This window comes from Bacillus sp. V2I10 (assembly GCF_030817055.1).
Lineage (GTDB): Bacteria > Bacillota > Bacilli > Bacillales > Bacillaceae > Bacillus_P.
In genome coordinates this window covers 688,276-745,946 of record NZ_JAUSYV010000001.1, presented here as the reverse complement: position 1 = coordinate 745,946, position 57,671 = coordinate 688,276, and the positions used below count along the sequence as shown (strand labels likewise).

Annotated in this window: 42 protein-coding genes and 1 pseudogene (2 of these 43 only partly in view); 6 read left to right on the top strand and 37 right to left on the bottom strand. The window is 37.8% G+C overall.

Annotated elements, in window-relative coordinates; all coding sequences use genetic code 11:
• From QFZ72_RS03810 to QFZ72_RS03770, 9 genes are all read right to left on the bottom strand, one after another.
• On the bottom strand, positions 1-467 hold the 5' portion of the coding sequence (locus QFZ72_RS03810) for a glycosyltransferase family 2 protein (protein WP_307429594.1). Its footprint begins 1,744 nt before the window's first position; the window shows 467 of its 2,211 coding nt (coding positions 1-467); it begins with the start codon at positions 465-467; the stop codon falls past the left edge of the window.
• The gene (locus tag QFZ72_RS03805) at positions 467-1,474 is read right to left on the bottom strand and encodes a methyltransferase domain-containing protein (RefSeq protein ID WP_307429591.1); all 1,008 of its coding nucleotides are present in this window, start codon (positions 1,472-1,474) and stop codon (positions 467-469) included. The genes QFZ72_RS03810 and QFZ72_RS03805 overlap by 1 nt, the downstream gene beginning before the upstream one ends.
• Positions 1,475-1,657: 183 nt before the next feature.
• Positions 1,658-3,367, bottom strand: a complete 1,710-nt coding sequence (locus QFZ72_RS03800; protein ID WP_307429588.1) for an N-acetylmuramoyl-L-alanine amidase — start codon at positions 3,365-3,367, stop codon at positions 1,658-1,660.
• 316 nt (positions 3,368-3,683) lie between these two features.
• The gene (locus QFZ72_RS03795) at positions 3,684-4,994 is read right to left on the bottom strand and encodes a UDP-glucose dehydrogenase family protein (protein ID WP_307429585.1); all 1,311 of its coding nucleotides are present in this window, start codon (positions 4,992-4,994) and stop codon (positions 3,684-3,686) included.
• Between the two features lie 22 nt (positions 4,995-5,016).
• On the bottom strand, positions 5,017-5,895 hold the full coding sequence (gene galU, locus QFZ72_RS03790) for a UTP--glucose-1-phosphate uridylyltransferase GalU (RefSeq protein ID WP_307429582.1): 879 nt from the start codon (positions 5,893-5,895) through the stop codon (positions 5,017-5,019).
• A gap of 391 nt (positions 5,896-6,286) precedes the next feature.
• Positions 6,287-8,521: a SpoIID/LytB domain-containing protein gene (locus QFZ72_RS03785; protein ID WP_307429580.1), complete on the bottom strand. Its 2,235-nt coding sequence runs from the start codon at positions 8,519-8,521 to the stop codon at positions 6,287-6,289.
• Between the two features lie 48 nt (positions 8,522-8,569).
• Positions 8,570-9,382, bottom strand: coding sequence for a hypothetical protein (locus QFZ72_RS03780; RefSeq protein WP_307429578.1), 813 nt, complete (start codon positions 9,380-9,382; stop codon positions 8,570-8,572).
• Positions 9,383-9,440: 58 nt separating this feature from the next.
• On the bottom strand, positions 9,441-11,549 hold the full coding sequence (locus QFZ72_RS03775) for a cell wall-binding repeat-containing protein (RefSeq protein ID WP_307429576.1): 2,109 nt from the start codon (positions 11,547-11,549) through the stop codon (positions 9,441-9,443).
• A 195-nt stretch (positions 11,550-11,744) separates the two neighbouring features.
• Complete coding sequence (locus QFZ72_RS03770; RefSeq protein ID WP_307429574.1) at positions 11,745-13,199, bottom strand: cell wall-binding repeat-containing protein; 1,455 nt, start codon at positions 13,197-13,199, stop codon at positions 11,745-11,747.
• On the opposite strand from QFZ72_RS03770, the gene QFZ72_RS03765 reads away from it, so the two are divergent.
• The gene (locus QFZ72_RS03765) at positions 13,171-13,443 is read left to right on the top strand and encodes a hypothetical protein (RefSeq protein ID WP_307429572.1); all 273 of its coding nucleotides are present in this window, start codon (positions 13,171-13,173) and stop codon (positions 13,441-13,443) included. The two genes, QFZ72_RS03770 and QFZ72_RS03765, sit on opposite strands and share 29 nt — an antisense overlap.
• On the opposite strand, the gene QFZ72_RS03760 is transcribed toward QFZ72_RS03765, so the two are convergent.
• The 6 genes from QFZ72_RS03760 to QFZ72_RS03735 form a co-directional block, all read right to left on the bottom strand.
• Complete coding sequence (locus QFZ72_RS03760) at positions 13,426-14,736, bottom strand: Fn3-like domain-containing protein (protein ID WP_307439576.1); 1,311 nt, start codon at positions 14,734-14,736, stop codon at positions 13,426-13,428. The genes QFZ72_RS03765 and QFZ72_RS03760 overlap by 18 nt on opposite strands.
• 91 nt (positions 14,737-14,827) lie before the next feature.
• A complete protein-coding gene (locus QFZ72_RS03755) occupies positions 14,828-16,381 on the bottom strand; it encodes a S8 family serine peptidase (protein ID WP_307429570.1) in 1,554 nt (517 codons plus the stop codon).
• A gap of 464 nt (positions 16,382-16,845) precedes the next feature.
• A complete protein-coding gene (locus tag QFZ72_RS03750) occupies positions 16,846-18,732 on the bottom strand; it encodes a cell wall-binding repeat-containing protein (protein WP_307429567.1) in 1,887 nt (628 codons plus the stop codon).
• Positions 18,723-19,628 (bottom strand): SGNH/GDSL hydrolase family protein, encoded by a 906-nt coding sequence (locus QFZ72_RS03745; RefSeq protein WP_307429564.1) that lies wholly within the window; start codon positions 19,626-19,628, stop codon positions 18,723-18,725. The genes QFZ72_RS03750 and QFZ72_RS03745 overlap by 10 nt, the downstream gene beginning before the upstream one ends.
• A gap of 149 nt (positions 19,629-19,777) precedes the next feature.
• Positions 19,778-21,094 carry a cell wall-binding repeat-containing protein gene (locus QFZ72_RS03740; RefSeq protein WP_307429561.1) on the bottom strand — a complete coding sequence of 439 codons (1,317 nt, stop codon included), beginning with the start codon at positions 21,092-21,094 and terminating at the stop codon, positions 19,778-19,780.
• Between the two features lie 142 nt (positions 21,095-21,236).
• Complete coding sequence (locus tag QFZ72_RS03735) at positions 21,237-25,574, bottom strand: fibronectin type III domain-containing protein (protein ID WP_307429556.1); 4,338 nt, start codon at positions 25,572-25,574, stop codon at positions 21,237-21,239.
• A gap of 234 nt (positions 25,575-25,808) precedes the next feature.
• Between QFZ72_RS03735 and tagU the strand changes: the two genes are divergently transcribed.
• Positions 25,809-26,747: a polyisoprenyl-teichoic acid--peptidoglycan teichoic acid transferase TagU gene (gene tagU, locus QFZ72_RS03730; protein WP_307429553.1), complete on the top strand. Its 939-nt coding sequence runs from the start codon at positions 25,809-25,811 to the stop codon at positions 26,745-26,747.
• A gap of 91 nt (positions 26,748-26,838) precedes the next feature.
• On the opposite strand, the gene QFZ72_RS29385 is transcribed toward tagU, so the two are convergent.
• Positions 26,839-26,967, bottom strand: coding sequence for a hypothetical protein (locus tag QFZ72_RS29385; protein WP_373464657.1), 129 nt, complete (start codon positions 26,965-26,967; stop codon positions 26,839-26,841).
• Positions 26,968-27,255: 288 nt separating this feature from the next.
• Entirely contained in the window at positions 27,256-28,452 is a 1,197-nt protein-coding gene (locus QFZ72_RS03725) for a tetratricopeptide repeat protein (RefSeq protein WP_307429551.1), read from the bottom strand.
• A 289-nt stretch (positions 28,453-28,741) separates the two neighbouring features.
• Here QFZ72_RS03725 and QFZ72_RS03720 point away from each other — a divergent pair, with 289 nt between their 5' ends.
• On the top strand, positions 28,742-29,488 hold the full coding sequence (locus tag QFZ72_RS03720; RefSeq protein WP_307429549.1) for an SGNH/GDSL hydrolase family protein: 747 nt from the start codon (positions 28,742-28,744) through the stop codon (positions 29,486-29,488).
• A 98-nt stretch (positions 29,489-29,586) separates the two neighbouring features.
• A pseudogene (locus tag QFZ72_RS03715) lies at positions 29,587-30,289 on the top strand (transposase).
• Positions 30,290-30,420: 131 nt separating this feature from the next.
• On the opposite strand, the gene QFZ72_RS03710 reads toward QFZ72_RS03715, so the two are convergent.
• The 11 genes from QFZ72_RS03710 to QFZ72_RS03660 all read right to left on the bottom strand — a co-directional run bounded on the left by QFZ72_RS03710 (position 30,421) and on the right by QFZ72_RS03660 (position 46,893).
• Positions 30,421-31,617, bottom strand: a complete 1,197-nt coding sequence (locus tag QFZ72_RS03710; RefSeq protein WP_307429547.1) for a tetratricopeptide repeat protein — start codon at positions 31,615-31,617, stop codon at positions 30,421-30,423.
• 74 nt (positions 31,618-31,691) lie between these two features.
• Complete coding sequence (locus tag QFZ72_RS03705; protein WP_307429544.1) at positions 31,692-33,104, bottom strand: glycosyl hydrolase family 28-related protein; 1,413 nt, start codon at positions 33,102-33,104, stop codon at positions 31,692-31,694.
• Between the two features lie 151 nt (positions 33,105-33,255).
• Positions 33,256-37,116 (bottom strand): hypothetical protein, encoded by a 3,861-nt coding sequence (locus QFZ72_RS03700; RefSeq protein ID WP_307429541.1) that lies wholly within the window; start codon positions 37,114-37,116, stop codon positions 33,256-33,258.
• A 286-nt stretch (positions 37,117-37,402) separates the two neighbouring features.
• On the bottom strand, positions 37,403-40,549 hold the full coding sequence (locus QFZ72_RS03695; protein WP_307429539.1) for a capsular polysaccharide export protein, LipB/KpsS family: 3,147 nt from the start codon (positions 40,547-40,549) through the stop codon (positions 37,403-37,405).
• Positions 40,550-40,634: 85 nt separating this feature from the next.
• Entirely contained in the window at positions 40,635-41,738 is a 1,104-nt protein-coding gene (locus tag QFZ72_RS03690) for a capsular polysaccharide export protein, LipB/KpsS family (RefSeq protein WP_307429537.1), read from the bottom strand.
• A 279-nt stretch (positions 41,739-42,017) separates the two neighbouring features.
• On the bottom strand, positions 42,018-42,446 hold the full coding sequence (locus QFZ72_RS03685; protein WP_307429534.1) for an HIT family protein: 429 nt from the start codon (positions 42,444-42,446) through the stop codon (positions 42,018-42,020).
• 13 nt (positions 42,447-42,459) lie between these two features.
• A complete protein-coding gene (locus QFZ72_RS03680) occupies positions 42,460-42,981 on the bottom strand; it encodes a KdsC family phosphatase (protein ID WP_307429531.1) in 522 nt (173 codons plus the stop codon).
• A 10-nt stretch (positions 42,982-42,991) separates the two neighbouring features.
• The gene (locus QFZ72_RS03675; RefSeq protein ID WP_307429528.1) at positions 42,992-43,975 is read right to left on the bottom strand and encodes a KpsF/GutQ family sugar-phosphate isomerase; all 984 of its coding nucleotides are present in this window, start codon (positions 43,973-43,975) and stop codon (positions 42,992-42,994) included.
• A gap of 24 nt (positions 43,976-43,999) precedes the next feature.
• Positions 44,000-44,824, bottom strand: a complete 825-nt coding sequence (gene kdsA / locus QFZ72_RS03670) for a 3-deoxy-8-phosphooctulonate synthase (protein WP_307429526.1) — start codon at positions 44,822-44,824, stop codon at positions 44,000-44,002.
• 1 nt (position 44,825) lies between these two features.
• A complete protein-coding gene (gene kdsB / locus QFZ72_RS03665) occupies positions 44,826-45,548 on the bottom strand; it encodes a 3-deoxy-manno-octulosonate cytidylyltransferase (RefSeq protein WP_307429523.1) in 723 nt (240 codons plus the stop codon).
• Between the two features lie 4 nt (positions 45,549-45,552).
• Positions 45,553-46,893 (bottom strand): capsular polysaccharide export protein, LipB/KpsS family, encoded by a 1,341-nt coding sequence (locus QFZ72_RS03660; RefSeq protein WP_307429521.1) that lies wholly within the window; start codon positions 46,891-46,893, stop codon positions 45,553-45,555.
• Positions 46,894-47,366: 473 nt separating this feature from the next.
• Between QFZ72_RS03660 and QFZ72_RS03655 the strand changes: the two genes are divergently transcribed.
• A complete protein-coding gene (locus QFZ72_RS03655) occupies positions 47,367-48,170 on the top strand; it encodes an ABC transporter permease (RefSeq protein WP_307429518.1) in 804 nt (267 codons plus the stop codon).
• A 19-nt stretch (positions 48,171-48,189) separates the two neighbouring features.
• Positions 48,190-49,809 carry a teichoic acids export ABC transporter ATP-binding subunit TagH gene (gene tagH, locus QFZ72_RS03650; RefSeq protein ID WP_307429515.1) on the top strand — a complete coding sequence of 540 codons (1,620 nt, stop codon included), beginning with the start codon at positions 48,190-48,192 and terminating at the stop codon, positions 49,807-49,809.
• A 35-nt stretch (positions 49,810-49,844) separates the two neighbouring features.
• On the opposite strand, the gene QFZ72_RS03645 is transcribed toward tagH, so the two are convergent.
• The 9 genes from QFZ72_RS03645 to QFZ72_RS03605 all read right to left on the bottom strand — a co-directional run.
• Positions 49,845-51,629, bottom strand: coding sequence for a cyclin family protein (locus QFZ72_RS03645; protein ID WP_307429512.1), 1,785 nt, complete (start codon positions 51,627-51,629; stop codon positions 49,845-49,847).
• Positions 51,630-51,994: 365 nt separating this feature from the next.
• Positions 51,995-52,798, bottom strand: a complete 804-nt coding sequence (locus tag QFZ72_RS03640; RefSeq protein WP_307429509.1) for a metallophosphoesterase — start codon at positions 52,796-52,798, stop codon at positions 51,995-51,997.
• A gap of 99 nt (positions 52,799-52,897) precedes the next feature.
• Complete coding sequence (locus QFZ72_RS03635) at positions 52,898-53,419, bottom strand: competence protein ComK (RefSeq protein WP_307429506.1); 522 nt, start codon at positions 53,417-53,419, stop codon at positions 52,898-52,900.
• A gap of 163 nt (positions 53,420-53,582) precedes the next feature.
• A complete protein-coding gene (locus QFZ72_RS03630) occupies positions 53,583-54,035 on the bottom strand; it encodes a hypothetical protein (protein WP_307429503.1) in 453 nt (150 codons plus the stop codon).
• 413 nt (positions 54,036-54,448) lie between these two features.
• On the bottom strand, positions 54,449-55,282 hold the full coding sequence (locus tag QFZ72_RS03625) for an amidohydrolase family protein (protein WP_307429499.1): 834 nt from the start codon (positions 55,280-55,282) through the stop codon (positions 54,449-54,451).
• Between the two features lie 51 nt (positions 55,283-55,333).
• Entirely contained in the window at positions 55,334-55,765 is a 432-nt protein-coding gene (locus tag QFZ72_RS03620; protein ID WP_307429496.1) for an RbsD/FucU family protein, read from the bottom strand.
• 79 nt (positions 55,766-55,844) lie between these two features.
• On the bottom strand, positions 55,845-56,174 hold the full coding sequence (locus tag QFZ72_RS03615) for an SDR family NAD(P)-dependent oxidoreductase (RefSeq protein ID WP_307429493.1): 330 nt from the start codon (positions 56,172-56,174) through the stop codon (positions 55,845-55,847).
• 22 nt (positions 56,175-56,196) lie between these two features.
• Positions 56,197-56,991, bottom strand: coding sequence for an SDR family NAD(P)-dependent oxidoreductase (locus QFZ72_RS03610; protein WP_307429491.1), 795 nt, complete (start codon positions 56,989-56,991; stop codon positions 56,197-56,199).
• A gap of 23 nt (positions 56,992-57,014) precedes the next feature.
• Positions 57,015-57,671, bottom strand: the 3' portion of a protein-coding gene (locus tag QFZ72_RS03605) for a UxaA family hydrolase (RefSeq protein WP_307429489.1). 504 nt of this gene lie beyond the right edge of the window; the window shows 657 of its 1,161 coding nt (coding positions 505-1,161); the start codon falls outside the window, past its right edge — the gene reads right to left on this strand; it ends in the stop codon at positions 57,015-57,017.

Sequence of the window (57,671 nt, the reverse complement as noted above, 5' to 3'; positions counted from 1 at the left end):
GAAATCACCACGGAATTCGGCTTTGCCTGCTTGTACATTTCTTCTAGAAAATTCTCTGACAGATAATCGTCATCATCAAGAAATGTGCAGTATTCACGTGAAGCAAGTGAAATTCCTTTGTTTCGTGCGATTGATGCTCCTGCTTCATCCATTGTAATGACACGGATGTTTGTCAGGTTTCTTTCAGAAATCAGCTGATTGATCAGGTCTTCCGAGCGGTCTTTTTCTCCGTTGATAACAACAATGACTTCAAATAATGAAGCATCAAGGGTCTGATCAGCCAGGGATTTTAAGCATTTAACAATGACATTTTCACCTTTGTAGGTAGGCAAAATAATGCTGATTCCTTTGTCATAAAGAGGCTTGTCATTCTTTCGGACATGTTCCTTTTCAATGTCATACCCCATTTTCATAGCTCGTGTTAGTCGGACTTTCTCTAAACGTTTGAGTATTTCCACTTTAAGCATTATTTCTTACCTCTTCCGGCTATTTTTTTCTTTAATTCCCAATACTTTAATTGAACTCTGCCAAATCGGGATTTTCTCAGAACATTATAGCGATGCTCCAGATTCGTTACTTTTCTGTTCAGATCTTCAATTTTGTTTGAATAGGCGAGTGCAGCTTTCAATGCTTCTTCTTCACGGTTAAGCACCTCGACCGTTTCAATTTGCAGCTGACGGATGTATTCATCCTTTTCATCGATTTGCCTATTTAGCTCTTCGTATAACACTTCTATTTTTTCAGATGATTTTTTCACGTTTTGTAATTCTTTTAGTTCTTTTTCATTTATCGCAGCTTGACCAGCAAGCGTTCCGACGCGCTGCATATAATCTCTTTCCAGCCAATAAAATCCCTGCTCTAATTGCTTCGTGTATTCTGCTGTATAAAAAGATTGATTATTTTCTTGAACAGCTGTGCAAATTACACCTGTCCACCTGCCCAAATACTCAAAGGATTCAATTTTAAAATGAGCACCTAATTGTTCAGCTAATAATGAGTAATAATAAGTACGTTTATGATCTATGAAATCATTAATGCCAAAAGGAACGGTTACGATTAATCTTCCGCCCGGCTTTAAATGCGACACCGTTTTCCTCAAAAAAGAATCAGGGTCACTGATATGTTCAAGAACTTCAGTAAGTAAAATCGTATCGTAATTCGTGTCTATGTCCTGATCTGTCATAAAATTAGAAACTTTAAATGAAACGGATGCCTGTACTGACGGATGTTCTTTACCAAGCTCTGTTTTTGCATATTCTACTGACTCATGTGAGATATCGATTCCATCTACTTTTTTGCCTTCCCGACCTAATAGGATGGCATTTATACCCTGTGAGCAACCAATATCAAGCACTTTGCTGCCGAAGACATGTGTAACAATCCAATTTATGCGCTCTCTTGTTTTCTTGCTGAAATCTGTTCCTAAAGCTCCATAATATGCTTCATTAACACGATCTATAATAAGTTTACTCAAAGAAACTCCTCCAATTAGCTATGTGAAATGGCAATGACGTAATTTCTATTCTCTTTGATTGTAGTTTTTGCAGAATTATTCTATGTATTCTGTAAGGCCCTACTTATTATATCGAAAATTGTCTTTCGTTAACAACCATAAAAAAAGCCCGCAATCAAAAACGAAGATTGCAGGCTTATGGTATTAGTTATTTTTCTTCCATTGATAGAAGTCGTTAATTCCCTGTGCAATCGCTTCTGCTGCTCCATGCTTCCCATCGTTTGTTTTAAAGATAGATGCATCATTTTTATTCGAAATGAAGCCCATTTCAATCAGGACAGATCTCGTATAATTTTTATCAATGACATAAAAAGCTTCTTCTTTTATACCACGATTGGTCGTATCTAACGCATTAACTAATCTTGACTGAATAAAGGCTGCAAGCTTTGCACTGTCTGCTTTTTCTTTATCCGTCATGGATGCCGCGCTAAAGCTTGCGCTGCCGTCTGTTGCAAAGGTTTCCGTTCCATTGGCCGTGGGAGCTGTGCTTGAATTCATATGAATGCTGACAAAAACGCCGGCATTCTTGCTGTATGAGAAATCGGTGCGCTCATTTAAAGAAAGATAAGTGTCATCTGTTCGGGTCATATGAACGTCGTAGCCCAGTTTTTTAAGCTTATCCGTTGTCAACTTTCCGACTGCTAGGGTAACATCTTTTTCCTGCAGGCCATTTCCGATAGCTCCCGGATCTTTTCCTCCGTGACCGGGATCGATGACAATCACTTTGTTTAGCTCTGTTTCTTTAGCTATTGGCTCGAGCGTTAAATAACGGGTTGAAACATATCCCGTTTTTCCGCTGTATTTAACAGAAACCCAATCATCCTTAAGTTCCGCAGGTTTTAGCACTTCTACTTCTTTTCCTTTTGGAATTGTAAGAATGATCGATGAACTTGTGCTTTTTTGGGAGCGAAGACTTAAGTTCTCGCGCACGTAATACGTTAGGTTACTTGGTGCGATTTCAACAACAACCGGTTTATTCACGATATCAGAAGATAAAATATATCCGGTTTTATTGTTGGAAGTTACTTCTGCCCATCCATTTGAAATTCCGCCCTGCCTTACTTTTATTTGATCATTTGTCGCTAGAGAAGCAAGTATGGAGGCATTTGTGCTTTTTGAACTATAAATTTTAGTGTTTTTATTTGCGTAATATGTAAAATCGACGAGTTTTTTTGAAATGCTGCTGTATGGCGCATACCCTTTTATTCCTTTGTATTCGATTCTGCTCCAGCCGTTTTTCACGCTTCCTTTTTTGACAAGTGCAACAGCACCAGCAGGAACGTTTAATTTCGGCGTTGCCTTACTTCTTTCATTGAATAAAGTGAAATCTTTATTTGCATAATATGTGAAATAAACAGGTGAAACGGCTGTTAGTTTAGAGTAATCAGCATAATACTTTGTTCCTTTATGATTGATTTCTGCCCATCCGTTTAAAACCGTTCCTTTTGCAACCTCAATGGCTGCATCCTCTGCTATAGAACCGTATCTTTTCGTCTGGGTCCCTCTCCCCGCGTAAAAACTCACAGGTTCTTTCGTGTAATAATGAAAGTATACCGGCTTTGAAGGCTTTTTGTTCGTAATGTCTGCAGCCTTAGCATACATGTTTTTTCCGCCGAGCTGAACTTCCGCCCAACCGCCTTTGATTCCGCCTTTTTTCACTTTAAAGGCTGTTTGAAATTCGACTCTTCCTGCTTTTGGGAAGCGGTCTCCAGGGCCGGACCGAGCTTCAAACTCATTTTTCGCATAGTATGTAAAGTGAACAGTTGAGGCTTCTGCTTTTTGAGGCGTCCAAAATTCAATCATTCCTGCGGCAAGTAAAAAAACGGCAATCACACTGGTTAAAAGCTTTTTCATTCAATCATTTCCTCCCGGATGTTTGTAAACTGGCAAACTGCCCGGGACTTTCCGCACAGCCTGCTCAGCTTATATATCGAGTGAATCCGGGAAATCTTTAGGGTTATTTAGAAAAAAATGTATGGATGTTAATTTGAAGATAGTTGGAAAAAAGAAAGTAAAGTGATGCAATCGGCCAGTATTTCATTTCGTACAGCAAGTAAAAAAGCCATTCCGGCAAGTATTTTTCCGATTTTGGACAATATCCGGAAGTTTGGGACAAAAAACAGAAAAAAAACCGTCCTCAAGTGTATGCACCACTTAAGAACAGCCCTCATTAGTTCGTTTTGATCATCTCTTTGCGTCCGACGGATACATAGGTCATCCATTCAGGAATATCTCTCAGCGGATAGATGTTTCTTCCATCAATCAAGATTGGGGTGTTCATTTTTTCCTGATAGATGTTCATAGGAAACGTGCGAACTTCATCCCACTCGGTCACAATAAAAGCAGCGTCCGCATCCGTGATTGCTTCAGCAATATTGTCACTGTATGTGATCGATTCCTTTAAAACCTTCCGAGCTTCATTCAGAGCAATCGGATCATACCCTGTAACTACCGCACCTTCCTTAACCAACTCCTTCGCAATCACAAGCGAAGCAGCTTCTCTGACATCATCTGTATTAGGTTTGAAGGCTAAACCGAGAAGAGCGATTTTTTTACCTTCAAGAGAACCCAAATACTTTTTGGCAGACTCGATTAATTTTAACGGCTGGCGATTATTTACGGTAATGACTGAATTCAGCAGATCAAACTTATGCTGCACGTTGCCCGCTAACTGGACGAGCGCTTTCGTATCTTTTGGAAAACAGGAACCGCCATATCCGATTCCGGCTTTTAAAAATTGCTGTCCAATTCTTGAGTCTTTGCCAATGCCTTCCGCCACATCTTCAATGTCCGCACCTAATTTTTCGCAGATGTTGGCAATTTCATTGATAAAGCTGATTTTTGTTGCCAAAAACGCATTCGCAGCATATTTAATCATTTCAGCGCTTCTTATATCCGTCCGTACTACAGGAATACCAAGCGGTTTATAGATTTCTTCAAGCGTATCCCCGGCAAAAAACGAGCGTGATCCAATGACGATGCGATCTCCGTGAAAAGTATCATGGATCGCGGAGCCTTCTCTGAGAAATTCAGGATTAGAAGCGACTTCTGTATGGATGGATGGCGGCTTATGCTGATTAACGATCTCAAGAATATGTTCATTCGTGCCGACGGGAACGGTGCTCTTAACGACGATAATCACATCGTTTTGAATCTGTTCAGCGATTTGAACAGCAGCCGCTTCAACATAAGTCAAATTAGCAGAACCATCCTCATTCTCAGGCGTGCCGACAGCGATGAAGATGATTTCGCTCTCCCCATACGCTGTCCTGGTATCTGCTGTAAAAGCCAACCTTCCAGATTGAACGTTTTTCTTCATTAATTCCTCTAGACCCGGTTCATAAATAGGAGACACTCCATCATTCAGCAGTGCAACTTTCTTTCTATCGATATCCACACATGTTACTTTGTGGCCGATCTCAGCTAAGCATACCCCCGTGACCAGCCCGACGTATCCAGTTCCAGCAACTGATATTCTCACTGCATAATCCCCTGACCTCTCTCTATCTTTTTACAACTTTGTTTTTTATGTACTGCAGAATATCTTCTCTCAGCTCATCGTTATCCATGGCAAAATCGATTGTTGCCTGAATAAAGCCCAGCTTGTCTCCGACATCATATCTTTTGCCGATGAAATGATAAGCCGTCACTTCTTCTTTATGGGCAAGCTCTTTTAAAGCATCTGTTAATTGAATTTCTCCGCCTGAACCAGGTTTAAGCTTTGAGAGAATATCAAAAATTTCCGGACGCAAGATATATCGTCCTAAAATAGCTGTATTAGACGGGGCATCTTCCCGCTTTGGTTTTTCTACTAAATCTTTCACTTTATAAACATTGTCAGCCTTTTTTTCTTGTTGATCGTAGCTTACAATTCCATACTTCGATACATCTTCGGGCTTCACATCCTGCACTCCGATTACCGTGCTTTGAAATCGATCATAAACATCAATTAATTGCTTTAAGCAAGGAACATCGGATTGAACAATGTCGTCTCCGAGCATAACAGCGAAAGGTTCATTTCCGATGAATCTTCTGGCGCAATAAATGGCATGCCCAAGACCAAGAGGCTCTTTTTGACGGATGTAATGAATATTGGCAAGCTCTGAAATGCCCTGGACCTTGCTGAGCAAATCCCATTTCTCTTTTTTAATAAGCGTCTCTTCAAGCTCATAGGATTTATCAAAATGATCTTCAATCGCCCGTTTTCCTCGTCCGGAAACGATTAAGATATCCTCAATTCCAGAAGCAACCGCTTCTTCTATGATGTATTGAATGGTAGGTTTATCAACTATAGGCAGCATTTCTTTAGGCTGGGCCTTCGTAGCAGGCAAAAACCTTGTTCCTAAACCCGCAGCCGGTATGATCGCTTTTTTTACATGCATGTGTCTACCCCCTGATTATGTCAAAAGTCTCTCTCCTTATATTACAACATCTATACAGTCTATTCCTTTAACGTTTTATAAATGTTTGGTAAACACGAAAAGCGGAACCGCCTTGTTCAGCTCCGACAGGCAGAAAAGGAGCCGGCAGAAAAGTCCGGGTTTGTTTCGGATAGTGAGATTGGCCTTTCCGATAGTAAGACCCCACTTCCAGACAGTTAGATGACCTTTTAAGATAGTAAGCTGGATTTGAGGTGGGCCTCAAGCCATGGATCTACGCATCTTTCCTAGTGGTCCGCACTCATTGTTAAAAATGGCATCATTCTGAAAGAATAAAAAAACTGACTCTAATACGTTTTTCAACGATTTTAGGGTCAGTTTCTATTAATAACTTCTATTGAAGAAACCAGTTTTTCAGACTGCTGCGCGTTTGCTCAGAGATGGCTCCTTTTCCGCCAAGGTAATGAATATGCGGAATGAATGTCATGTGATCGTAAATGTAACTTGCGACAGGCACCGGAACTGTATCTTTTTCTACTAAAATAATTGGTGCGCGATTGTTCGCTGCGAGTACGGACCCAGGAAGAGCGTCAATAAATTCCGTACCTCTTGCAAAGAAGACTTTGCGAGTGTCCAGATTGTATTTTTTCACGATATTTACGCTGGTTTCGTAGCGGTTTTTCCCGTAAACGCGATCAACATTTCCTGCACCCACTAAAGCCTCAAGCTGTGCTTGAACCCTTGCTGAGACAGCTGTCTCACCGCCGACAATCGTTACTTTGCGTACACCGCTGCCTTTTATATAATCAGTTACTGCTTTTGGAACAGCCGAAGTTTTTGTGTAAAGAATCGGCATCTGTTCAGCAGCTGCATACGATGCAATCGATAATGCATCCGGTGAGTCACTGCTGTCAGATGTGATAAAGATCGAGCCTGAGTGCCCTACTTGTTTTGCCACAGCAGCTGCCGTATCATACCGTTCTGAACCGCTGATGCGGTGTACATTTGCAGCGATAGCCTTAAGTTCGGCTTCAACTGCATCCGAAATAGCTGATTTGCCGCCAAGAATATAGATGGTTGCCGGATTCAGATTCGCTAATGTTTGTTTAACTGAATCAGATAATTGATTAGGATTTGATAATAACAGTGGTGCGTTGTATTTCTTTGCAAGGACGCTGCCCGTTAATGCATCTACCGGGTTGTCTCCTCTTCCGATAAAGACCGTGTTTGCAGATAACCAGCCGAACTCAGCAATAGCTGCACTTGTTTCATAGCGATCTTCGCCTTCAATTTCTTCTACGACTTGATCGATATAATTATCATAGTTTGTGCCAGGGTAATAGAAATTGGTGATTTCCATGTAATTTTGTTTTTGATCGGACATTGCCTTTGCGCCGTACTGGCTCATTCCGACTCCATGGCCAAAACCTCGGCCATTAAACGTGTAAACACCCTTTTCAAACGTCAGGGAATCGATTAAATGACTTTTGAATTCTACCGCTCCAAACATAGACCGAAGCGTAGCAATGTTCACATTTGTGCCTTCTTTTACAACTGTTTCAATCTTGCCGTCTTTCATCTGATAAGTGCCATTTGCATTTTTAACATAAAACTCAATGCGGTAGTTCCCTGTTTTACGGCGATCTCCGCTTGTTTTTTCGTTAGAAACCGCAAGCTTCGTCACTTTAACAATTTTGAGGTCTTTCCCTGTAAAGTTATTGTCTGTTTTAAGCCATGTCTTGATGTTGTTTGAATACTTCTCATCTTTTTCTTTAAGAGTACCCCACCAAGCTGCCGGCTTCGTTAAATCAAGAAGGGCCGGATCGATTTGTGATTCATTCATACTGATTGTCCAGGTGAATCTAGGATCATAAGGATCATTTTTTGCAGGGAAATAAGACAATGGCGTTCCGCCCGTCCATACATTTGCATTATTTTCCGTTTTTCCGCCGTTGCTTGAACTGTAAAGGGCGTCAATCAGGATGCCATTTATTTCGAGAACTTGGCCCTTTGTGCGATTTACCGCTTCATTTGTATTCTTATAAAGGGATGATGACCAGATATACCCATCATATTTCTGAAAGCTCACCGTATCATCAATTGTCTGGTTTATTCTCTTTAAAGCGTACGTTCTAGCTGTTACAGTTTGAGCTTTTAATGCCTCAACAGACCAGCTTGCAGGCATTTCGCCCGGTACAACCCCTTTTAAATAATCTTCAAGCGGCAGCTCATTTTCCGGACGGACATATTGACTGTTTTCAACCTTGAATTTCATCGTGCCTAAATAAGAACGGCCATTGATCTTCATATAATTTTCTGTACCGTATTTTGCAGGCATAAATACTGCAGAACTGTTTAGAGTCTTTTTCTTAACGCTGCCATTATACAAGGCCAATGCGCCATTTTCATTTTTCACTTTATAGGTATTGCCTTCTTTTAGCTTAAAATCATTTTCCCCAGACAAATAGTATTCACCTTCAACCAATACCGTCACTTCCTTGGCATTGCCGACATAGTGTTTGAGATTAACAGACACTTCTGAAGGATTACTATTAGCAGCAAAAGCATTTTCTTCCGCAAACAAAAAGAATAGAGTTAATGCAACAATTGACATAAAAGCTTTATTCAAAAGTATTTCCTCCGCTATGATAGATTGAGAGCTTCTAGCATTAGCAGTTTATTCCACAGAAGACAAACTTGACTCACCCTTATACCCATTTTCTCCGGTAAGTTCGAAATCTTCTTTTACGAGTCCGAGTTTAGGAGCATAATATCTTGTAAAAATGGTTTCCTCGTCTACTACTTCATTTGATATTTTCTGAATGACGAAAACATTTTTCTGTTTTCCGTAAGGTGTTTCAACCGCAGCCGATTTTTCAAGCAGTTTCCAATCCGCACCATCGCCCAGCAGCTTTTCATTCATATTTGGCTTAAATGAATCCAGAAGACTGACAGAATGATCCTGAAGATCTCGCTCTTCATATACGAGGGTAATTTCGGAACCTGTCCATTTAAAAATTTGAGTGGTTGTAGAGTCACCCAATGTCAGGGCAATTTGAACAAACTCTTCATTAGCTGCCACTACATTTTCTGTGAGTAAAACGACACCGCCTTCTTTAAATTGTTTTTTTGCTCCCGTCTCAGGACGATATTCCAAAAATGGACCTGCCGTACTTTGTTCACTCTCCATTTTTTTATCGGTATTTTCTGGAGATTCTTTAGGCTTTTCCGTATTTTCTTCTGAACTCACTTCCGTTTCACCTTCTGAATTCTGATCGTTTTCTTCTGCCTGTTCTTGATCAGGTTCTTCTTTTGACGGTGTTTGAGTTTGATCTGTCTCTTCATTAACCGGTTCTTCTTTTTCAATAGACTCAGTTACTGAAGCTTTTTTCTCTTTCTGCTCCTCTTGTTGTCCTGCCTCTTCTTCACTTGCTGCGCATCCTGTTAAAAATAAGAGAATAAGAGAGAAAATAGACAGCATTTTTTTCATTTTAATCATCCTTAACTTAAGAAAGATTCGGGCTCATGCGGGCCCGAATCAATCTGAATTATCTTACTCTGTTGAAAATCTCGCTTGTTATCACATCAGGTACGGCTCCGCCGATAAGCGTAACTTCCTTCATATGATGCTTGCCGCCATATTCCATGATGTATGTTTCCAGGGATTTGTTAAACGCTGAACCTGTCAGGATCAGCGGTGCCTTTGTCACTAACGATAAAGGCGCTGCCGTTAATGCATCCGGGAAGTTTGCTCCGGTTGATACTAAAATAGAATCTGAGTTTAGATATGGATCAAAACGCCACAGTACTTTTGCAAGTGTTTCATAGCGGTCTTTACCGGCTAAACGTGCATAGCTTGCTGGAGCTGCATTTTTCACCTGAGTATCAATAGTTGAAGTGAGAACACCATTTCCTCCAAGAATAAGAGCCTGCTTGCCTTTAAGTTTCAGTCTTGCCTCACTTGAAAGACTGTTTGTATCGGACAGCATAATGGCCCAGTTTTTCTGAGATGCTATAGGCGCTGCGCCAAGAGCATCCGGATAGTTGCGTCCTGATGTGACAAAGTAGCCATCTACATTTCCGATTTGATTTAGAATAAGCTGATTTGTCTCGAATCGATTCGCTCCGCTTATTCTTTCAACCGTCAGTTTCATTGATTGAAGCTGTGTGGCAATACCTTTAGAGACGGCACCTTCACCGCCAATGATGATCGCTTTTTTTGCTTTTAGACGGGTGATTTCATTTGTTATGTAAGAATCCATTTCAGTTCCTTTTACTAAAAGGATTGGCGCTGCTCCGTGCTTCCTTGATAGCGGACCTGCTGATAATGCATCAGCATATCCTGTGCCTGTTGCAATAATGATGGTTTTATCCGGTTTGCTGTCTGCAAAACCTGCAGGATACATTTTCTTTGAAACATTGATTGCTGTTTGATAACGATCTGCACCAACTAATTTCGTTAATGGCAGCTTTCTTGTAACTTTGTCGTTTGCGATATTTGTGAATACTACTTCACCTGAAATATTATTTACAACTCTCGCATTTGGCGCATTTTTTCCTGCAATGTAACGAGCGTGCTCAAAATCGACGTAGCCTGCTTTCTTTGCATCATTTACATAGAGATCATATTTTTTAGGCAGGAAGTTCGACCAAAGGGTAAAGCCGTTGCTTTTATAGACAAGTCTCGTATTCCTGTAGCGTTGTGCAAAAGCCATAGCTTCACTTGATGTATAGAACTCTCCTAATTTTCCATTCGTTCTGTGGTGCACTTCATATAGTGTGCTTGTTTTATAGATATCTTTTTGAGCATTCTTATCAAACACTCTGACTGGTTTCGTCTGTTTTTTGGCAAATTGCAGAGCCTGATCCTTCGATTTCGTCGTTAATAATTTATGATTGCCGGAATCGTATACTTCATAGACTTTAAAGTAATTCACGACGGATGAACCGATGGCTTGAGCTGCCTTATTCTGAAAATCCAACGTTTTAATTCGTGCTTCTTCTTCACGATTGGTCATGTAGCCCATTTCCACTAGGACAGCAGGCATTTGTGCATTGCGGATGACATAGAAACTTTGATCATCGGCAATACCTCTGTCGATTGAACCTAATTTAGCTAAAACAGTCGGATGGATTTCACCTGCTAAGCGCTGATTATCTGCTAAGTATTTGATTTGCAGGGGATCGTGAGGATATTCTTCTTTTGCGTGGTCTACGCCATTATAAAAGTAGGTTTCGTATCCTTTTACGTAGGGGTTGCTTGGATGAGCATTATGGTGAATGGAAATAAATACGCTGTTATCATTATTTCCTTTTGCAAACTGGTTGGCCTTTTGCATTCTGAGATCAAAGTCACCGCCATCTGTGCTGCCGTCCGCTTTCTTCAAATATGGTGCAAATTCCATATCCGTATCTCTTGTTAAATAAACTTTAATGCCGCTTGTTTTAAGGTAATCTCTCACTTTTTGCGACACAATCAGATTGGCTTTTTTTTCGCAAAAACCAGTCGTGTTCCCAGTTAAACCGCATGTACCGGTGAATTTCCCTCCATGACCAGGATCAATAACAAGGACTTTTTCAGCAAAACCTGTATTCGGGGCGAATAAGAGCATTAAAAATAGAAAGATGCCCATTGCCCATGACTTGCTGCTTTTCATCATTCACTCTCCTTTTTCTGCATAATTCGCTATTACTCTCTTATTATATCACCCGCAATCTCTCATTCTTATAAGATTATGTCAATTAAGGCTAATTAGGGATTAAGGCATTAGAGGACATAGCCCTTTTGTCAGATAAGCAAAAAGAAGCTGCCGAGCCAATAGGCCCAACAGCTGGAAGGTAATTGAATTTTTTTATTGGATCAATTTATGAATCTCAGAAAGGACCTCATCAGATACAGCCCCTTTTCCTCCAAACACTTTCACTTGTCCAATTTCATTGCCTCCGAAGAAGTTTTTAACTTCTGAAGATAATGTTTTGCCGACAAGGATTACTCCGCTTTCATGCTTAGCGGCTAATGCTGCTCCCGCTAATGCATCTGCAAAGTTTTGTCCAGTTGCGGCATATACCACATCTAATGATGGCTCAAAGTACTCTGCAAGCGCTACGCTTGTTGCATAGCGGTCTTTTCCATACACTCTTTCAGCATCTGGAAGCTTTTTGTAAACACTGTCAGACAGAGCCACTTGGCCACCGACTACCAATGTATGTTCAACACCCAGTTTTTCAAGAACCTTACTTGATGCTGCAGGAAGCTTATCTTTTTGAGATAATACGATTGGCATACCGTACTGACCTGCATAAGAAGCAACTGCCAGAGCATCTGCAAAGCTTGTTCCATTTACAACAACTGCATCTTCTGAACCATCCGGAGCTACCTCTTTTGCAATAGCTGCCGCAGTTGCCCATCGGTCCTTACCGAAGATACGGTCTACTTCAATGCCCATATCATATAATTGTTCTTCAACGTTTTCAGAAACGGCGCCGGTTCCGCCAAGGATCACAACTGATTCTGTTCCCAATCTTTCAAGCTCAGCTTTTGTAGCTGCTGATAACCCTTTTGAATCTGTTAATAAAACTGGCGCATCATATTGAGCTGCAAGCGGAACACCTGCTAATGCATCAGCAAATTCCTGTCCTTTTGCAAGGAAGACAAGCTCAGAGCTCTCCCAGCCTTCAGAGCTGATGGCTGCTGCTGTAGCATAGCGGTCTTTTCCGCTGATGCGGCTCACTTTATCATCTCCGCGGTATACTTTTACTTCTTTAACCGTCTTGTGGCCGGCTAAGTCAGTCGCTTCTACCATGAATGTGTTTTCACCTGGCTGAAGCGCAACTTCTGTCTTGATTTCTTTTTCAATGCCTCTCATTTCATAAGGCTCTCTCAGCATGTTATAGAAGACCTCGTCCCCGTCAACCACTACACGAAGCTCTTCAAAATTATCAGAAACATTTGTTGTTAAGGTTGCTTTTTCAGTTGCAGCATTTACGCTTGCAGGTGCTTTTACTGAAAGCTCAGGTGCAGTTGTGTCAACGAAGAATTGCTTTAAGAAAGAAATTTCGTTGCCTGCTTCATCTTTACCTGCGATGCGGATTTTATGGAATCCATCTTCAAGTGTAAGAGTTGTTTCAAAATCGTAGCGTTTTAATTCAGCATTCCATTTCAATTCAACAGATTTGCCGTCAACAGTGAAGTTTGTCACTTTAGACTCATCTGTCACATAGCCTTTTACAGGAACTTCATTCGTATCATATGTTCCAAGGGCTTCAGGAAGCTCGGCAATGATTGATGGAATTGTCCCATCATTCACACCTTTGAACTCTTTTGCAGATGTGTTGCCTGCATTATCTACTGCAAGAACCGTTACCGTTGAACCTGTCGCAAGATTCTCAAGCTTGAATTCCGTTGTTGCTGGCGCAAGCGTTAATGGATTTCCCTCTTTATCTTTGCCAACGACAGATTGGCCGTTAACAAGAACATCAAAGTATGCAACTCCTGAACGCTCATCCGATGCATCGAATGTTACTTTGTTATCTTTAAATTCTGCATTTTAAAGTTGGCTGAACTGTATCCACGATAACAGGAACGTGAACCTTTTGAGGAGCTTTCCCTGCATAGTCTACAGCTGCAGCAATTTCAAAGTAATATTTACCGTCTTTTACAAGAGCGTTTTTCACTTTTCCATCCCATTGGTTTGCAGGATTTAACGTATACGTCGAACCTGAACCTGCATCATAGTAGTGCTTGCGGACCTCAAGCTCCGTACGGACAGTACGCAATTGTTTTTTGTTCTCATCAAGAACATTGTATTTTACCTCTTTAGCGTTTCGCAGGAATGAAAGAACCGGTATTAACTGGTCATTGCTGCCGTCGCCATTCGGAGAAATCGCAATTTTGCTTCCATCGAATGGAACTTTTTCGTTAAACGCATCATATCCAAGGAAATTGAAGTCTTCGCCATCCTTTGATACAACTCCAGAAATCCCATAGAAAGTTTCATTCTCAGTATCAAAGTTCATCGCATCAAGGATTGGAGCCTTACCCCAGTCTCCATTGAAACCTACATAAGGTACTGTCAGCTGTGATAATCCTTCAGCAGAGAATGTCACGAATCCTTCTACAAAGTATCCGTTTTTGAAGACATCCTTCACTGGAACAGGAGTTTCAAAGTCATCCCCTAAGACTTTTGCATTTGCAGTATCAAGTGTTACTTTTACTGTTTTTGTTTCCCCGGCAGCAACTTCTACTTTCGCAGTGTCCTTGCCGTCTACTTTAATAACAGCATCTAGTAATTTTTGTGTCTCAAGCTCATCATAGTTATATCCGAGAGATCCTTTATTAGCGAAATCCGTTTGAACATTTGCTTTTACGTCATAAGAAACGGCTTTGTCACTGAAGTTTTCAAGATCAAGAGAAAATTCTACTTTATCTCCTACTTCTTTCAGTGCCACTTTTCCTTCACCTGTTTTTGATTCTGTTACAACTGCAGGTGTATTAAGTGCCGAATAGAGTTTCATTAATCCCGCACCTTGACGGCGAGGAGAATAAGGAAGCTCCCATCCAAAAGCGTCATTAACCAATCCTTTATCGATTACAGGCTGAGACGTATTCATTAAGATGTTTTTCGCCATAAGGACACGATCAGCACCTTCTAAATTGAATAACTCGTCTACGCGCTCAAGCACAATCGCAGATCCTCCAGCCACATGAGGTGCAGCCATCGACGTTCCGCTCATAATTCCGTATTGATTATCATTGAATGTAGATAAGATTTTTCCGCCCGGAGCTGTGATTTCAGGTTTGAAATCAAGATTAGGAGTCACACCCCACGAAGTGAAGGCAGACATTTTTCCTGCATCAGCATTTGGAGCAGCTACTTTGTCATCTCCAAATGTTACTTCTAGTTTCTTGCCTTCCTTCGCTTGGGCTTCAAGGGCATTACCATCTGCAATGCTTAAAGAAACCAATGGAATTGAAGGTTTGTCTAAAGCCATGCTCACATAATCGCCATGTGCAGGCAATCCGCGGATGATCACACCGGCAGCGCCTTGTTGCTTCAGCTGTTTTTTGGATATTTGCATAGAAATATCCCCCTGTACGAACGGCAAAGACAACTTTACCTTTTACATCTTTTCCTTCATATTGTGCAGACTGTCCATCTCCTACATACACAATATCAAGCTTTTGACCTTTGAACTTATCAAGGAATTTCGGTCCGTCCTGTTTTTGGTACCCAATTGTTCCAAAATCAGCGCCGTCTACTTGAACTTTCATCGCATCAAGATCAATTGTTGAGTTTTCAATGGAAGCAACCTGCAGGGAATCATAAGAAAGACCTGGAGATCCAACTACTCCTACATCAGGATTGCTTGCATAAGGATTAGCCCAGCCGTTTCCTAAATGAGCTGAGTTACCTGCAGAAACAGACATGACCACTCCGTTTTCAACTGCTCTTGCAATAGCTTGCTGCTCAGGATCTTCAGGCAGCACGAATGATGCTGTTGAGCCTAAGCTCATATTCAATACATCTGCACCTAATTGAATGGAATCATCAATTGCTTTCACATAGATATCGCTCCATGTAGAAGGCATTTCAGGATCGTTTCCGAAAACTTTCAGAGCTAAAAGCTGCGCCTCAGGAGCCACGCCTTTTAAGCCGCCGTTCTCTTCATCTCCATTTGCGCCAACCGTTCCCCCTACGTGCATTCCGTGCATCGATGCGCCTGGTCCTAAATCAAGAATTTCTTCATTTTCGTCCATATAGTTATAACCATAAGGCACTTTTTCTGTGTAATACTTTCCTGGCAAGTTAAGATCTGAAACAGCATCACCTACAGAACCTTCTGTTAAAGCAGGAACTGTATCATCACTTAGAATCATGTCTCTGTGACTTGGATCGATCCCTGTATCGATGATACCTACGATCATTCCTTCACCGTCATAGCCTAAATCCCAAGACTCGCGTGCTTCCACTAAGTCTTTACTGTATTTCATTTCAGGCATTGCAGCCGGACGCTCGTATTCATGAGCGATCGTTACTTTGTTAACGCCTGTTAATTTTTCAAGCAAAGCGATCTTTCCATATTCAACTTCTCCGGAGAAGCCGTTTACAACAGTGGTAAATTCCTGTTCGAATTTCATTCCGATGCTTTTAGCAGATATTTGGTTTTTAACCGCTTTTTGCTCCTTCAAAGCGTTCGCTTTCAGCTCTTCCTGCTTTGATTTTGCAAGAGCATCGAATTTCTTCCCTTGCTTTGTTGCATATGTAATTGCTGGCTCGCCCTCGACTTCGACAATTACACGAACTTTGTCCGTACTCTTATATTGTTTTTCAGCGTCTGATTTTTTAATAGATTGCTTGCCGGCATTTTTCTTAACCTCAGTATTGGCATTTCCCTTTTGCGGTGTCGGAACCGCTGCTAATGCTGCATTTGAGAAAACCAGCAAGAAAGCGAACAGTAAAAATAACGATCTTTTCAGTTTAACCTTCAACTACTTGACCCCCCTAGTAATTTAGCAGTGTGTTTCACTAAAAAAATACTAATTTATCCCTCCTTTAACATATATAGAGATTATTTACTCTCTTATTCTATTTGTAAAATATTGAATAGTCAAACATTTATGAAAACTTTTATTCACTAGTATACCAAAGACAAATTCCGACAAAAACCAGTACCTTATGATGCTGGTTATACATTGATGCATCAATGTTTTAAAGCGAAAAATAGATAAGAAATGCTGACATCTCTGCGTCTAAACAAAGATTATAAATATCCACTGATTTGTATATTGAGATAGAATTTTGACGGAGGGACAAAAGTCCTGATGCCGTTCGACTTTTCTCAGGCATTTTTCAACACTTTTCCCGGGGAATTATTTTTATTTTACGAAATTCTTTATAAAATGCAGAAAGACTGTCAGATGAGAACCTGACAGTCTAAGTCTAACAGCAGAGTTTAATTTTTTAATAGATTGATCATTTCTTTCTCGATGTCAGCATTTACTGCTCCTTGTCCGCCAAGAATAGTAGCCGCTTGATACTTGTCGATTAAAGTTTTTGATGATGTATCATTTACAAGTAGAACGGATGCATTATTCTTTGATGCGAGGACCGCTCCCGAGAGAGCATCAGGGAATTGATCCCCTCTTGCTGTGAAGATTTCGTTTTGCCCCAGTTTTAATTGCTGGGCAACTTGTATGCTTGTTTCGTATCGGTTTTTCCCGCTGATTCTTATGGCATTTTTGCTTTTCAGCTCATTAAATACTTTAGCTGATATGGCATTTTCCCCTCCGATTACGACTGTCTTAGATATTGTTGTTAATGACTTCTTAATCTTTTCAGGGATAGTGTCCACTTCGCTAAGCAGAATTGGGTAGCCTTTTTTAGATGCATAAGCCGCAACAGAAATAGCATCAGGGAAATTTCTTCCTGTGGCAACAATTGCTGTAGTGGAAGGCAGGCTTTCTGCAATTTTAGCTGAAGTTTCAAATCGATTAGATCCCGAAATACGGGTAACTGATAAACCTAATCCCCGAAGTTCGCCTTCTACTTCTAATGGTATTGCTCCATTTCCGCCAAGAATAATGACCTTTTCGGCTCCTAATCTTGTAATTTCTTGTTTAGCCGGAAGATTGTTCTTTGATTGAATGGTTTTAGATTTGCCGTCTACTAACAGAAGAGGTGCATGATATTTTGCAGCTAAAGGCGTTCCTGATAAAGCATCGGGAAAATCTCTTCCAGTCGCAAGAACCACTGTATCAGACTGCTTCCAGCCCTCTTTTGAGATTTCTGCAGCTGTATGATAGCGGCTCGCGCCTTCCAATCTTGTTAAAATACGCTTTAAATAACTGGATGCCACATATCCTTTAGTCTGTGAATCTTTCACCTGAACTGGATACCAGACGAAGTGGTTGGATGAACCGGCACTGCTGTCATAAACAAATTCCCCAGTGGGTTTTACAGCAATCCCTTTTCCTGCTTTAACTACAGGAGAAGACCCAGTTGCTCCCTGACGAATTTTTGGCTCTGCGGCATCTTCATTAAACGTGATAAGAGTATCGTTTTTATTAAAAAGATGCTTTGTTTCTGTCATTTGAGCATTTAGTTTAAAATCTGTTTTATTGAAAGTAATATTTTCACTAGTTTTACAAGTATAAGTGAAATCTGCAGGCTTCATATCAATTAAAGCAATCTTAGTATTGATATCCTGTATCCCTTTGCCTGTATCAGTCTTAATCAGTTCATACAGTTCTTCTTGATAAGCTCCAGAATTTCTTTCTCCATTCCCTTCACAAATTGCGAGGGGACTGTTCTCGGGTTTGATTCCGTTGTACCGCAAGGCAGAGAAATACCATCTTTCAAGATATGCAGCCGGATCGTCCTTTTGCACGAGAGGTGCAGATTGATTGGAGCCGACAGGAAAAGTCAGGTAGTCTTTTAATCTCTTAACCCCTGAGTAGATATTAAAAATCGCATTCCCTTTCAAATTTTCTTTATCTGCTGCCGGGTATACCGTAATCTGCATGATGCCTATACCGCCATCGCCAGATAGAATAGGTTCTCCGTTTTTAAATTGCTGCCAGTCGATGCTTTCTTTAGTCGCAACAGCTTTTACAATTTCCGCAGGAACTTCAAGCTCCAGGGCAACATTCGTCAAAAGACAATTTCCTGTTTGATAAGGAATGAACTTCCCGTATTCTGTTTGCGGGTTATACCTGCACTTCTGACTGACTTTTTGCTGCACGCTATTAAAATCAAGGGTGCTTGCCTGTGACAGTGACGGCTGCAGAAAAACGAAAACAACTGACATAAACATGAAAAGGGAGATTTTTTTTAGATACACGTACTTTGCCTCCAAAATTTAGATTCTAGTAAAATCTTAACATATAATCCGACAGGTTTTGTAATAGTTTCCAAAATAAGATAAAAAAATAGATCCCTTTTAATAGGATCTATTCCGTGGTTTTCACAAAGTAATTTGTTAAGTATTCTGCCCAGACCTTGTTTCCCTCTGCATTCGGTGCTGCCTGATTTTCTGTAAGCATGTTCTTTAATTTTTTCATTCTTCTGATCCGGCCAGTTTGTCCAATGATCGAGATAGTTGAGTTTGTTTTCTTTTGCAAAGTCTTTTAATGCTTCTACGTCCTGCGGATAGTAGGTGGCGTCGAAGATTGGATGAGGAGGCTGAAGATAGATAATCGCTTCTGGATTTTCTGTTTTAAAGCTTCCGATAATTTGTTTCATGTTTTTTAATGAATTTGGCAAACCTACTTTTCCATTATCGTTTAAAGTGAAAGGTTCGAAGATGATCATATCCGGTTTAAGTTTGTTGACTTGTTCCACGTAATTTTTACTGATAAACGTAATGGTCGTGCCTTCTTTGTAGGATAGAACTTGAAGAGAAAACATATTTTGTCCGTAAGCTTTGTTTAAGTTAGTCTGAACTAATTTCGGCCATCCGGCATGGTCAGATGGTGTGCTTTCAGATCCGACAGCGACAATTTTTACAGGTTTCGCAGTCTCTTGAAAAAGCTTCATCTTCTCTTTGATTGGATCTGGAAGATTAGCGGATTTTGCCATCCAATCAGGTTCCTCTTCAACGGCGGCAGCAGGCACTTCAGTTTTTTTCTCCGCAGCCTGTTCCTGGGCTGAACTGATTTTCTGTTTCCAGTGGATATTTCCTAATACAATCACGCAAACGCTTATGACGATTACGCATATTGTAACAATTTTATTCATATCAAATTTCCTCCAGCATGTGCACTATTCTACTTTCTATCATAGAGATGATAGATTCTCCCTGCAAGCAAGGATAAGGAAATTTATCATTCATTTATCAAAATTTTACTGTTTATTCATAAAAAAAAGCGGTGAGGCTTGCTCACCGCTTAATTAATTACACTTTTTACACCTAAGTAACGCGGTTCAAAGTATACGTTATCCATTTTGGAAATCGTTACGCCTTTTGAAGAACTTGCATGAATAAACTCATTATTGCCGATGAATATTCCTACATGAGACGGGCCTGCTTTATACGTTTCAAAGAATACAAGATCGCCTTTTTCCGGAACGGCTACTACTGTTGCCTCATTCCATTGATCAACCGTAGTTCTTGGAAGATCCACTCCATGCTTGTCAAAAACATATTGTGTATACCCGCTGCAGTCAAACCCTGATGTTGTTGTGCCGCCGTATTTGTAAGGCACGCCTTGCAGGGATTTTGCCGTTTCAATAAGCTTGTCTACTGGAAAATAAATCGAGGTAAGCACACTGTTGCTGATTGCACTCGATCCGCCGATCACGGTGACGGTCTGTACATTTTTAGTATCGATTAATTTTCCAATTTCAGCTGGAAGGGTTGATTGATTTGTCAGAAGCATTGGAATGTTTTGCTTTGCTGCATAGATAGAACCTGTTAATGCATCAGCATACGTCTTACCAGACACAAGTAAGGCACGAGAAGCAGAGAAGCTTGCAAACTTAGTGGCTACCTTTGCTGATGTGTCATAGCGGTTCGCTCCTGCAATTCGTTCAGGGTACGGAAGCTGGGACGCTGTGCCCGATGCAATAACCCCTGTTCCGCCGATTACATATGATTTAGTAAAACCATTTACATAGTTTTTCACTGATACTGGAACGCCTGTTTTCTTTACCAGCAGGATGGGTGAGCCCTGCCTCGCAGCAACCGCAGATGCTGAAAGACTATCTGGAAAATTGCTTCCGTTTGCAATGAATGCTTTTTTAGTTGCAGATCCTAATTTTTTTGCAATGGCTACAGATGTTTCGTAGCGATCGGAGCCGGATATACGCTGTACAGTCAGGCCCATTGCTTTGAGTTTGCCGGCTACTGCTGCAGAAACAGCACTTTCACCGCCGAGTATGTATGCATTTTTAGCATGTAATCTTGTTATTTCATTAGTAATTGCTGCAGGCATTGCATCTTTCCCCGTTAGAAGGATTGGCGCATTAAGCTTGTAAGCAAGCGGTCCTCCTGCTAAAGCATCAGGGAAGTTGTTACCTACTGCAATAATGACATTGGTTGTACCGTTCGGGAAGGTCTTCTTTGAAACCTCTACTGACGTTTTATAACGATCCTGACCATAGATTCTGCTTGTTGTCCCTGCTTCTGCCTGTTCCGGCTGAGAGATCAAAAGAATCATCAAAAGACTGAGACAGCTCAACATTGTAATAGTTATTCGCTTCATACCATTCTCCTATGATGTTTTTACCCTTTCATATTATATAACAGTTTAATAGTCAGACAGTTTACAAGTATGTTACAAATTGTTGCCTCATTAGATAATAGACAACAAAAAGACAGCGTTTCCGCTGCCTATTGCTTACTATTTACGCCTTTTTTCGACGTGCTGCATACAAGGCAGCACCCGCCATCATGAGGATTGTTCCAAAAAAGACTGACTGATACATCGTTGTTGCTGTTTTCGGAAGTTCATTCTCCCTGATGCCAGAAGCAGGTATTGCTTTCTGAGGCAAAATTGGCTGATTCGCGCTTTCTTTTTCCGGCTGCTCTACTTTATCCGGAGTTTCTTCACCTGTCTCACCTGTCTCAGTTCTTTCAGATCCTAAAACAAACAGCAGCGGATTTTTCATATAGTCTTGGTCTTCTTCAATTTCAAATTCATATTCGTACTCGACGCCTTCACTGTAAACAAAGAGGCTGTAGGCACCGACTTTCAGATTGAATTTCCCTTCAGCTGCCTGAAGGTCATCAATCAGCTGTCCATTTTCATCAGAGTAGCCTTCATATACAACGTCTTCATTGTTTACATCAAGACCGGCTATCATAAACTCGGCTTTTCCAACCGGCTGTTCTTCCTCATTTATCAGATAAAGCTCAGCCTGCTTCATACCTTCTTCGTCTTCTGGCAGAGTCGTTACTTCGATCGACGCGAAGTTTCCAAACTCTTCTGTTTCACCATAGACTTCAATGAGATACGTTGTACCAGGCTCTAAATCGGTCAACTCGTATGATGTTTCAGAAGCAGGCAGAGGCTCTTCTTCTCCTGTATACACTCCATCAACGATTATGGTATAAGAACCTTCTGATCCTTCAAACATTTTATCCCACGAAAAAGAGATGGTATGCTGTGTCACATCATCAATATGGATCTCAGGATAATTCGTAATGTCAATCTGAACTGTGACGCCTCTCTCTCTCAATTCCTGAACGACCAGGTCAGCATCAGATCCTGCGGACAGATCAAGTGTATTGATTCCGTAGAGCGAGACCAGGCTCAAGTCTTCAAGATCCAACAGCTCTTCAATATTTTTTAACTCAGTTCTTTCCAATGTGACAACTTCCAGTGACTCAAATCTTTCTAATCCAGTTAAATCTTTCAATGGATTCTTGGACATTTCCAGAGAGATAAGCCCTTCTAAATCCGCATCTCCCAACTGTTCAATCTGATTATCATGCAGCACTAGCTCTGCTAACTCATCCAGATTAGAAAGAGCGGAAAGGTTCTTGATTTTATTATGAGAAAGATCAAGATAAGCAAGCTGTTCTGATCCCTTTAAAAACGAAAGATCTTTAAGCTGGTTATTTCTAATAGAGAGGGAAACCAGGTTTTCCATTTCTGCAATCTTTTCATAGCTTTTCAGTTTCGAGTTTTCGATCGACAAATCGTAAATGGATAGCCCGCTAAGAGGGAATAAATCCAGTTCAGACTCATTGTTTAGAATATAGACATACATTAGGTTTGAGGCATATTCCAAGCCCGTTAAATCTTTAATATCCATATCTGCAAGGAATAAATCCTGAAGGCGCTCCATATCACTCGAGCGAATATCCCGGCTTAAACCAAGCTGTTCTTTAATCATGTCTCTTAAATTGTCATCTTTAAATTGAACAACTGGACCTTCAGGAGATTTCTCTGTTATTTCAGTTGTTTCAGCACTGAACAGCAGCTGATCCTCTGAATTGTAAGCCTGAACTTCTATATCATAGGAAGTGTCTGAAGCCAGACCTCTGATCCAATAGCTGTACTCATAGCCGTCTACTTTATCTGCTATTACTTCACCATTGACTAAGACTTTGTAATGATCCAGCTCTTCTTCCCCAAAGTATTCCCAAGAGATTTCCAGCGAGTCTTCCGTTGCTCTTGAAGCATAAATCCAAAACTCTTCTTCCTCATAGTCATACTCAACATGGACACCTTTTTCTCTAAGCTGTGTGATGACATCAAAAGCCTCAGATCCCTCCGTCAAATCAAGCGTATCGATCTCAAATAAGAGAACGAGAACTAAAGAATCAAGCTCAAGCAATAGCTGTATATTTTCTATCGATGTTAACGAAAGATCCAGGTATTGCAGATCTTTTAAAGCAGTCAACTCTTCAATTCCTGTAATCGATTCATTTTCGCTCAGACTGAGTTCGGTTAATCCTGTTAATCTTTCAATCCCTTTAAGGGAGGAAAGATCATTGCCTCCTATATAAAGAGAGCCTAATTGCTCAAGCGCAGGCAGTTCAGTAAGATCATCCAATCCATTATAAGCAAGACCAAGTGCGCCCAGCTCTTTCAATGAAGCAAGGACAGAAAGATCTTTAATCCCTGTATCAGAAAGATCTAAATACTGCAGGTTCGGCCATTTCTTTAAGGATGAGAAATCCTGCAGACGGTTTCCGTCCAAAAGAAGGAACGTCATTCCTGTCAGGCTTTCAATTGGTTTAAGGTTTTTAAGATCATTCCCTGATAAGCCAAGCATTTTAAGATTCTTGGCTGTTTCCAGGCCAGATAAATCTCGAATCCCGGCACCCGTCAGATCAAGCTCTGTAAGATGCTCCATATCGCTCTCTACGATGTCCCGTTTGAAGCCAAAGTACTCTTTCATCGCTTTATTAAGCTTAGCATCTGTAAATATCACTTTTTCCCCAGACGGCGTTTTTAAGGTAGAGAACATGCCGTTCGTAAAGCCAAGCAGCTTCCCTTCCTTACTGAAAGCCTGTACAGAAAAAGAATACTGATTATCCGGATTCAAGCCTGATGCAACGTAGCGGTAAGATTTTTTGCTTGTTTCTATTTTTTCTTTTTTCCCATTGATAGTCACTTCATAAGCAGCAAGGCGCCCCTCGCCTTCATACTCCCATTCAATAGCTGCGTTAAGATCTCCAGGCTTAACTTGAGTGATATACATGTTCAGGCTGTCGTCATAGACAAATTCCACCGAGTCATTAAAAAGGCCGGTTTCATCAAGAATATCGATATAGCCAGATCCATAAATAATGACCTTTTGCAGAGATGGAAGGTTAGCCAGCCCTTTAATACTCTTAACCTCTGTATAAGACAGATTGATTTCCTCAAGCTGATGAAATGATTCTAAAACAGACACATCTTTAACGCCTGTCCAGCTTAAATCCAAAAGCTTTAAATTCGTCAGCTTCTGAAAGTGTTTAAGATCCTTGAAGCTTGTGTCTGCAAGCAGCAGACTGTGTAAGTTCGTTAAAGAATTAAGCGGTGAAAAATCAGATGCACCAGACATCGATAAATCCAGATACTCGAGCTTGGTAAATGATTTTAACGCCTCAAAACTATTCAATCTGTTTCCTGCAAGTTCTAAATGCTGCAAATTCACTGCATATTCGAGGCCGGACAAATCCTTAATTTCATATGGAGAAGCATTTAAATAAGTCAGTTTCTCTAAATCACTTTCCGTGACATCTCTTTGAATCCGAAGCTGCTCCTGTACGGCAAGCTTTAGGTTTTTATCCTTAAACTCAATCGTTTTACCTTTAGCCGCTTCCTTCGTTTTCCCTTTAACTGCTGCTTCGCTGATCATCTTTCCATCTATATCAAATGCGGACGCTTTCACCTCATATTCAGTGGCTGCCTTCAAATCAGTGAAGATATTTTCTGTTTCATTTGTTTTCTCCAGGATTAATTTTCCGTCCAGATACACATTATAAGAAACTGCGCCGTCTAAAAACCAGCTTGCTTCAAACGATGAATCATTTACTTGGTAAAAGAACACCGTGTAGTTTGGTTTTTGCGCTTCTTCTGTTTGAGCACTTGTTTCTTTCGTATCGAGAAGCTTGTCTCCCGCTATCACTTTCATTGTGAATGCATAGGTTGTGTCAGGCGCTAGATCCTTAGAGACGTATTCGCCTGCCTCACTGAAGCTCTGAACAAATTTCCCGTCCTGAAACAATTGATATTCCACTGTTTCAGTGACATTGTACTTTGGCCAGGACACGATAATAGATGTACCTTCAGCTCTTGCATTTAAGATAAATTTATCATCGATCACAACAGGTTCACCTGGGTTAACAGGAGTTCCGCTGTCATCATGGCCTTTTTTGTACACAACAGTAATAGCCTCTGTCTGAACGGATTCGTCCCCAGCGAGCTTTACAAGATATGTATACGTTTCGTTTTCCTTTACGTCTTCATCAATGTATTCGTATGTTCTCGCAGTTGAACCATCTCTATTTTTCAGTTCATCTACAAGCTTGGCTTCAATCCCATTCTCCTGATCATTTTTCTTCAGGACAAATGTTTCAGGTTCAACGGACACCGATGTGGCTGTCCACAATAACTGAATCCCTTTCCCTGTGTTTTTATACGAATGAAACCCAATTAGCGTCCCTTCTTCAGCTGCCGCCGTATAAGGCAATGCCATGGTAATAAGCAAAGATAAAATCATAAAAACCGACAGCATTCTTTTCATAGTAATTTTGTAATCCCCCTAGTTTCTTATAAACATATAAACCTATTATAGTTTTGAAAAAATCACTTGTATATTTGATTCTATAGACAAAAATCTACAAATTCATGAAACTTTCCGCTCATGAACAACGTCTCATAGTATAATATCACTTATTTTTACAAAAAAAGTATTGTTTCCATGTTCTTGTAAAAATATAATGTGTATAGGCTATTAAATCTATTAAAGGATGGTAATATGAGAGAGAGAAAACATAAAAAGCGCAAATGGCTTTGGATTGTGCTCAGCATCATTGGATTACTCGTGCTCAGCACTGGAGGCTATGCTCTTTATTTGTATAATACAGCAACAAAAACAGTTGCAAATATTCAGGAAAACATCGGCAGAGAGCACTCTGAAAAACGGCCGCAGCCAGTGGCGTTTAAAGAAAAAGAGCCCATCTCTGTTTTAATTCTGGGTGTTGATGAAAGAGATGAAGACCGCGGACGATCCGATTCCCTCATCCTCTTAACAGTCAACCCAAATAAAAAATCAACGAACATGATCAGCATTCCTCGTGACACAAGGACTGAAATTGTCGGCAAAGGCATAGAAGATAAAATTAACCATGCGTATGCATTCGGCGGAACAGAAATGACGATCAATACAGTTGAGAACTTCCTTGACGTGCCTGTTGACTACTTCGTAAAAGTAAACATGGAAAGCTTTCAGGACGTTGTCAATGCAGTTGGCGGCATCGAAGTAAACAACTCAAAAGCCTTCAGCTACGGCGGCTACACATTTAATGAAGGCAACATTCAATTAGACGGTAAACAGGCACTCGCCTATTCAAGAATGAGAAAACAGGACAGCGACTTCAAACGCCAGGAACGCCAGCGTCAAGTCCTTCAAGCCGTTATCTCTAAAGGAGCCAACATCTCTTCCATCACGAAGTTCGGCGAAATGTTCAAAGTTGTCGAAAACAACGTAAAAACAAACATGGACATGGACGAAATGTGGAGCATTCAGGAGAATTATAAAGATGCACGCAACTCCATGGAGCAATACCAGGTAAAAGGCAAAGGCGACATGATTGGCGGCATCTACTACTATATCGTTTCTGAAGAAGAAAGAACGGGCCTTTCCAATCAATTAAAAGAGCATTTGGAGCTTGAGCCTAGTACGGCTTCAAACTAAAAACAGCCGATTCCTATTGGAATCGGTCTTTTTAAAACGTATTATTAAATTTCTTTTTGATGCCATGCCCATGCACTTGAAATGATTTCTTCTAGAGGAGGATATTCAGATTAGATGTAATTTCTTTAATACCTTCAGCCGTTTTCCTTAGTATGTCTTCACTCTCCATTGCACATGGTCCAGCGAAAAGGACAAAAGGATGATTGTCTCCGGATGTTATGTTTTCGATTAAAACAACTTATTTTGTCATTTGATACACTCCTAATTTTTCTCCTATATTTTCCTTAAGGAATCATTCCATTTATTTATTATCATCCCTATCTTTATTGAATTTATTATTAATGAATTAGGAAATGGGATAATTAGTTTGAAGGTTTTTATATAAGGTAACAGAATTGAAGAATAAGGCTTAATAAGATATTTGTTACCAAAATCACCTGTGTAAAAATAGAAAAAGGACAAATCCTAATAAAGTTACTTTATAAGGATTTGTCCATTAACTCATAATTTATTTAGGTAATAAAGATAACATCAATTCTTCGGATTCTATTAATTTTCTAGTTACATTTACATGTAAAATTTCAATTAATTTCTTTTTGAAATTTACATTATTTTGGCTAATGTTAATGGCTTCACGATATTCATTTTCTGCTTCATCAAATCGTTTTAATTTTTCCAGAGATAATCCTGCGTGATAATGGGCACTAGGCAACTTTGGGTCAATTTCATAAGCGTTTTTGTGTGATTGATACGACTCTTCATACTGTCCTAATTTTCTTTGACAAATACCCAATTGATGATGAGCATTTGCAAAATGCGGACTTATTTGAATTGCCAAAGATTGATTCTTTGCTGCTGCTTCAAATTCTTTAAATTGATAGTTAATAATACCTAACTTATGGTAAACCACATCTGATTCTGGACACATTTTCTGAACCGAATTTAATAAACCGAAAGCTTTAGTCCAGTTTTTATTCGATATTTCATCTAGTGCATCTAAAAGAAGTTCTACAGCATTATCACACTCACAAAGATTACCTCGTTCTTTGAATTCTAGAATAGGGTCTTTGTTAATAAACCTTCTAATCACTTCTGTAATACCAAATTTATTGTTAAGAAAAACTGGTGTTCCATGTGCTACCCCACGAATAGTAACACATTCAACATTATCGTAGCCATAAAGTTGTTTAGCTGCAAGTATATCATTCTTATCTGCTTCTCCTTGATAGAGCAGAATTTGACAGTTACTTTCTTTTACCACCGGGCGCAGGTCCTTGTATTTAAATTGAAACCCTTTATTCATAAGTGTATAACTTTGACTGCCTGGTATACCTAATTCAATACGAGCACCAAATGCCAATACACGACAGTTAAGTAATGCACCAAAGAGGATTGCTCCAAACGCCCCCATACTACTACCAATCGTCATGATTTCAGTTACACCTAATTCTTCCTGTACTGATTTTATCCTTTCTATTGTCTCTTCTATTGTTGAGCCTAATCCAAGTATTCCTGATTGAAACCATTCACTATTAGGGTCAGTTAGATAAATTTTATGGACAGGCAAACTCTCCATCGTCTTAAAAAAAGTGAAATATCCAGGTTTTACTCCAACCGTACTAAATACAATAGCTAATTGGGTTGCTCCTTCGTATCGACTAATTTTATAGTATAACCCTTCATTTTCAATTTGTGATTTTTCCATTATTAATTAACTCCATTTATATTTATAATAATTATTATAGACCAATATACCTATGTGAATTTTAATATTAAATTGTAAATTTGTGAAGTCTAATCGTTAAATTTTTTTATTATTGAACATTTGCAAACAAAGACTATTAGCGATTACAAACACCTATTAATACATCGATATCTATTTTATTTAGTGGGATTCTATAGGAAAAACGTATATATATTCATAGATATTTGCTTTATAAGAACTAAGGATATGATATAATTTATCAAGAATTACAGAAAAAGGAGATTAACACATGCAAAGGAAATTAACCTTGAGTTTAATTGTGGCATTGGTAGCCTTAATTATTTCTCTTCCTACTTCATTATTTTACATATCCAATCAGAAACAACAAATAAACGAGTTAGAAGAGCAAGTTAAGAAAAATAACACTAATATCCTACTTATTGGTAGTAGTGTTACTAAAGGAGTAGGAGCAAGTACACCTGAAAAATCTTGGCCAGGACTTCTCTATACGTTTATTTCAAAAGAAAATCCAGATATTAATTTCATCAATCTAGGAGTAAATGGTTACACAACACAAAACATTATTTCTAATTCATTGAAAATTACAGAAAATTTCAATTCACAAAATTTAACACCTAATGTTATTATTTTTGAAATTAGTTCTATAAACGACTTTAATAATTTGAGCTATAAAGAATCTGAAAAAAACATTGAGACCATTTTAAATAGATTAAATAAACAATTCCCTAAAGCAAAAATATATACGATGCCACCTAATAACGTGACAATATACGAAAACAAACTTAATAAAGATGGTTTATCATATTCACAGTACATTTCTAAATTAGAGAAATTCATAGAATCAAAAAATTATACTTTTTTAAATTACTGGGATACCTATGAAAAAGAAGCTGCCAAACATCAATTAAGTTTAGAAGAAACTTTAAATAAAGATGGAATGCATCCAAATAACAAAGGTTATACAATTTGGTTTAATTCAATTAAAAATGAATTTAGATATTTACAATCGTTTTAATATATTTTTTTGTTAAAATGAGGGTGTTCCAAAAGTCTAACTTTTGGGCACCTTTTTTTTTATGCATAAAAAACAAGAAAATCTCCTAATTAGATATAATGAAGTCACCACAACCCACTACCAAACAAAAAGGAGATTTTCTTATTAATTATACCACTAACCAGCTAGTTCTTCCAATGGACATTGAAGTTTTAATCCCCGAACATCACCTGTGCTGAATTGTAGGCAGTTGAAAAGATGGATCCTACTATTCTCGTCCAGCTCTATCCAGGTGAGGCCGCCCTCCTTATCATCCATGATGTTAAAAGTTATTTTATATGCGTACGCAAATCGAATCTACTCTTCTAGACAGATTGCCAAACAACTAAGTGAAAATATTTACTTTATGTGGCTTTCTGGGAATCAAATCCCTGATTTTCGTACCATTAACCGATTTCGTTCTGAACGAATGAAAGAAGTGATTTACGAAACCTACTTTTCATCGTCGACCTCCTTCGTTCAGAAGGACTGATCAAGCTTGAAGATTACTTTTTAGATGGGACAAAAATTGAAGCCAACGCGAATAAGTATACCTATCAAAAGCATCGTAAAGAAGTTCGCGAACGGTTGTCAACTGAAGAAGGAGACAAGAAATATCGACAACGAAAAATGGATGTGGAACCCGTCTTTGGGCAAATCAAACACAACCGCCACTTCAAACGCTCCTTATTAAGAGGCCTCTCAAAAATACGACAGATTGGGGGCTTATTTGCGTTGCACACAATCAAAAATGGGATTTACATATCCAAAATCAACCAATAAGGGCTGTCTGTATAAGAGGGGGAAATCTCTCTTATACAACCGAAAACTACCCCTAAATAACCAAAAAAAATCGTAAACAAAAAACTGACTCAAAATTGTCGTTGTTTAACGATCTTTTGAGTCAGCCTCATTTATTTGTTAATGAGATTCATTAATAATTCTTCTGATTCTTTTATTCGTCTTACAGCATTTTCCCTTAATATCCCAACTAATTTTTTCGTATAATTCACATTCCTACTATCCAACTTTACAGCCTTTCTGAACTCATGTTCCGCTTCATTGAACTTTTTTAATTTTTCCAATGAAAGCCCTGCGTGATGATATGCTCCTGCCATATCTGGTGAAACTTCATAAGCATTTTTATGCGCTTTATAAGAATCAGTATATTTTCCTAATTTTCTTAAACAAATACCTAACTGGTGATGTGCGTTAGCATAATGAGGGCTTATTTCTACTGCATCTGATTGACATTTGGCTGCCCCTTCAAAGTCCTTTAGTTGATATAATACGATGCCTAACTTATGCAACGCTACATCTGATAAAGGACATAACGATAAAACTTCTCTTAACTGTTTTTTAGCCTCTTGCCACTGTTTATTTGAAACAGTATCCGTTGCTTCTTTTAACAATTCGACAGCATTTCCTGATTCACAAAGATTTCCTCGTTCCATAAAATTAATTATTGGGTCATTCAATATAAATCTATTTATTACTTCTTTTATCCCAAATTTTTTTTCAAGAAATAGAGGTGTTTTATGAGCTATTCCACGGATTGTTATGCAATTTACATTAGGCAAACCATATAGATGTTTTGCTGCAGTTATATCATTTTGATCTGCTTCCCCAGCATAAAGCGTTACTTTTATTTTTGTCTCCTTTATTAAATTTCTAATGTCGTTATAATAAATTGGAGATCCTTTTGGCATATAAATATTCGCACGACTTCCTGGAAGTCCTAAAACAACCTCTGCACCAAAGCACAACGCACGAGCATTAAGTTTTGCCCCATATAAAAGAGCAGCATATGCCCCCATACTGCTACCTAAAGTCAATATTTCACTTACACCTAATTTTTCTTTCAATTTCAAGATCGAATCAACAGTTTTATCTATAGAATCCCCTAGACCTTCAACACCTGATTGAAACCAACCGTTATTAGAATCGTTTAGGTAAAGTTTATGAACTGGCAAATCTATTGTATTTTTATAAAAAACAAATTTCCGAGGTTCAATATTAACACTAGAAAATATTAATAATAGTTGTGATGAACCTTTATGTGGAAAGAATTTATAATAATCGCGCTCTATTTCACGTACTAAAGTTTCCAATGACTATTCCCCCAAATCTTTTTGTTCTTAAAAAGTAATACTCTCTGAACATTATAGCCCCTAATCATTTCATTTTATGGAATAGAAACTTTTTGATAAGCCTCAATCGTTGCTTTATTTATCGAATGATCAGCGAAGTAATCCGGTACATCTGTATGGTTTTCAAATGTTCCTATCTGGATATATCTACTATTATTTATAAATGAAAATGCGGCAATGCCTCTACTTATTTGAAAATTTGTCCCATTAAATGTAGCTCCTGATGTATTATTGTTGAAGATAGGGTAATCCAATCCTCCTCCTGGGATCAAGCCATTCGCTACAATTCCATCACAGTTCTTAAAATAAAATCCATAGTGTTTTCCTGAAAATTTTGTAAAGGAACTATCGGCTTGGGAGCGTATATTTGTTAGCCATGATTTATTGACATCATTCATATATATACCATACCAATCTAAACCATGATCATAACCCTTTTTATGTCTACTTATTGCTACATTACTAATAGAAGTCCAACTCCGTGTTTTTAAATGGATACCGATATACTGAGAATTTACTAACGTATCCGTAATACGGCCTTCTGAATAAATTGCTTCTCCTGTAGTTATGATACCTTTATAGGAATGGGCAATGTCGCATTGATCAATCATAAAAAAGCATTTTTCTCCTATTTCAATTCCAATTTTTACTCCATGAGTCGTTACAGCATTTATTCTAGCCGTTAAAATATTACTTTTAGCATCTAATTTTAAAAAGGTTTGGTTTGGTTGTGAGGAAGGATCTTCACCAATATTATATGTCCCTATTACATCAATTCTATCAATATAAACTCCCCAACTATCTCCTATCTCTAGATAACATTCCCAACCATAGTCATAAACAAAACCAGAAGGAACATCTTGAATTTTACCTCCTCTAAATTCTAGGTCATGAAATGAATACTTCGTTCTATATTTAGTATAATTAGCAGAATCATCAGCAGTTTTTATAGCAAATCGACCATGTTCACCCTTAACAATTATACTTAAGTTGGCGACCTCACCCATTGTTCCAACATGACTTGGAGAAGTAAAAACAATCCCATCTTTCCCTTTCATATTGTCAAAAATTAATCGAGTAAAACCTACTCCTGCTCCAACGATACTAATTGGTTCATTTGTCAATGTGTCAGTAATACGATAATCATTACCCGGAATGTATAATTTTCTTCTCGTAGTTAATGCAAATGACCATGCTGCCCTTATTGCTAACGTATCGTCACTTTTACCATCACCGACAGCACCATGATCTAATACGTTGACCGCAAAAGACTTTAAATGCTCAATTTCTTGATTAACTGATTTCTCTGGTTTCTCTTCATCGTCCATTAATTTTTTTAAACTAATACGTTCCCAAACCAAATTTTCTCCTTCGTTTTTGATTGTATAGCCAAATAGGAATGCAACGATTCCTATTAAAAAGCTTATTAAAAAGTTCCTTCTTTTCAATAAATAAACCTCCTTACTCCATGTTACCCACAACAGTGTTACTAGTTTATATCATATATCCACATTATTGAAATCACTTTTTTCAAAAAAAACTCCAGTGTCTTTTTGAACACTGGAGTTTAGTTTCCATTTATGAACGAGTGAAAGGTTGTTATTTTTTGAAAATTAAACTCTTATACGCTTTTAACTTTCCTTTTCTTGGCAGTTTAGCTTTTGAAATTCCACCATATTCTTTTAGCAGTCTAGCCGCAACATACTTTTTAGAGTGATTGGAGATCATTTCGGCATATTGTTTTTTTGCTCCCTCTGATGGTGAAAGCTTTGCTAATAATGCAACAGCTTCTACAAAAGCCTCCCTGTGTAAAACTCTGAGTTGATCTATATTTTTTGAGTAGCTTTGTCCATCAACAATGATTTTATTGTTTTGGAGTTTGACAGTGCCAAATCTTTGCTTGTTACCAATATTCTTTTTTTCAGTACTTTTATTATTATTGTTATTTGGCTTTTGTACTGTTTTCTTTTCACTCGCATTCTCTTTCACAACTGGTTTTTGAACAGGCGGTTTACTTTGAGTAACTGGTTTACTTTGAGTAACTGGTTTACTTTGGGCAACAACCTGTTCATTCGGCTTTTTGGGCTGAACTTTTTCATTCTTAGCTGGGACATTTTTTTTAGCTTCTTCAGTATTTGTATAAAGTGCCTTATGTCCTTCCTTCCAAATACTTTGAGACTCTTTATAGCCTTTATGTGGAGCTAAAATATATCGATTAGCATGTCCAGCAAACGCATTATCAAAGATCATGCCTCTTAAAATCTCTGCTTCTGTTTTTGTCGGTTTACGTAAAATATTCGTTAATAAGTAATCTGCTGAATTTAACTCTACAGTTGCAATACCTGGGAAATGCTTGAAGTTTTCAAGCCAGCTGTCTGTAAATTTTAGTACTCCTGTATGAATACTATTTACTTTAGCAAGATGTTCAACAGACCCTAGCTCTTCTTTAACAACTTTAATTTGTCCATCTACTTCAATGACCTCATATAAGCTTCCAGTTGGTTCGTTAACAAGAGTTTCTAGTATCAAATTGTGGCTCAGTACAATTCCTGACTTAATAACCGGGTTAAGATTGCTTAAATAGTAGCTAGCCCCATTTTCAATCGGATCACGACCAAAGTCATCAGCATAGGTCATAAAGAATCCAGCATGTAAATCCTGTTCAAATAAACTTCTTAACATACGATGAGTTGAACCCTTATAACCGAAATCAATTGCTAATGTTTTCTTACTAACATCGACGCCTTGTTCAGATAAGTAGGTTTTATACGCATTTCTTTTTTGAGTAAGCTTATCGTATACTTCGTTCCAATTCTCTTTAACATGATCATAAACAATTCCGTAAATAGCTGCAGGAGAAACTTTCCCTACATTTAAACTTAAATCATTTACATTCCAACGAGAAATTGTGCTTTCACTTATTGAATCTGGATCCAAACCAAAACGGTTGGCAAAAAGATCCTCAAGTGGTTTATTTCTATTGAAATCACTGAAATTAACTTTTAAATAATCCTCAGGAGTATAAATATTTAAGCCCATTAATCCTCTACGAGAAGTAGCTAAATAATTGATACTAATATTTTTCTCTTCACGTGCTTTGAGAATTTTTTCAACAATCTTAAATGGTAAATAGCAATCTCTTGCAAAAAATAAGATGGACTCACAATTCTTTTTCTTAGCTTCATTAATGATCCACTCAGAAAATGAGTAAAGCATTGGTCCTAAAACTAAAAAGCCAAATTCACTTCCGTTTTCAACAAAACTACGAGCCTTCTCTTTTGCCGATTCCTTATCATTTTCGAATGTTTTGGTATGATAAAACTCTTCAGAAAACAATAAAAGTGCCGTTCTTAAGACAAAACTTTTATCTATAATAGCTGGTGATAAATTTCGTTCTCTAACAATTTCTAATGCTCTTTCACGGGCAGAAGAAATTCGGATCGAGTTCCAACCACTTTCATGGGCACGAGTTAAATCACCAATCGCATTATCACCAATGTGAATAATTGTAGTTGGATCTAACTGATCTTCTTCAGCAATATGTTTAAAGAGCTCACCTGAATGCTTCTTCTTGCCATATTTCGATGATACATAAAGTGTACTATATTCTGTATATCCTGCATTTTTCAAGGCTTGTGCTACAAAGGCCTCATCATGGATAAAGTCAGATACTATGATCACTTGTTTCCCGAGTTTAATTGCTTGATTAAAGAGAAATTGACCAATTGGTCTTTCTCTTAGGACTTTCCATTCAATTTCTTGTTCAAAAGCAATTAATTTGTCAACAAGACTTAAATTACCATTAAATCTTTCTAACATAAATGAGTAAACTTCTTTAATTGTAAGTTCTTCTACAGCATCCTCTAAACCTAATGCTAATTCTGAATCTCGTTGACGTCGCAGCTGCCTTTCTACGCCTGATCTTAGCTGCGCAAAAGAATGTACAAAATGCTCTGGAAGATCAAAAGGTGGTTGATCAGATGCCAATTCTCTTTGCATCATTAAGAATACATCCTCTGGTTTAAATACCGCTCTACATAACAACGTATCGAAAACATCAAAGGAAACCATTTTTGCATGTTTGATTTTATCTACTAAAACCTTTAAGTGATTATTTTCAGGATTAATTCCAGATAAACCAAGCTTTTGCAATTGACGCACCGCTGCACTAGTTGATGAAGCTGCTTGATAGTGAATTGGATTTTCTTTAACATTTTTGATAAATTGCTTGTTCGGTAATAATTGTAACCCTGTATTGCCTTTATCCTTATTTTCCTTCATTTCTATAAGAAGAGATGTTAGATATTCAGAGTCTTCCAATAATCTTGATTCTAGAAGAGTCTGTCTACTTAACATAACAGCAATGATATGATCATTGTTAGTAAATCTATTTTCTTCACTATCTAAATTATTTTGGTCTGCAAAATAGCCTAAATGGGAGCGAGATGGAGAAATGAGTTTTCGATTAAAAAATTTCGCTTGAAGACCAATCGTACTAGAAATTGAACAAGTATTATCTGCCCAAGGAGCAATAAACTGCGAAATATTATCAATTGATTCAAACTCTTTCGAATAAAGGAAATTTGGAAAGGTTTGACTCAAATAATCAATATTTTTATCATTAATTGCCTTTTCCGTGACAAACCCGCTAATATATTGAGTAACAATTACACCAGTATCTTCCGGTGTTTTTCTTAAAACATCGATTAAGAAATCAAATTGCGATTGATAATGACAATTCTCATAGAAACCAAAATACTGAGATATTTGTAAAGGCACTAATGTAAACTTCTTGTATTTTTCCGACCCATTTAATTTTGATAGGATCAGGTCCTTAACAGAAACACCTTCAAAGAATGCTTCGTATTCATTACGAATTTTATAATAGGCATCAAGTTCCGTATCTTTCGCCTTTATTTCACTCAATGATGGATCATTAAATACACTATCCTTATATAATCCTAAAGGATCAATTGAGATTGTTCTTGGAAAAGGTGGACGCATAAATAGTCCAGGCATTAAATCAATAACTAAAGCCTTAGGGAATAATTTTCTAAATATCGTTGTTGGAAACTCCCAACAAAAGATTAAATCCGGCTCCCAGCCATTAAACAATGATTTTAGAAACCCCAAAATATATCCTGACTCTTCAGAATTAAAAGAATCATTATATGAGTTACGGATAAACCAATCGCCATTTCCGAAAATATCCATATTTTTCTCATAATTAATAATGAAACTATTTTCAGAATTAATACTAGTTGATTTAGAAGTTCTTTTAATTGATTCAAATGTATGGTTAGAAACCAAATACTTGATATCTAAGTTATTCGTCTTTGATAATGATTTAGCTAATGGCTCAAGATATTTAATATATGAACCGGTGCGAAAGTTTGGATCCCCCATATCAAACGTAAAATTAGACATAAAGAGAACATTATTAAATGGAAGTCTTCCCAAAATCCTCATCCTTTCTATATGTATAACAATGGTGTCGATGAATTTTATCAATATTCAACATTTTACATGTATTTTCACTAAAGGTTTTTTAAGTTTTGATTAAATTGTTGTAAACTTCTACAAGTTCAGAAATACCTGCTAAAAAGTAAATGAATATATGTCTAGTTTGTATAAACTAGACATATTAATGCTGTTGATTTATATAAGACTTAAAGTAATAAAAATGTTATTCAAGATATTCTTAAACCATTTGTATTACTTTTTCTTACCTAATATTAAAGCTCAGTTACTTTTTCTGTTCAATTAAGTAACGAATTACATCAAATATCGTACCTGGTAAACCGGTATTTGGATTTATATAACGTGGATATAAAAGATATGCTGCTGCAAATAATTCTTCTACACTGCGTTTTTTCTTTCTACGCTCTATTGTTATTTGGTCTTTAGTAACTCCCCAGCCTGCATAAAAAGGCATTCCAAAACAATGGACTTCTTTTCCTAGCATAAGAGCTTCAAAACCAAGCTGTGAAGTAACAACATAAACCTTATCCACTTTTTCCACTAAAGATAATGGATTACAATCATCATAAATAAACGTTGCATCAACATCTTTAGGTGTTAAGTTACCTTCTTTTTTCCCTGAAATGACATCAGGATGTGTTTTTATATAAAGTTTTGCATTGGGATTTTCCCTTTTTGCCATTTCATACATTTCTTTAAAGCGTGCTTTATCTGCAAGACCAAGTGTAATGGACATATCACCCAGCGTCTGATCAACGATTAATACTCGTTCCTTAGCTGTATCAGAAAAAATAGAGGGATTGACCATCGGAGCATGGTTATATTTACTCAAGTAATTTTCTTTTATTAAACTTATCGCTCTCTTAGCATTATTTAATAAAGATTCCTGCTGCCATCTATCACTATTTAAAATGTTTTCAAGACGAGATGGTTTAGTTGCATCGTAATAAATCCCAATGTTATCAACACAGATCGATAGAGGTGGTGATCCTTCTACTCCTAAACCTACGGAGCGAAGAAAGCCATCTTCTAGACCTAAATACGGTATGCCATTCTTCTTACTAAAATCCAATGCTTTCTTTGCACTAGGTTTCATCCCCCAACCAGCAACATAAGCTAAGTCATCGTTTTCAGTTGGGTTGAAAATAACATCTCCTCTAAGAAAGGATTGTAGATTTGGAATCGTCTGTATCCCCTTTGATAAAACGCCAATTTGACCATTTTTTTCATTAGGAATAAGCGTATTGTCAATCTTCTTCTCAAACGACTCAAATTTATTCAGGTTTTGCTCTCTGTTTTTGAGAACAATTTGAGTTAAAGGATCTCTCCGACTTTCTGTACTTACAACTATTTCAAAGAGTTCAAGCGCTTGTTCAATTGTAATTGGTTCTAACGTAAATGGGTTAAAATATTTAGGATATAAAATATATGCCGCTGCTAGTATTTCTACCGTACTTAATTTTCTATTTCGATTTTTTTGTTTCTTTCTATCATCTGTCAGACCCCAGCCTGCATAAAAAGGTGTACCTAATGTAGTAACCTTTATTCCTTTTAATAATGCCTCAAATCCACCTGTTGAACGAATTGTGTAAACTTGAAAGACATTTTCCAAAAGATCACTTAAATTGATTGGGCCCTTGATTATTTTTGCAACATGATCTAAATTTGCGTAACTATAATTTTCTACATTTCCATCAGCTGGGTGCGGCTTAAAAATAATTTCAGCATCAGGATTTTCTGTTTTAGCAATCCACATTAATTCCTCATTAGAAATCTCAAATTGCTGACTTTCACTACTTCTTTCTCCCAGTACTAATACTTTCTTTATATCCGGGATCGACATGTCATAGTTCATAGATGGTGAATAGGTAATTCCGTTTATCCCTTTTTCTATAAGTGTTGAATGAACACGATTGGCTCTTAGCAATAATTCAGGGTCCTTTTTAAAATCATAAGTATTTAATAGATTTATTAAATCACTTGAAAACTCCTTATTGTCACCCTTCTTATCTATACATAAGGAAAATGGGATAGGTAATACTCCCATACTTATCAAACCAGGATTAACGAAATAACTTTTAATATTATTTTCCTTCACGAACTTAAGGTAGCCTTTATTGTCCTCTGAATTCAGAAGATTGACTGTTATATCACTATAATTATCGATAGCATCACTTAATTGTTCTAGCGAGTGTATGATTTCTATTTTTTGATAATCCTTTAGAAAAATGGCCATATACTTTTCTGTCATTTCATTAAATCCAACAAGTAAAGCGATTTTTCCTGGTTCTAAATCTGCATTTCCCTGAATATCTTTCATCTCTTTTAGTGTAAGTATGGCGTCTTCAATGGAAATTGCATCTTTTGTAAAAGGATGGATGTATTTTGGATAGAGAATATAGGCAGCTGCAAACACTTCTTCAATTGTTAATTCTCTTTTTCTTCTAGGCACTTTTTGGCGATCTTCAGTTAGTCCCCAGCCTGAATAAAAAGGAGCTCCTATTGTTGTTACCGGAATCCCCCTTAATAGTGCCTCAAATCCTGAAAGGGAAGTAATGGTATAAACACGGTCGATCGTTTGAAAAGCATCAGTAATACTTAAAGGTTCTGTAATAACCTTTGATATATGCCTAACGTCATCTGGATTAGATTGCATCGCTCGTTTTCCGAACAAAACATCCGGATGCGGTTTGTAGATAATTTCTGCATGTGGATTTTCAGTTCTTGCTAACCATACAAGATCGTTATTTGTCATTGGTTTATTACAACCTCGTTTTATCGATTCATCATCTTCGACTTGACCAATGACTAATATTCTTTCTTTTGTTTTCTCACCATAAATAACCTCTATATCCTTTGAACCTACATTATTATATTTACTAATATTCAAATCCTTCAAGGTTTGAATGGCGTTTTTTGCTCTCGTTACTAATTCTGAATTTGACTGAAAATCATACGTATTTAGTAAATCTTCTAAATCACTTGGACGATTCGCATCATAGTAAAGTGCCTGTGAATCTATACATAAGGATAAAGGTGTACTTTTAGAAGCTCCTAATTGAATTGAACGAATAAACCCATCTTCGATTCTGAAAAATGGTATTTTCTTTTTTTTAGCAAACGATTCAAGCTTAGGATTATTCTTATAGCCCCATACCATAAAAACTTTATCATTATATTTTTCACTTTCATTTACAACGACATCAACGTTTTCATAATTTTTAATAAACTTTATCTCATAATTCTGTAAATAGGTTTGAATATAGTCATATTTCCATTCGCTAAACCCAATTAATATAGCAACAGGCTTTTTAGTTTTTCGTTTTGGCCTCATTTTATTATATAAAATGGCAAACTTCATAAATGCTTTCTTCCCAATAGCATTTCTTAATGTGCGTTTTAATTCACCCATTTTCTCACCTTTTCTGTTATCCTAACAATTATCGCTTATTGATATAAGACATAAATAATAGTAGATACGACCAAAGAATTTGTATTTAACTTCTATTTATTCGCCCAATCGTCTCTTCTAATGTAATCGTTTCTTTACTCATTGGATCGATGTATTTAGGATAAAGAATATAAGCTCCTGCAAATAGTTCTTCTTTTGTTAATTTTCTTTTCCTTCTATTAACTATCTGTCGGTCATCTGTTAAACCCCAACCAGTGTAAAAAGGAGCACCTACCGTTGTAACAGGAATATCTCGAATAACCGCCTCAAATCCCGATAAAGATGTAATCGTATAAACATGATCAATCGTTTTAAAAGAATCAGCTAAACTTAATGGTTCTTCTATAACTTTTGCAATGTGCCTAATATCATTCGGATTTGATTGTTTTTTTCTTCTGCCAGTTAAAACATCTGGATGAGGCTTATAAATAATTTCATCCTCTGGGTTTTCTTCACTCGCAAGCCGGACTAAATCATTATTCGTCCAGTTTTTGTCACTTCCCATTAAGATGGAAGCATCATCTTCAACTTGACCAATCACGAGGATCCGTTTCTTAGTCTTTGGACCATATATGTCATCTACATCCCTTTTACGTACATGATTGTACTTACTAATACCGAGCTGTTGAAGATGACTTATACATTTTTTTGCACGATTCAGAAGTAAATGATCCCCTTGAAAGTCATACGTATTTAAAATTTCTTCTAAGTCGCTTGGTTTTGTTGAATCAAAATACATCCCTTTTTTATCGAGACATAGTGAAAACGGAGGTGTATGCATAGAACCTAGTCCAACCGAACGGATAAAGCCATCTTCCATTCTATAAACGGGAACATTATGCTCTTCTGCATATTGAGTAATTGCCTCATCATTTTTATAGCCCCAAATAATAAATACCTTTTTTTCTGTTCTTCGAAAAACTAACGGTAGTAACCCTAATGTTCTTGTATTAGGAATATAAATATTTTTATATTCAGATAAGTAAGGCTCTACAAAAGGTCTTTTCCATTTGGCTACATTAAAGACAAAAGCAACTAAAGAATGTTCAGATGATTTTAGCGGCATAAATATATATTTTATTACAGTCCCATAAAATAAAGTTTTTTTTACTATTTTTTTTATAAAGGTCAAAATATGTTTGGCAAACACTTATAAACCTGACTCCTTAACTTTCTAATTTAAACTAGATTTTCATCCGATTTAGTTGGGAGAAAAATAATTAACTAGTTATTATTATTTTCAATACTTTATGTATTATTTATTTTTAAATCTTTATTACAAATAAATAAAACACTAGTGACACATTCAACAACAAGTAACTGTTTCTCCTCAATCCATTTTTAAATGACTAATGAAACATTCTTCGGATTCTCATAGATTTATGATAATAAATAAAACACTAGTAAACTTAACTAGTGTTTTATTTTATTATGAAAGAGTTGACCTGACATTTTTAATAAATAAGTTCAAGTTTTGTTCAGTCATTTTATGAGATTCTTTTGTTTTTTGCTGTGTTGCCTGTTCGATTAGAGGGAGTCCCTTTATCTCTTGATCATGAAGCCTCGGAATCAGGTGGAAATGCAGATGCCTAACAGCTTCACTGATTGTTACCACATACATTCGATCAACTGATAATTCCTTTTTTACAGCAGCCTCTAATTTTTTGATCAGAGGACCTACGGCAGAGAGTTCCTGGTCTGTGAATTCTGACCAGTTTTCCACATGCCTCTTTGGTTCAATGTACAGGTATCCTAAAACTTGAGATGCAACTGGACCGTGTGTAACGATCCAATCTTGATCTTCATATATAGCTTCATTTAAATCCTGATGTTTTTGACAGATTGGACAAGAAGTCAAGACAGTCTCTCCTTTACTGCGTCACTTTCACTTTACCATTTAAGTAGTCTGTTAAAAGAGCACGATAATCATAGGTTTCATGCAGGATAGAGTCAATAATTTCACGAACAGCCCCTTCTCCTCCATTTAACTTAGCTGTATATTGAACGTTTTCTTTGACGATCTCAACTGCATTGTTCGGTGCAGCCGGGAATCCAACATTTTGAAGGATTGGAAGATCGTTAATATCATCGCCCACGTAACATACTTCGCTGAGTTCAATGTTAAGTTCTTTTACGATTTTTTCAAGAACGTCCATTTTTTCATGGATACCCTGATAAACATAGCTGATGCTTAATTCTTTCGCGCGCTTTGTTACAGCTTCTGATTTTCTGCCTGTAATGATGGCCGTTTTGATTCCAGCATAATGAGCAAGGCTGATGCCCATGCCATCCTGTGTGTGGAAAGCTTTATACTCTTCACCATCAGAACCAATGAAAAGTCTGCCATCTGTTAGAACTCCATCTACATCTAAAACAATTAATTTAATCTGCATAACTGCCACCTTAAAGCCCGAGGTTCATTAAATCCAAAATATGAATCATTCCAATTGGGCGATTATATGGATCTACAACTGGAAGAACATTTATTTTGCACTCTTCCATTAACTCCAGTGCCTGAACCGCTAAAGCGCCTGATTCAATCGTAACAGGAGTTATGTTGCATAGATCATTGACTTCACGATACAAGATATCACTTGTTTGAGTGAAAGCTCTGCGAATATCTCCATCTGTAAGAATTCCAATTAATCGATCTGTTTCATCAACAACACTGATCGCACCAAGGCCTTGTGCCGTCATCTGGAACAGGGATTCCTGAATGGTCGTATTTCCGTAAGCCAGCGGATTTTTCTGAGTAGCTGTCACAACATTTTCAACAGTTAAAAGCAGCTTTCTTCCAAGTGAGCCGCTTGGATGAAACAAAGCAAAATCTTCTGGTTTGAAGTTTCTAGCTTTTAACAATGCAATGGCTAATGCGTCTCCTAAAGCAAGCGTCACTGTAGTGCTTGTTGTTGGCGCTAAACCCAATGGGCATGCCTCAGGAGCATTGCCAATACTTAACACAACGTCTGATTTCATTCCAAGTGTCGAGTGAGGATTCTTAACAATGGCGATCATTTTTGCGCCGATTCTTTTAATAGAAGGAATCAGATTTAAAACCTCATCTGTTTCCCCGCTATTAGAAATCGCAATGACAACATCATCCTTTGTAACCATCCCAAGATCACCATGAAGCCCTTCAGAAGGATGAAGGAATAGCGAAGGTGTACCCGTACTTGCCATCGTAGCATTCATCTTGCGGCCAATTATTCCTGATTTACCCATTCCAGTAATGACAACTCTACCCTTACACTCAAGGATCATGTTCAGGGCATCATTGATAGACTCATTCAGTTCGTCCTTTAAAGCTAAAATAGCATTAGCTTCCTTTTCCAAAACTTCAGTAACATCAGTAATAAAATCGATAGCAGGTATTTTTACACTTAACATTTTCATCCTCCTGTATAGTCAATATTATAATTGTTTAATTAATGAATCGATCTCTTTGATTGGTTTCAGTACTTCTTCAAGGTTTTCTAATTTAACCATGTTTGGTCCGTCTGATAGGGCATTGTCAGGATCAGGATGAACTTCCATGAAGATAGAATCAATGCCTACTGAAGCAGCCGCTCTTGATAAGTAAGGAACGAATTCACGTTTTCCGCCAGTAGTTGTGCCGTTGCCTCCAGGAATTTGAACACTGTGAGTAGCATCAAATACAACTGGAACGCCCATTTCACGCATTGTAATTAAAGAACGCATATCTACTACTAAGTTGTTATAACCGAAAGTTGTACCGCGTTCTGTTAATAGGATGTTTTCGTTGCCAGTTTCACGAAGCTTTGTCACGACGTTCTGCATATCCCAAGGAGCAAGGAATTGTCCTTTTTTCACGTTGATGACTTTGCCTGTGTTTCCTGCAGCTACCAATAGGTCTGTTTGACGACATAAGAACGCAGGAATTTGAATGATATCAAGTACTTCAGCTGCAATTTCAGCTTGTCCAGCTTCATGAATATCTGAAACAACAGGTACATCAAAGCGTTCTTTCACTTTAGCTAAAATTTCAAGACCTTTTTCAATGCCAGGTCCGCGATCAGAGAAGATAGACGATCTGTTGGCTTTATCGAATGAAGCTTTAAAAACGAAAGGAATATCAAGCTTTGCCGTAATCTCTTTAATTTTTTCAGCTGTTTCCATTACAAGTGCTTCGCTTTCGATCATGCAAGGACCAGCGATTAGGACGAAAGGATTGTTGCCGCCAAATTTAATATCGTTTAGTTGAACGTGGTTAGTCATGTTAGTTTCCTCCAAGTATGTTTTCTACTTTTTCAATATCTTCAGGAGTATCTACTCCAACTGCATCGTAGGCAGTTTCAACAACTTTAACCGTGTAACCATTTTCCAATAAACGAAGCTGTTCAAGCATTTCTGCAGATTCCAGTGATGATTGAGGAAGCTTGACGAACTCGTTTAGGATTTGCTTTGGATAACCGTAAATGCCCAGATGCTTATAATAAGTAAACGGCTGATTGGATCTGTTGTACGGGATAGGAGAACGAGAAAAGTACAATGCACGCTTTGAATGATCGGTAATCACTTTAACGACATTGGGATTTTCAACATCTTCCATTGAATGAATCTTTGTTTTTGCTGTTACAACAGCATTTGGATCTTCATGTGCTTCCGCAATAAGAGCGTCGATAATTTCATGGTGAATGAGCGGCTCATCTCCTTGAATGTTCACGAAGAAATCACCATCCACTTTAGATGCAACTTCTGCAATACGGTCAGAACCTGTTTCATGATCTTTGCGTGTCATGACAACTTGTCCGCCGAAGCCCTCGACCACTTGCTTAATTTCTTCATGATCAGTAGCAACAATGACCCCATCCAGCTTTTCGCTTTGACTGACTCTTTCATATACATGCTGAATCATTAGTTTGTTCAAAATCATTGCTAACGGTTTGCCGGGGAATCTGGTTGAGCCGTATCTTGCAGGAATAACTCCAATAACTTTCATCTGATTAAAACTCCTTTACTAAATTAGTAGAATCAATGCGGGCTGCTACATTTGCAGATGTTTGCTTATCTGTCCAATTGATAGAGCCCTCCAGCTGATAGTGAAACCTAATATAATAGATAAATTTCTTTATTCTATTAATATTTAAGTTTGTATTGATCGCCTTCAAAATAGATTCATCTAATTGATTCGGCTGATCACAGTGATAGACAACTCCATCTATATTATAAAAAGCATCTCCTAGTGTAATAACCGGTTTATGCTTTGAAATGGATTCGATTCCGACAGTAGAATTGATCGTGACTACTGCCAAAGAGTTCGTAATCAGTTTATTGATGTCATACTTCTTAACAAAAATGATTTCTTTCTTATCACGATACATCTTCTTCAGATCTTTATAATTATTTCGGGATATATCCTCAGGATGCTCCTTCACAATGACCTTCAAATTCCTGCCATTCTTTTGATTAAATGAACGAACAGCTTTGTAGACATAATCCAATAATTCTTCCATGTTTGAGATGTTGGGAGAATTATAAAAGATTTGTGTATCCCGCGAGACCTGAAATGGCAGAAATATATATTCATCCGGAAGTGTTAAGTGATCCGGTTTTCTATATTGAAAGTATTTCTTGTAGATAAAGTATTTCACAGCCTGCCAAAACGTAATATGCGCATAAAGATTAGGATGAATTCCCAGAAGACTTCCAAGCATACTGACTGCTTTCACAGCTGCTACTTTTACAAGACTTTCTTTAACGCTTGCCTGCAATGATAGAGTTTCAGGTTTATCCAAAAACTGCTCAAGCCTTATGGAATCGATTTCTAATGCATCGAAAAAACCAGGATCTCTGGGTACAGATGCATCCGCATTAATTCCATTTGGATCACATGTAATCGTAAAGGGTCTAAATAAGCCATCCTCAAAATAGTACGTGTTCAATCCTCTTTTGTTGGCTATCACTTTAGTAATTTGGTCTATCCAATGATATCCATTAAATAAGCAAATGATATCGATTTGATGATCTGCAATAAATTGATCGATAAAATACATGTATCTTTTATAAAGCTGCAGTTCTTTTGTGGATGTTTTTCTATTTAAAATCCTATTTTTATAGGTAATATTATATATGGGAAGCTCTAGCAGTTCTTTGTCAGTGATTGGGTACTTATTACTAGAAATTTTTGAAGGGACGAATATGGAGGATATCGGACTTTTAAACAAAAGCTCGCCTAATTCAAACTTCAATTGAAAACTTTTGTGCCCTTTAAGACTTAGTTCTTTCGCTACATCTATAAAAAATCTTTTGTTTCTATTACCCCTTAGGAATAAATAGTTTGCCATATTGTCCTCCATTAACCGTACAAAACTGTATTCATTGGTGATAAACTACCTGTCGAATCTTTAGTCCAAAATACCCTTAATGTTTTTGTAGAAATTTGTAACTTTTAAAAATCCAAGGTTAATAATACCTGATATCATCTAATCTGTAAACACAATTACAGATGATACCAAATTATAATATAATTTACAAAATGTTCATGTGATATTAAACTTTACCACTATTGTTCTGTTAGTTCATTTGTTTTGTCAGGTTTTATAACAAAGCCAGGTTTTCTCTATTTTTCATTCATGTAAAGATGCGTGAATTTAAATGAATCAATCAAATAAGTGTGCTAAAATACACATTGTCTTCTGTAAAATTATGTTTGATAGACTTTAAGGAAGAAGATATAATACTTTTTTAAGACTTCACAAAATAACTTGCCCCATGATTTTTTATTTTTATATCGGCATTTAAAGAGGAAGATTGAAGTATGAAGTTTGCCATGCAAATTATCAAAGAACAATTTCTGAATATTAATTTGATGTTCAGACTTGCTATATATGAAGTGAAAAGCAAATATTTAATGCATTATCTAGGTGTATTTTGGGAGTTTCTCAACCCAGCTATCCAGTTATTTGTCTACTGGTTTGTCATTGGTATAGGTATTAGAGGCGGAGGAGAAATTAGCGGTTTTCCTTATGTCATTTGGCTTTTGACTGGGATCATTCCATGGTTTTTCATTTCACGTTCCGTAAGTCAAGGAACCAGCAGTGTATTCCGCAAGGTAAATTTAGTCGCAAAAATGAAATTCCCTGTGAGTGTTTTGCCGACTATCTCAATTATAAGCAGCAGTTTTATTTTTATTATTATGATTATCATTTTATTTATCATTCTTTCTTTCTATGGAATAGGCTTTAATCTAATGCTGATCCAGCTTCCATATTATCTTATCAGCATGTTTATTTTTTTATTTGCAAGTACTTTATTATTTTCAACAATTTCTGTAGTAGTAAGAGATTTTCACTCTTTGCTTCAGCAAGGGATGAGAGTGGTTTTTTATTTAACGCCCATTCTTTGGGACCCAAGCCTTTTTTCGCCGCTTATCCAAAATATTTTAAAACTGAATCCATTCTTCTATCTTGTTAATGGATTTCGGGATTCTATCTTGGGAACAGGCTGGTTTTACCAAGATCTCATTTACACCATTTATTTTTGGTCCTTCACACTGCTTATCTTATTAGTTGGATCAACTGTGCATATTAAACTTAGAAATCGGTTCGTCGATTATATATAAATTGGAGGCTCATCGTAAAATGACGCCAAAAGTAAAATTTAGTCATGTTTCAAAAACATATAAACTATACAAAAAAAATACAGACAAACTTCTTGATCTTTTTTCAATTTCAAAAAAGAGAACGAAAACCTTCTATGCCTTGCAGGATATATCTTTTGAGGTGTTTGACGGTGAAACAATAGGAGTAATTGGTACAAACGGTTCTGGGAAATCAACACTTTCAAATCTCCTTTCAGAATCTGTTCCACATACTTCAGGTTCTGTCACAATAAATGGAGATCCATCGTTAATAGCCATTTCTGCCGGTTTAGATAAAAACCTGACTGGATTAGATAATATTCAGCAGAAATCGTTAATGCATGGTTTGAAGAGCAAAGAAATCAAGCAGATGACTGAAAAAATCATGGAATTTGCAGACCTTGGCGATTTCATTTATCAGCCGGTAAAAAACTATTCCAGCGGCATGAAATCAAGACTGGGATTCGCTATTTCCGTTCACACTAATCCTGACCTGCTTATTATAGATGAAGCATTATCTGTCGGTGATCAGACCTTTTATAAAAAATGTATTGATAAGATTAATGAGTTTAAAAAAGAAGGGAAAACAATCTTCTTTGTAAGTCACTCCATTTCGCAAGTCAGATCTATTTCTGACCGGGTAATGTGGGTCCATTTTGGAAGGATCAAAGAATTTGGCGACGCAAAAACGGTGCTGGAAAACTATGAGACTTTTATTAAATGGTTTAATAAGTTAACCGAAAAAGAAAAGAAACACTATAAAACTGAAATGCTGCAGCAACAAACTGAGCAAAAAAGCGAAGAGATTCATACAAACACTGACTTGAATCCACTTTCTCGGACAAACCGAATAGAAAAGCCTAAAAAGCAACGTAATTTTTCCTTGTTTTTCCAAATTATTTTATTATTAAGTGTGTCTTTACTAAGCGGTGCAGCCCTGTTCTCAAGTAACCCATTATCCGCTGTCAATCAATTCATTGAGAAACAAAAGGGATTGGAAAATCAGACAGCTGAAGATGAGCCAACCGGAATTCCTGCAAGCGTCAATCAGGATGGAATGATTATAGGCGAGAAAACAGCAGCTTATACGGATCCTGATAAAGAAAAATCAATATCTCTTCCTTTTTCGGCAGCTGTCTTTGTCGAAGAAGAAATCAATGACCTGTATAAAATAACTTATATGGATCAGACATTATATGCGGATAAAAACGAGGTTAAACTGACTGCGAAAAGCTCATTCACAAAGAGCAGCAGTACCATTGAGCAGTTCGAACCATTGTTCCCTGATACGTTCTTTGAATCGTATGAATACTTTTTAGCCCAACTAGGATTAGATTATGATGCTGTTTCGACTAAGCTTAAAGGATATTCAGAATCTGCTGATGAACAAGGTCTTAAAATGATCAGCCTTGGCAATTATGCTGTGGCTTTCAGATTCAATCAGGAAGAAATCGCTGATGAAATTATCATAAGCAACATTGAAAGTGATCAGGCTGAAGAATTGATCAGCCAGGCCCAAGTTGTTTCAGCAAACAAACAACAGTATTTTTTACTCACAGAAAGCTATGAATATGTTCTGGATACAGCAACAAATACTGTTACAATGAAAAAAACAAAATAACAAAAAGGCAAAGATCAGAGATCTTTGCCTTTTTTCTACTTTCCGCTCTCCATCACCCATTGAAACAGCACTGGAAACTTCGTCCATACATAATAATGCTCCTGTACATACTGAGCAGCATTCTGTTTTTCCTCAGATTGCGCTTCCTGCAGTTTTTTCTTGCCAGTGAGGTAATCGAAGACATAAGGATTTATGTTTTTCGCTTTTTCAACCAAGTTTTTAAAGTTTGCCGTCATCCCATTCAAAGCATACTCAATTAGCGCTTGATTGTATGCCCCTGCAGCCGTTTGACTTTCATCATACTGATTTAGAAGCTTTTTCGCCTGATTGTACTCGCCTAAATCCATGTACATGACGAAAAGAGTATAACGAACTCCCTGATTGTCCTTTTGATTCAGCTCAAGTAATTCGGCACATTGTTTAGCCGCCATTTCCAGGCTTCCAACAGCTGCCTCGAGCATGGCGTAATTAAATTTCGCTCTCATAAAAGGTCTTGTTTCGCTTAAACCCCAAAACATCCCTTTGTATTCATTGAAATAAGTCTCCCCGAGATCCGTCTCGCCAGCTTCCATTCCTTTTTTAAACAACTGAAGCTGTTTGTTCGGATCGCCCTCTGCTTCGCCAAGGATATTGTATGCATCAGGATGGTAAGGATATACTTCGAGCGCTTCCTTAGCAAGCTCTGCTCTTTCTTTAGGAGCACTTTCCATCGCCTTAACAATCAATTCCTGTGCATACTCTTTATTTGATGAGGCAGGCCTCTCTTCCGAAAATGCCTGAGAAACAGATCCAGTCTCTTGAATAGCTTTCAAATCAGCTTCCATTCCGTCTTTCATTTCTCTGTAAACTTTAGAAAGTGAGCTTACGCTTACTTCATACATTTCAGCCAGTTTCTTTTGAGTTAAACCTTGCTTGTCCATATGCTTTTCAATAAAGTAGTGCATCGCTGCTGCAAAAATTTCTTGTTTTTTCACCACAGGTTCTACTCGATGAAGATACTTATGCAATAAGATTAGACTTTGCTCTTTTATTTGCTCATCTATCCCAGCCTTAAGAAGATTATTTTCTACTTTCAGGGCAATATTGCGGTAATTCAGATCATCCCATACAAGCTCTTCTGCCAGCTCTTCTGCCGCCTCTTCCTCAGTCTCACCAAGAAGCTGAAGAATCATCTCTGGAAAATGATCGACCATAAATTCTTCCGGGCTATTAAATTCACTTTCTTCAAACAGATGCTTTGTTAATCCGGAATTCTGTGCTGTTTCTTTCGCTTCAAATCCAAGGCCCATCAAGTAATACATGTAGTAATCGCCATAAGGCAGCAGATATCCGAGCAGCATGCCGCCTTCTTCAAAGGATAATGCCTCTACTTTGACTTTCTTGATATCTTCAGAAAAGATATCCTTTACGGTAATCCATTCTTCACTGATAACGGATTCAATGACAGAAAACGCAGGAACCGTCTCTTTCCACTTCTCAAGCTGAGACATAGTAGAAGGGCGAATCTTTTCACTGCGCTTCTTCTCTACGAAGGAATCAATAATTTTTCCATTTGCAAATGATACAGAGAAGACAGCCCAAATCAAAAGAGCACCGTATACATTTTTAAACTCCTCACGATCAAGTTTACCCATTTTCTCTTTTATGACGACATCTATTTGTCTGCCAAAATTGACTGAAGCAAACTCCATCAGTTCGCCTTGAATTTTCTCAAGCTCCCCGTGACGGATGGCTTCAATCGAGGTTTCTTTCTTCATACAGCATTTTTTATATTTTTTCCCGCTGCCGCAGTGGCAGGGGTCATTTCGTCCTATATCCATTCATAAACTCCTTTTATTGCATGATCTTCTCTATTGTACAGGAATGAACGACTATTTCAATGCGGCGGAAGATTGCGAAAACTGTTGAAGGCATGAAAGGTGATCCTAATAAGAAGCAAAACAATCCGTCAATTCGTCAAAATACGATAAAAGTAGCATATCATGATTGTCATTTTACCTGATACAATGATTATACAGTGATTTCGCGGGGGGCATCATGAAAAGAGAAGATTCATTTGCTAAAGGCTGCTTGTGGGGATTTGCACTATCAATTCCAATTTGGTTTATTGTTATCTATCTCCTAAGAAAGACTTTTTAACAGTAAACATTTAACTAAAAGACGTAAATGGAAAAGACATATCCCTTCACGTCTTTATTTTCTCATCACCTTTTTTTCCTGCAGTCAAGGTAAGTACTGTCACCTCACTCCTAACCCCTAACCGCAAATTCCAATGCGCCTGGCCCATTCCTTTTGAGATGTACAAATGAGTCCCATCAATCTGATGAAGCCCTTTGTAAATTCCTTTTTGAGCAAGCTTTCCTTTTGAAATAAACTTAAAGAAAAACGGCACATTGAACTGTTTACCATGCAGATGACCTGATAGCATTAAATCAAAGGGTTTCTCAACTCTCAAGAAATCGTTTGGATCATGGCTTAGTACCACTTTAGGTTTCCCGCTTTTTACTTCCCTGAATGCTCTTTCAACATCTCCGTCTTCTTCTTTATAAAAATCCAGCCCGACGAGGGTAAAATCATCAAGCTCAATTGATTCATTAATAAGTACTCTTACTCCGTTTTCCCCAAGCCATGACAGCAATCGGTGAGGCAATTCTTCCGTTCGATAGTCATGATTCCCGAATACAGCGTAAACAACTTTTCCATACTCCTGAAAAAGATTCAGATAAGGTTTAATGCGGGATATGTACTTTTCACCAGCTGTAAAATCACCCGTTATAAAAATGTAATCCGGTTTTTCACTGACCAGCAGATCCCTGATTTGTTCCGGCCGGATTCGATTCCTTTCCACGTGAAGATCGGAAAGCTGCAGGATTTTTTTATTGATTCCAAGCGGAACCTCAACCCGCTCTACTTTCAGCCATTTTGTAGGGATGACAAAGGATACGTAAAACAACACGATCCCAAGTAACACAATGATTAATTCAACCATGACAGACCCCTTCTTTCTATTTGTTCCATTTTACTAAAGAAGCCTGGGATTTAGTATAAAAAAAAGCCAAATCCCACAAAGGAACTTGGCTGCTTCCATTTAGTATGCTTCGTACCCCTCATATGACTCAGCTATACAGGAGGATAGCTCCCACATCTCTTCTTGCCGGTCCAAGTAAGTCAGAACAAGCTGCTGGGCATGTCCGGATTTGGTCAAAAAGCTTTCGACACTTCCATGAATCTCAATTTCCTCTCTATTTCTGCATTCAATAAATGTTATATTGTTTTTCTCAAAAGCCCGCTTCACATGATGATAGGAGACCCACATACACTCTTCACTGTCTGGTGATAAAGTCGGAAGCATACATATCCGGTAGCCCGGTGATATACATACCGGGAGCATTTTTTTGCCCGGCAAAATAAGCTTTGCTGCATCAACCATCCCCTGATAAGAGGCTCCGGCATGCACACAGCTGAGGTTAATAATTTCTCTAGGTGACATCTTCACAATAAGCTTTCTGTACAGCTCATGAACAACAGACCACAACTCCCCATTTTCCGTGTACATCGGTTTCAAAACCATTGTTTCTCTCCAAACTCCATAGCTTTCTTTCATCAGCATTCTCTCCACCTCAATCTTCTGTTTTTATCATGAAAAATTTTCCACAACATTATTTTACAGAAATATTCAGTGAAAGAAACAAAAACTAGGTAAATTTAACCAGAAATAAACATTACATTTACACTAGATTAAAACAACCAAAGAGACCTCCAATCTAGAGGCCTCACTCATATTGCCACACAATCTTCCAATCTCCCTTTTCCTTCACTGCATATACATCCTGAAGTACATCGAACGTTCCGAACTTACTTTTAAAAGTCTGCCTGACTTTGATGAGGCGCGCCTCATTAAATACCGGTGCGCCTTTTGCCATCCTCCACCTGCGAACCTTTTTCTCCTTTAAAATTTCAAAAGAAAACGTTGTAACCCCATAATGGCTCATATAGATATGAGACCGCTCTGTCACATAAGCATTCTTTGTAAAACGATCCTGCATCAATGGGTGAAACAGATCCCAGGCACCACCAAAGTTTCCAGTCTGTTCAGCAGTATAGAAAAGGTTCACAGCTTTTTTCGGCGAGGATGGCGTGAATACATGAAACAGCCCGATCAGCAGGAGAATCACAGCTCCGATCATTACGATTTGAATAAGAGGGAAAGGTTTACGCCTTCGCATGATAATCACCCTTTTAAGCATGTCTAAGAAAGTGTATGAGGGAGTTTTAAGGATAATACGAAAAGGTTTGTTAAATAAAAAAACCTTTCGAAATGAAAGGTCACACTAACCTGTTTTACTTCTCACAAGCAATCAAATCTTTATCATCGACACTCTTTGTGGTTGGCATTATAAAGGTCTTTTGAAAAAAATGGCTTGTATTTCGTTTTCAGATCTGGCATAGGCATATAACCCTTCCAGGAGAGGCCGATCTTCCTTGGCTCCGCCCTAAACGCAGGCTTTGCCAGGTGTCAATGTTTGAGAAGATAGCTCCATCATAATAAATAACTATAGTGAATTTATCGGAAATCTAATTCGCTTTTATTTCACGTTTAATAAAGAGAAGGTTTTTTCATAATTTTTATATCTGATTTTTAAATTGAATAAAACTTCCCGCAATTTCTTCCAAGTATGTGTGGTTCATATTTAGAGGCATACTGTTTTACATAATTTACTGCAATATCTATTGTAGTAGCATAATCTTCACTAAGAGTGCATACCGGCCAATCAGATCCAGCCATTATCCTTTCAGGCCCAAAGGCATCGAACACAACATCTAAATATACTTTAAAATCTTTCTCTTTCCATTCGTTCCAATCAGCTTCTGTCACTAGTCCTGATATCTTCACATAAGTATTATCCCTTTCCGCGAGTCTTTGGATATCTTCTTTCCAAGGCATTATCACTTTATGTTTAATATCTGGCTTTCCTATATGGTTCAGGACAAATAGCTGATCAGGAAACTTTTTAACTAGTTCAACTGCATAAGGTATATGTCTGGGATAAATAAGAAGATCAAATGGCAATCCATAATCCCCTAACAGTTTTATGCCCTTTTGGAACTGCTCTTTAAGCATATACTGATCCTCAAACTCATCTTGCAGGATATGCCTTAAGCCTTTAAACAGAGGATTTGCTGTAAATTCATCCAGCTGTTGCTTAAGTTCATTTGAACAAAGGTCTACCCAGCCAACAACACCTTTTATAAAGCTGTACTTGTTCGAAAGACCAAGCAGCCACCTTGTTTCCTCTAGACATTGCCTGGCTTGTACCGCAATCGATCCATCAAAACCGATTTTATTCAATAAAGGCTCTAGTTCATTTGGCAAAAAGTCTCGTTTTAGCAAAGCCATTTCCTCGTTAATCCAAGGATATTCTTCTTTTGTATACATCCAGAAATGCTGATGAGAATCAATTTTCATCCCCATACTGTTTTCTTCTCCTTTTCAAAAGAGCATTTGAAAACACTCAAGACTCATTTACGTTTTAATAACACCTTTCTTTAAGATAATATTCGCATAAGGTACTTTTTCACCAGTTGCTATAATAGCAAAAGCCCTTTGGGCCCTATCATAAAAAGCAAAGCGATCAATCCACTCAAATTGGATATCTCTTTCTTCCCGGTTAGTAATAATCTGGCTGTATTCATCCCATAACTTAGAGTCGGCCTGATCTCCCGGCTCCTCTTTCATTAAAGTAACAGGCTTATCAACATATGTATCTAAGGGAAAGAGGTATAATAGGGCATCTAATAAATCAGGAATAGTATGTCCGTCCGCTCTATTTAGTTTTTGAGCATGGCTTGCTGCAGGAAAGTTTCTGTCTGCCAGCACAATTTCATCACCATGCCCCATTTCACAGATGGTTTTGAGTATATCAGGTGATAGAATCGCAGGAATATTCTTAAGCATTAGATTCCTCCACTTCAAACTACTTGTTCTTCAATAAAAGAATTGGTCAATGTGCCCAAATGTTCAATATCTGCTGACACTACTTTTGATCCCAGTCGTTTAGATTGGTTTCGTGAAGTTTTCCGACACCGCTAATTCCAGCATTATTAAAAAGAACATCGATTCGTTTATATTTATTTATTGCTTCTTCAACCATAGATTTCACGGAAATAGGGTTTGTTACATCAGCTTGTAAAAAAAATGCATCCCCTCTAAATTCAATAATTTCTGATGCAGTTTTTCCGCCTTTTACTGAATCCAGGTCATTTACAACGACTGAAGCACCTTCTCTTGCAAATAATAATGCCGCAGACTTCCCAATGCCAGAACCTGCACCAGTTATGAGAACTACTTTATCTTTCAATCTCATAATATGCCAAACTCCTTTGCTATTAATGTTCCAGGTGGTCTTCTGGCTGAGCTGCTTTTACTGTTAAACCGCCATCAACCATTAATAAATGGCCATTGATTTGATCGGCTTCATGTGAAGCTAGAAAAACAACGGCGTCTCCTATTTGCCTTGCTGTTCCCAAACGCTTCATTGGATTTGCCTCTATTTCCTTATGTCTGATCTCTGGATCAGATAGAAAGTCCGTGCACATATCTGTATCCACAGTGCTTGGGCCGACAGCATTGACATTAATGTTATATCTCCCCAGTTCAATGGCCAGCCCCTTAGTCAACATGTGCCCTGCTGCTTTAGAAGCTTGATAATGCGGTATAACTGGGCTTGTTACCATTAAGCTTGCTGTGGATAAAATATTAATGATTTTCCCGCTCCTCTTTGGAATCATTCTCCTGGCTGCTGATTGAGAAGTGAGATAAATTGCCTTCACATTTGTATTAAAGGTTCGGTCCCACGTATCTTCGGAGAGCTGCATAAACGATTCAAAAGGAGCAATTCCGGCATTGTTAACTAGAATATCTATTTCCCCCAGTGATTCTTCAACTAATGCAACCATTTCTTCCACATCTTTTTTCTTGCCTGCATCGGCTTTAATTACAATGGCTTTTCTTCCTATTGCCTCTACTCTTTTTTTTACTTTGTCTGCTTGAATGCGTGAACGTTCAGAGTTAAAATTAATGGCAATGTTTGCCCCTTCTTCTGCTAACCTTATAACAATCGCTTCACCTATTCCCCTGCTTCCGCCAGTAACCAAAGCAACCTTATCCAGTAATCTATTCATCTCCTTTAATACCCCTCCCTGTCCTACAAACTGATACCTATACGGCTAATGCTGAATTCTTGATGCCCAAGAATCTCGGCTTTTGTCAAATGACCTGAAGAAACGTTTATGATTTCGTTGAATAATCGTCTTCCAGCTAGATCAAGATTTTCTTTTCCTGTTAATACTGTACTGACATCAACATCAATATTATCTGACATTCGACTTGCCATTTCTTCATTACCAGAGATTTTTATCACTGGTACGATTGGGTTGCCAGTAGGTGTTCCACGCCCAGTAGTAAAGCAAACTAATTGAATTCCAGCTGCCGCCATACCTGAAACACATTCAATATCATTCCCCGGAGAGTCCATAAAATAAAATCCTTTTCCTGGTATTTCACTTGCGTAATCTACTACCCCCTGCAATGGAGCTGTCCCTCCTTTGCTTATACACCCTAAGGATTTTTCCTCGATGCTGGACAATCCACCTTCAATATTTCCTGGACTGGGGTTGCCTCCGCGCATATCTACACCCATTCTATTAATTTCTTCTTCAAACCGGGCGATTGATTGATAGAGTTTGTTTTTAACGTCATTGTTCACTGCTTTTTCTGCTAAAATATGTTCCGCCCCTATAATTTCAGTGGTTTCCCCCATCACAATGCTTCCGCCTTCTTGAATAAGAAGATCCGAGGCTCT

What these genes read in the sequence shown, in the direction of transcription:
- QFZ72_RS03800 (WP_307429588.1), bottom strand. Translation starts at nt 3,367, where the DNA reads ATGAAAAAGCTTTTAACCAGTGTGATTGCCGTTTTTTTACTTGCCGCA.
- galU (WP_307429582.1), bottom strand. Translation starts at nt 5,895, where the DNA reads ATGCATGTAAAAAAAGCGATCATACCGGCTGCGGGTTTAGGAACAAGG.
- QFZ72_RS03780 (WP_307429578.1), bottom strand. Translation starts at nt 9,382, where the DNA reads ATGAAAAAAATGCTGTCTATTTTCTCTCTTATTCTCTTATTTTTAACA.
- QFZ72_RS03775 (WP_307429576.1), bottom strand. Translation starts at nt 11,549, where the DNA reads ATGAAAAGCAGCAAGTCATGGGCAATGGGCATCTTTCTATTTTTAATG.
- QFZ72_RS03765 (WP_307429572.1), top strand. Translation starts at nt 13,171, where the DNA reads ATGATTGATGGAATTGTCCCATCATTCACACCTTTGAACTCTTTTGCA.
- QFZ72_RS03760 (WP_307439576.1), bottom strand. Translation starts at nt 14,736, where the DNA reads ATGTCTGCCTTCACTTCGTGGGGTGTGACTCCTAATCTTGATTTCAAA.
- QFZ72_RS03745 (WP_307429564.1), bottom strand. Translation starts at nt 19,628, where the DNA reads ATGAATAAAATTGTTACAATATGCGTAATCGTCATAAGCGTTTGCGTG.
- QFZ72_RS03740 (WP_307429561.1), bottom strand. Translation starts at nt 21,094, where the DNA reads ATGAAGCGAATAACTATTACAATGTTGAGCTGTCTCAGTCTTTTGATG.
- QFZ72_RS03735 (WP_307429556.1), bottom strand. Translation starts at nt 25,574, where the DNA reads ATGAAAAGAATGCTGTCGGTTTTTATGATTTTATCTTTGCTTATTACC.
- tagU (WP_307429553.1), top strand. Translation starts at nt 25,809, where the DNA reads ATGAGAGAGAGAAAACATAAAAAGCGCAAATGGCTTTGGATTGTGCTC.
- QFZ72_RS03725 (WP_307429551.1), bottom strand. Translation starts at nt 28,452, where the DNA reads ATGGAAAAATCACAAATTGAAAATGAAGGGTTATACTATAAAATTAGT.
- QFZ72_RS03720 (WP_307429549.1), top strand. Translation starts at nt 28,742, where the DNA reads ATGCAAAGGAAATTAACCTTGAGTTTAATTGTGGCATTGGTAGCCTTA.
- QFZ72_RS03695 (WP_307429539.1), bottom strand. Translation starts at nt 40,549, where the DNA reads ATGGGTGAATTAAAACGCACATTAAGAAATGCTATTGGGAAGAAAGCA.
- QFZ72_RS03680 (WP_307429531.1), bottom strand. Translation starts at nt 42,981, where the DNA reads ATGCAGATTAAATTAATTGTTTTAGATGTAGATGGAGTTCTAACAGAT.
- QFZ72_RS03675 (WP_307429528.1), bottom strand. Translation starts at nt 43,975, where the DNA reads ATGTTAAGTGTAAAAATACCTGCTATCGATTTTATTACTGATGTTACT.
- kdsA (WP_307429526.1), bottom strand. Translation starts at nt 44,824, where the DNA reads ATGACTAACCACGTTCAACTAAACGATATTAAATTTGGCGGCAACAAT.
- kdsB (WP_307429523.1), bottom strand. Translation starts at nt 45,548, where the DNA reads ATGAAAGTTATTGGAGTTATTCCTGCAAGATACGGCTCAACCAGATTC.
- QFZ72_RS03660 (WP_307429521.1), bottom strand. Translation starts at nt 46,893, where the DNA reads ATGGCAAACTATTTATTCCTAAGGGGTAATAGAAACAAAAGATTTTTT.
- QFZ72_RS03655 (WP_307429518.1), top strand. Translation starts at nt 47,367, where the DNA reads ATGAAGTTTGCCATGCAAATTATCAAAGAACAATTTCTGAATATTAAT.
- tagH (WP_307429515.1), top strand. Translation starts at nt 48,190, where the DNA reads ATGACGCCAAAAGTAAAATTTAGTCATGTTTCAAAAACATATAAACTA.
- QFZ72_RS03645 (WP_307429512.1), bottom strand. Translation starts at nt 51,629, where the DNA reads ATGGATATAGGACGAAATGACCCCTGCCACTGCGGCAGCGGGAAAAAA.
- QFZ72_RS03640 (WP_307429509.1), bottom strand. Translation starts at nt 52,798, where the DNA reads ATGGTTGAATTAATCATTGTGTTACTTGGGATCGTGTTGTTTTACGTA.
- QFZ72_RS03635 (WP_307429506.1), bottom strand. Translation starts at nt 53,419, where the DNA reads ATGCTGATGAAAGAAAGCTATGGAGTTTGGAGAGAAACAATGGTTTTG.
- QFZ72_RS03630 (WP_307429503.1), bottom strand. Translation starts at nt 54,035, where the DNA reads ATGCGAAGGCGTAAACCTTTCCCTCTTATTCAAATCGTAATGATCGGA.
- QFZ72_RS03625 (WP_307429499.1), bottom strand. Translation starts at nt 55,282, where the DNA reads ATGGGGATGAAAATTGATTCTCATCAGCATTTCTGGATGTATACAAAA.
- QFZ72_RS03620 (WP_307429496.1), bottom strand. Translation starts at nt 55,765, where the DNA reads ATGCTTAAGAATATTCCTGCGATTCTATCACCTGATATACTCAAAACC.
- QFZ72_RS03615 (WP_307429493.1), bottom strand. Translation starts at nt 56,174, where the DNA reads ATGAGATTGAAAGATAAAGTAGTTCTCATAACTGGTGCAGGTTCTGGC.
- QFZ72_RS03610 (WP_307429491.1), bottom strand. Translation starts at nt 56,991, where the DNA reads ATGAATAGATTACTGGATAAGGTTGCTTTGGTTACTGGCGGAAGCAGG.